This is a genomic window from Variovorax paradoxus, assembly GCF_029919115.1.
Taxonomy (GTDB): domain Bacteria; phylum Pseudomonadota; class Gammaproteobacteria; order Burkholderiales; family Burkholderiaceae_C; genus Variovorax; species Variovorax paradoxus_O.
The window spans coordinates 2,792,908-2,848,844 of sequence record NZ_CP123990.1 but is presented as its reverse complement, the minus strand read 5'-3'; the positions used below and the strand labels follow the sequence as shown (position 1 = coordinate 2,848,844).

Below are 55,937 nucleotides of genomic sequence, written 5' to 3'. Positions count from 1 at the left end.
GGTGGCCGGCGCCGGGCTTTGCGACCCCGAAGTCACGCGCTTCGTCGTCGAGCATGCGCCCGAGGCCATCGACTGGCTGCGCGAACTCGGCGTGCCGTTTTCCGCAGAAGCCGACGGCGGGTTGCACCTGACCCGCGAAGGCGGCCACAGCCAGCGCCGCATCGTGCATGTGACGGACGCCACCGGCGCGGCCGTGCAGCAGACGCTGATCGAGCGCGTGCGCCGCACGTCCAACATCACCCTCTTCGAGCACCACACGCTGGTCGACCTGATCACCGGGCCCAAGCTGGGGCTGGACGATCCGGCCTGCCTGGGCCTGTACGCGCTCGACGACGAGACCGACGAGGTGCTGAGCTTTCGCGCGCCGCGCACCATCCTGGCGACGGGCGGTGCGGGCAAGGTCTACCTCTACACGACCAACCCGGATACGGCCACGGGCGACGGCATTGCCGCGGCCTGGCGCGCGGGCTGCCGGGTGTCGAACATGGAGTTCATCCAGTTCCACCCCACGTGCCTGTACCACCCGCATGCCAAGTCGTTTCTCATCAGCGAAGCAGTGCGCGGCGAAGGCGGGCTGCTGAAGCTGCCCGAATCGGCGGGAGGCACCCGCTTCATGCCCCAGCACGACGAGCGCGCCGAGCTTGCGCCGCGCGACGTGGTGGCGCGCGCCATCGACTTCGAGATGAAGAAGCATGGGCTCGACTGCGTTTACCTGGACATCTCGCACCAGAGCCCGGCTTTCCTGAACGAGCACTTTCCCAACATCCTCGCGCGCTGCGCGGAGCTGGGCATCGACATCACGCGCGAGCCCATTCCCGTGGTGCCGGCCGCCCACTACACCTGCGGCGGCGTGCTGAGCGATCTGGCCGGGCGCACCGATGTGCCGGGCCTCTACGCCATTGGCGAAACCGCCTGCACGGGCCTGCACGGCGCGAATCGCCTGGCGAGCAACTCGCTGGTCGAATGCATGGTGTTTGCGCGCGCCGCGGCTGGCGCCATTGCGGCGGCTCCGGGGCGCAGCAGCGTCGATCTGCCGCCCTGGGACGACAGCCGCGTGACCGATGCGGACGAGGCCGTGGTCATTTCCCACAACTGGGAAGAGCTTCGGCGCTTCATGTGGGACTACGTAGGCATCGTGCGCACCAACAAGCGGCTGGAGCGCGCAAGCCACCGCATTGCGCTGCTGCAGGCCGAGATCCACGAGTTCTACGCCCACTTTCACGTGACGCGCGACCTGCTGGAACTGCGCAACCTGGTGCAGGTGGCCGAACTCATCGTGCGCTCGGCGCAGGCCCGCCATGAAAGCCGCGGGCTGCATTTCAGCCGGGACTATCCTTCGCTTGCCGAGCCCTCCGCACCGACGGTGCTGACGCCGCCGGGGCGCTGACCGCCCCACCCGCTTTAGCTTTTTCTTCATTCAAGGATGCCCGGCCACCGACGCCCGCAGGGAGAAACCCAACCATGTCGAACACCACAGCAACCACTTTCGAAACGCCGGCAGCCGCCACGCCCTACGGCACGCTGCCACCGGCATCGCCGCCCGCATCGCGCAAGCCCGTGAGCCTGCCGCGCCTGGCCGACATGCATGCACGCGGCGAGAAGATCTCGATGCTCACCGCCTACGACGCCACCTTCGCGGCCATGGCCGACGCGGCGGGCGTCGATTGCCTCCTCGTGGGCGATTCGCTCGGCATGGTCTGCCAGGGCCTGAACAGCACCGTGGGCGTGAGCCTGGACACCATGCGCTATCACACAGACAGCGTCTCGCGCGGCCTGCGCCGGGTGCAGGGCACGGCCTGGCTGATTGCCGACCTGCCCTTCGGCAGCTACCAGGAATCGCGCGAACAGGCCTTGCGCAGCGCCACCGTGCTGATGCAGGCGGGCGCACACATGGTCAAGCTCGAAGGCGGCGGCTGGACCACGGAGACGGTGCGCTTTCTGGTCGAGCGCGGCATTCCCGTCTGCGCCCACCTTGGCCTCACGCCGCAGACCGTGCATGCGCTGGGCGGTTACCGCGTGCAGGGCAAGGGCGATGCTGGAGCACTGCTGAAGCAGCATGCGCACGCACTGCAGGACGCGGGCGCCGCGATGCTGGTGCTCGAGATGGTGCCGGCCGCGCTGGCCGCCGAGCTCACCGCTGAACTGAAGCACTGCGCCACCATCGGCATCGGCGCGGGCAAGGGCACCGCCGGCCAGGTGCTGGTGTTGCACGACATGCTGGGCATCAACCTCGGCAAGATGCCGAAGTTCGTGCGCAACTTCATGGCCGATTCCTCGAGCATCGCGCAGGCCCTCGAAGCTTATGTGCGCGCGGTGAAGGACGGCAGCTTTCCCGACGACCGACTGCACGCCTGGTAAGGAGCACAGACCATGTACATCGCACACACCATTGCCGAGCTACGCGAGCACCTTTCGGCTTTCAAGCGCCCGGCCTTCGTGCCCACCATGGGCAACCTGCACGACGGCCACCTGGCGCTGATCGAACAGGCGAGGCCGCTGGGCGACGTGACCGTAGCCAGCATCTTCGTCAACCGGCTGCAATTCTTGCCGCATGAAGATTTCGACACCTATCCGCGCACCTGGGACAGCGACTGCGAGAAGCTGCGCGCGGCCGGCTGCGACGTGCTGTTCGCGCCGGACGAAAAAGCGCTCTACCCCGAGCCGCAGACCTGCAAGGTGCACCCGGACCCGGCGCTGGCCGACATCCTCGAGGGCCACTTCCGCCCCGGCTTCTTCATCGGCGTGTGCACGGTGGTGATGAAGCTCTTCCAGTGCGTGCAGCCGCGCGTGGCCGTGTTCGGCAAGAAGGACTACCAGCAGCTCATGATGATCCGCCACATGGTGCGGCAGTTCGCGCTGCCCATCGAGATCGTCGGCAGCGAGACCTTCCGCGCCGACGACGGCCTGGCGCTGTCGTCGCGCAACGGCTACCTGAGCGAAACCGAGCGCGCGGAGGCCGTGCAGCTCTCGAAGGCGCTGAAGGCCATGGCCGCGGCCGTGCAAGCCGGCGAACGCGATTTGGCCGCAATCGAAGCGCGGGCAATGCAGACCCTCACTGAGCGCGGCTGGCAACCGGACTATCTTGTGCTGAGGCGGCGTGCCGACCTGCAGGCACCCACTTTCGGGCTGGCCGGCGAACCGCTCGTGGCGCTGGCCGCGGCGCGGTTGGGCGCGACGCGGCTGATCGACAACCTCGAGATCGAGCACCCGGCTTCTTCATGACCTACAGCGTCAAGGAAATCTTCTACACCCTGCAGGGCGAAGGCGGCCAGGCGGGCATGCCGGCCGTGTTCTGCCGCTTTGCGGGCTGCAACCTGTGGACGGGCCGCGAGGAAGATCGCGACACGGCCGTCTGCCGCTTCTGCGACACCGACTTCGTGGGTACCGACGGCACGCTGGGCGGCAAGTTCAAGACTGCCGACCTGCTGGCCGACACCGTCGCCGCGCAATGGCCGGCCAGCGATGCCGAGCACCGGCTGGTGGTGCTCACCGGCGGCGAGCCGCTGCTGCAGGTGGACGCCGCGCTGGTCGACGCGCTGCATGCGCGGCGCTTTCGCATTGCCGTCGAAAGCAACGGCACGGTCGCCGCGCCCGAAGGGATCGACTGGCTCTGCATCAGCCCCAAGGCCGGCGCACCGTGGGTGCAGCAGCGCGGACAGGAACTGAAGCTGGTATGGCCGCAGGCCGAATTCGATCTCGACACCATGGCGCGCACCGGCGAGTTCACACACCGCTTCCTGCAGCCGATGGACGGGCCCGACCGCGTGGCCAACACCGAACTGTGCATTGCCGAGTGCATGCGCCAGCCCGCATGGCGCCTCAGCGTGCAGACCCACAAGATCACCGGCATCCGCTGAGCGCGGAGAGATTTTCCAGATGCGATTCACCATCAGCCAACGCTTTTTCTTCGATGCCGCCCACACGCTGAAGCGCGACATCGAGGTCGAAGGCAGCCGCCGTATTCACGGCCACACGTACCACGCCGAAGTGTGGCTTGCGGGCCAGCGCGATCCCGTCACGGGCATGGTGGTCGACCTGGGGCTGCTGCGCCGCCGGCTCGATGACGTGCGCGAGCTGCTGGACCACCATCTGCTGGACGACGTGGAGGGGCTGCATCCGCCAACGCTGGAAAACCTGTGCCTGTTCATTGCGGACGCGCTGCCGGACTTTCGCGCTTCGCTTGCGCGGGTGCGCGTGTGGAGGGAGGCGCTGGGGGACAGCTGCACGCTGGAGTTTTGAGGTTTTTTTACACCCTCCCCTTCCGGGGGAGGGTTGGGGTGGGGGCAAGCGGCCTTCACACCGCCGTCGGCCCGTTCAGCGCCGCGAGCCCCCATCCCAGCCTTCCCCCAGAGGGGGAAGGAGCAATGCGGGGTCAGGCGGCGCCGATGCCGGCAATCAGGCTGCCCGGCGCCTGGCCATTCTTCAGGCCCGCAGTAAACGCCAGCATCCGGTCGATCGGTACCCGCGCCCGCAACCCCAGCGCCGGATCAACCTGAATCTCACCCGCGCCCGTTTCCAGCGCATTCACCAACTCCACCAGCCCGTTCATCGCCATCCAGGGGCAATGCGCGCAGCTCTTGCATGTGCCCCCATTGCCGGCTGTGGGTGCCTCGATAAAAGTCTTGCCCGGATTCAACGTGCGCAGCTTGTGCAGCATGCCGCTGTCAGTGGCAACGATGAATTCCTTCGCGTCCATACGCTGCGCCGCATTCAGGATGGCCGAGGTCGAACCGACCGCATCGGCCAGTGCAATCACGTCGGCCGGCGACTCGGGGTGCACCAGCACCTTTGCGGCGGGATGTGCCTTCTTGAGCAGCTCAAGTTCCAGTGCCTTGAATTCGTCATGCACGATGCAGGCGCCGTTCCAGCTGACCATGTCGGCGCCGGTCTGGCGCTGGATGTAGTCGCCCAGGTGGCGGTCGGGGCCCCAGAGAATCTTGCGGCCTTGCGCATGCAGCGCGCTCACCACGTCGAGCGCGCAGCTGGAGGTCACGAGCCAGTCGGCGCGCGCTTTCACGGCCGCACTGGTGTTGGCGTAGACGACCACGGTGCGGTCGGGGTGCTGGTCGCAGAACGCGCTGAATTCATCGACCGGGCAGCCGAGATCGAGCGAGCAGTTGGCGTCCAGGTCGGGCATGAGCACGCGCTTCTCGGGCGAGAGGATCTTGGCCGTCTCACCCATGAAGCGCACGCCCGACACCACCAGCGTCTGGGCTGCGTGGTCGCGGCCGAAGCGCGCCATTTCGAGCGAGTCGCTCACGATGCCGCCGGTTTCCTCGGCCAGGTCCTGCAGGTCTGGGTGTACGTAGAAGTGCGACACCATCACCGCATTGCGCTCGCGCAGCAGGCGGCGAATGCACTCCTTCAATACGATGCGTTCGTCGGGCGAGGGTTCGGGCGGCACGCGCGCCCAGGCATGGCGGGTGTCGCAGGCCGAGCCGGCTTTGGCCACCGGCTGTTCGTAGTCGACGTCGATGACGAAAGAAGAAGCCACGGCCGTCGCCCTCAGCTTTCCTGGAAGCGCATCGAGAAATCGATGGCCTTCACGTCCTTGGTGAGCGCGCCGACCGAGATGCGGTCCACACCGGTTTCTGCCAATGTGCGAAGGCCTTCGAGCGTGACGCCGCCCGAAATTTCGAGCACGGCCTTGCGTTCGTTGCCGGCCGCATCGTTGATGCGAACGGCTTCGCGCAGCGTGGGCAGGTCCATGTTGTCGAGCAGCACCATGCGTGCACCTGCATCCAATGCCTCACGCAGCTGCGCCAGCGTTTCGACCTCGACTTCGACAAAGGCAGCGCGATCGGCCACCGGCGCCACAGCGCGCAGCGCCGCGGCCACACCGCCGGCCGCCGCAATGTGGTTTTCCTTGATGAGCACCGCGTCGTAAAGACCGATGCGGTGGTTCACGCCACCGCCGGTGCGCACCGCGTACTTCTGCGCCAGGCGCAGGCCCGGCAGGGTCTTGCGGGTGTCGACGATGCTGGCGCGTGTGCCGCTGACGGCATCGGCATAGAGCGCTGTCTTGGTGGCGACGGCGCTCAGCAGCTGAAGAAAGTTGAGCGCGGTGCGCTCGGCCGTCAGAAGTGCGCGGGCCGAACCCTCGATCTCGAGCACGGTCTGGTCGGCCGCGCAGCGATCGCCCTCGCCGCACAGCCACTCGATGCGGGCTTGCGGATCGAGCTGCCGCACGGTCGCTTCGACCCAGGGCGCACCGCACAGCACGGCCGATTCGCGCGCCAGCACGCGGGCGCGGGCCCGGCGGCCGGGGTCGACCAACGATGCGGTCAGATCGCCGTCGGCCACGTCTTCCTGCAAGGCGCGGGCGGCGTCGGCCCGGGCCAGCGCGGCCACGGCCGGCGCCGAAAAATCAAAGCGAAGGCTCATGGCTCTTTTTGTCTCTTCAGTCTTGTTGGGGTGGACCGCCCGGCCCCTGGGCATGGACGGTTTCGGGCACCGGATCGCGGCCGGTGAGCGAGGCTACCGCTTCCCGCGGGCTCACCCGGCCGTCGAGCAACGCCACCACGCTTTCGGCGATGGGCATTTCCACGCCCAGGCCGCGCGCGCGCTGCACCACGGTGCGCGCGCAATACACGCCTTCGGCCACATGGCCGAGCGAGGCCACCGCTTGCGCCAGGGTCTGCCCCTGCGCCAGCAACAGACCCACCTTGCGGTTGCGCGAGAGGTCGCCGGTCGAAGTCAGTACCAGGTCGCCAAGGCCGGAAAGGCCCATGAACGTCTCGGCACGAGCGCCGAGCGCAAGCCCGAAGCGGGTCATTTCGGCCAGGCCACGCGTGATGAGCGCGGCGCGCGCATTGAGCCCGAGCGCCAGGCCGTCGCAAAGCCCCGTCGCAATGGCCAGCACGTTCTTGACCGCGCCACCGACCTCGACGCCGACGATGTCGTCGTTGGCATAGACACGCAGGGCCGGGCCGTGGAATGCCTCGACCAGCGCATCGCGCACGGTGGCATGCGGACTCGCGGCCACCAGCGCGGTGGGGCGGCCTTCAGCCACTTCTTGCGCGAAGCTCGGGCCGCTGAGCACGCCTGCTATCAAATCTGGAGCAACCTGGGCCCAGATCTCGTGCGCGAGCAGGCCGAAGGAAGCGGGGGAGGAAGCGTCGAGCGCGGGCTCCACGCCCTTGCAGAGCCATGCGACAGGCACGGTGCAGCCGCGCAGCGCAATGAGCTGTTCACGCAGGGCCGCCATGGGCGTGGCCACGATGACGAGGTCGGCCCCGGCATGCGCCTGGCCGATATCGCCGGCCCGCACGGCAAGCGAGGCCGGCAAGGCCAGCCCCGGCAGGTAGCGGGTGTTCTCGCGCGCCTTCGAAATGGCATTTGCCTGCGCGGCATCGCGCGCCCAGAGCGTGACCTCGTGGCCGACGGCGGTGTTCAGGGCCGCATTGACGGCCACTGCCGTGCCCCAGGCACCGGCGCCATGAACGCAGATCTTCATCGGCGTTGGCGGCGTTGTGCCGGTTTACTGTGCGAGGGTCGGGGCGGGCTGGCCGGCGGCCTGTGCCTGCTGCTGCTCGTACATGGCCTGGAAGTTGATTTCCGCCAGGTGCACGGGCGGAAAGCCACCGCGCTGGATCACGTCGGCCACGTTGCCGCGCAGGTACGGGTACACGATTTGCGGGCAGGCAATGCCGAGGATCGGGCCCATCTGGTCTTCGGGCAGGTTGCGGATCTCGAAGATGCCGGCTTGCTTGGCTTCGACCAGGAACACGGTCTTGTCCTGGATCTTGGTCTGCACGGTGGCCGACACGGTGATCTCGAAGATGCCTTCAGCCACCGGCTGGGCGTCCACGCCAAGCTGGATGTCCACGGTGGGCTGCTCTTGTTCGAGCAGGATGCCGGGCGAATTGGGCTGTTCGAGCGACAGGTCCTTGAGGTAGACGCGCTGGATCTGGAAGATGGGATCTTGGGCTTGCTGGTCGGCCATGGCTGAACTTTCGAGAATCAAAACAATGCCCGCCGGGGAGAGGTTCCCGCAGCGGGCTGCAGATGAATGAGCAGGCGATTATCGCCCGGCGCCCGGACCGCTTCCGTGACACCGGGCTGATTGGTGTTCAGGCGGCTTGCAGCAGAGGCATGAGGCCGCCGCGGCTGTCGAGCGCCATCAGGTCGTCGCAGCCGCCCACGTGGGTGTCGCCGATGAAAATCTGCGGCACCGTGCGGCGCTGGGTGATTTCCATCATGGTGCTGCGGGCCTCGGGATCGGTGTCGATGCGAATTTCTTCGATCTCGTCGACGCCCTTGGACTTGAGGAACTGCTTCGCACGAACACAGTACGGGCAGAACGCGGTGGTGTACATCTTGACGGCTTGCATAGGATGTATCTCAGGGAGATTCAAGCTTTTTCAACCGGCAGGTTAGCCTCTTTCCAGGCTTTGAGGCCGCCCGACACGGCTTGGGCCTGCTCGTAACCGAGTTTCTTGGCCATTGCCACCGCGCGCTGGGCGCGGGCGCCGGTGGCGCACACCAGCAGCAGCGGCACGTTCTTGTTCTTGACCGTGCCGGTCAGTTTTTCTTCCAGCAGGTTCAGCGGCACGTTCTTGGCGCCGATCATGTGGCCGGTGGCGAACTCTTCGGGCTCGCGCACGTCGACCAGCACCGCGCGTTCGCGGTTGATGAGGTGCACCGCCGCCTGGGCCGTGAGGGTGCCGCCACCGGCGCCGCCGCGAATCAGCGGCCAGGCCAGCATGCCACCCGAGCTGAGTGCGATCAGGATCAGCATCCAGTTCGCGGTGACGAATTCGATCAATTTCACGGGGGTTCCTTGGATGGCAAACCCGGGATTTTAGAATGCTGGTTTTCCCAAGCGCTGCCAAAGGCCTCCCAACATGCACAAACTGGTACTGATCCGCCATGGCGAATCGACCTGGAATCTCGAAAACCGCTTCACCGGCTGGACCGACGTCGACCTGACCGAAACCGGCATCGAGCAGGCCAAGCAGGCCGGCCGGCTGCTCAAGGCCGAGGGCTACGACTTCGACGTGGCCTACACCAGCGTGCTCAAGCGCGCCACCCGCACGCTCTGGCACACCCTCGACGAACTCGACCGCACCTGGCTGCCCGTGGTGCACTCCTGGCGCCTGAACGAGCGCCACTACGGCGCCCTGCAGGGTCTGAACAAGGCCGAAACCGCCAAGAAATACGGCGACGAGCAGGTGCTGGTCTGGCGCCGCAGCTACGGCACCCCGCCGCCCGCCCTGGAAGCCGACGATCCGCGCAGCGAACGCAGCGACGTGCGCTACGCCAAGCTTTCGCCCGAACAGATTCCGCTGACCGAGTGCCTGAAGGACACGGTGGCGCGCGTGCTGCCGTTCTGGAACGAATCGATGGCGCCGGCCATCCGCACCGGCCGCCGGCTGGTGGTGGCCGCGCACGGCAACTCGATCCGGGCGCTGGTCAAGTACCTCGACGGTATTTCGGACGATGCGATCGTCGGCCTGAATATTCCGAACGGCATTCCGCTGGTGTACGAACTCGACGACGACCTGAAGCCGCTGCGGCACTATTACCTGGGCGACGCCGCGGCCGCCGAGAAGGCCGCCGCAGCGGTGGCTTCGCAAGGCAAGGCCTGAAGAATTAAAACCCCTCGGCGGCGCTCCCCCGTGGAACCCCGGCAGGCAATTTGCTTCCAAGCTGTGTATATTGCTTCGACAGCCGACAAGGACAATCACTCATGATGGGCCACAAATTGAAGATTACCGGCTGGGTCGCCGCCGGCGCCGTTGCCGGCGTCTTGACCACCGTCTCCCTGCAGACGGTCGCACGCGGCTCGCTCGCGCCGCTCCCGCTCGAGGAACTGCAGCAACTCGCCGCCGTTTTCGGCATGGTCAAGAGCGACTATGTCGAACCCGTCGATGAGAAGAAGCTCATTTCCGACGCCATTTCCGGCATGGTCGCCGGGCTCGACCCGCATTCCCAGTACTTCGACAAGAAGTCCTTCAAGGAATTCAGGGAAGGCACGACCGGCCGCTTCGTCGGCGTGGGCATCGAAATCTCGCAGGAGGACGGCCTCATCAAGGTGGTGTCGCCCATCGAGGGCTCCCCGGCCTTCCGCGCGGGCCTGAAGCCGAACGACCTGATCACCAAGATCGACGACACCGCCGTGCGCGGCCTGTCCCTCAACGAAGCCGTCAAGCGCATGCGGGGCGAGGCCAACACCAAGGTGCTGCTGACCATTTTCCGCAAGGACGAAAGCCGCACCTTCCCGGTGACGATCACGCGGGAAGAAATCCGTACCCAATCGGTGCGCGGCAAGGTCATGGAGCCGGGCTACGGCTGGATCCGGCTGTCGCAGTTCCAGGAACGCACGGTCGACGACTTCGTGAAGAAGGTCGAGGACATCTACAAGGAAGAACCCAACCTCAAGGGCCTGGTGCTCGACCTGCGCAACGACCCGGGCGGCCTGCTCGACGCGGCCGTTGCCATTTCGGCCGCCTTCCTGCCCGAAAACGTGACCGTGGTCTCCACCGACGGCCAGTTGGCCGAAAGCAAGTCGGTCTACAAGGCGGCGCCGGAGTTCTATCAGCGCCGTTCGGGCAGCGACCCGCTGCGCAACCTGCCCGCGGCCCTCAAGTCCGTGCCGCTGGTGGTGCTGGTGAACGAAGGCTCGGCCTCGGCAAGCGAAATCGTGGCCGGCGCGCTGCAAGACCACAAGCGCGCCACCATCATGGGCAGCCAGACCTTCGGCAAGGGCTCGGTGCAGACAGTGCGCCCCCTCGGACCGGACACGGGCCTGAAGATCACCACCGCGCGCTACTACACGCCGAGCGGCACCTCGATCCAGGCCAAGGGCATCGTGCCCAACGTGCTCATCGACGAAAGCGCCGAGGGCAGCCCCTTCGCCGCCCTGCGCATGCGCGAGGCCGACCTGGAAAAGCACCTGGCCAGCGGCCAGGGCCCCGAAACCAAGGACCCGGAGCGCGAAAAGGCACGCGACGAAGCGCGCAAGCGCCTCGAGGAAGAAGCCAAGAAGCCGCCGCAGGACCGCAAGGTGCCCGAGTTCGGCACCGACAAGGACTTTCCGCTGGTGCAGGCGCTCAACCGCCTGAAGGGCCAGCCGGTGCTGGTCAGCAAGACGCAGATCATCGTCGACAACAAGGAAGAGAAAAAAGAGAACTGATCTGCTGCCAGACGCTTTCAGATCCGGAATACCGCGGAACCGGCACTGCCGGGCCGCGGTATTTTTTCGTTTGGCACAAGCCGGGATGAGCCACCATGAATGACGACGACCTGCTGCGCTATTCGCGCCACATCCTCCTCGAAGAATTCGGCATCGACGGACAGGCGCGCGTGAGCGCCGGCCGCGCGCTGGTCATCGGTGCGGGCGGCTTGGGCTCTCCGGTGGCGCTGTACCTTGCCGCGGCGGGCGTCGGGCATGTCGCGCTGGTGGACGACGACGAGGTCGACCTGACCAATCTCCAGCGCCAGGTGGCCCACACCCACGCGCGAGTGGGTGCACTGAAGGTCGAATCGGCCGCACAGGCCATGCGCGACATCAATCCCGGCATCTCCATCGAGACGCACGCCGCCCGCGCCGACGAGGCGCTGCTGTCGCGCCTGGTCGAGGCGGCAGACGTGGTGATCGACTGCTGCGACAACTTTGCAACGCGGCATGCAGTCAACCGCGCCTGCGTGGCGCATGGCAAGCCGCTGGTGGCAGGTGCCGCCATCCGGTTCGATGGCCAGTTGAGCGTTTACGACACGCGCGACGAAGCCTCTCCCTGTTACGCGTGCATTTTTCCGCCCGACGCGGCCTTCGAGGAAACGCTCTGCGCGGTGCTCGGCGTGTTCGGTCCCGTGGTGGGCACCATCGGCACGCTGCAGGCGAGCGAGGCGCTGAAGCTGCTCGCGGGCATCGGGCCGTCGCTGGCGGGCAAGCTATTGATGTTCGACGGACGCCGCACGGCATTCGACACGCTGCAGATTGCGCGCGACCCGCATTGCAGCGTGTGCGCGCAACGCGCGGCCACCGCCTGAAGGCACCTCGCTTTTCTCTATTCTGGATCAGCGCTGCTTTGCGCCCTTGGCCTTGGCCGCACCAGCGGCGGCCGCGCCCGTGCCGGGCTTGTTGGCCTGCGCCAGCACGCTCTTGCAATCGGCATCCTCGCCCGGCCCGGTCTCGATGGTCGCCGCCAGCGCCAGCAGCGGGTTGAGCGCCCCCAGCACCAGCGCTGCCAGCCCGCGCTCCGCGAGCGGAACGACTTGAACCCCACCAGAGGGCGAGCCGAAGGTGCCGCCGATGACCAGCGGCGTCCGCAGCGACAGGAAGCTCGCGTCCTTGGGCTCGGGGCGCACCACGAAGTCGAGCTTCTCGGTTGCCAGGTTGGCCTGGCCGGTCGCATGAAAAACAGTGTCGTCGGTATCGAGCACCACGCTGCGGCTGGTCATGACGCCCTTGTTGACGTCGAATGCCATGGCAGCGCAGCGCAGTTCGACGTTCTGGTCGCCGCGCAGCAGAAACTTGATGATCTCGGCGCCGTCCAGCCCCATGAACTCGAGCAGCAGGTTGCTGAACCGGCCCCGCCCGGTCAGGGCCGCCACATCGCCCGAGGCGCCGCCAAGCCAGCTGGCCACCGAGTTGCCGCGGCCCGAGAGATTGAGCCGGCCGTCGAGCCGGCTGAAGCTGCTGCGCATGGTTTCGATCTTCGGTACCAGGCGGTTGAGCTGCACATTGCGAAGGTCGAGCGAGGCGCGGATATCCGCCGGGTTCTGGGTCGCGTCGATGCGGATGGCACCGGCCAGCTTGCCGCCGCCCACGCCCAGATCGAGCGGGTCGAGGGCAAGCACGCCGTCGGTCAGCTTGACCTGCACGCTGCCGCGATCGAGCGGCACGTCGCGCACGTTGCGGATGCGGTCGGCCGTGTACTTCACGTCGGCGTTCATTGCGCGCAGGCGGTCGAAGTCGAGCGTGGCGGTGGGCAGCACCTTGCTGCCGCCCGCCCGCTTGGCCTGCTTGATGGTGGGTGGCGGCGCCACCCCTTCAACCGCCTTGGCAGACCGCTCGGTGGGCGGCAGGCCGATCAGCGGCCCCAGGTCGTCCATGTCCATCAAGCGGGAGCGCAACTCGCCCCCAAGGCGCGGCAGTTGGCCGGCCTGGTCGAAGCGCATGTCGCCGGCAATGTCCGATAGACCGAGCCTGCCCTTGAGCCCTGCCACTTCCCAGAGCTTTGCGCGCTTGCGCAGGTCGCCGCTCAGCGCATAGGGCGAAGTCTCGGGCAGCGCAATGCCAAGCAGCGGAAACAAGGCACCAAGCGTCTGGCCCTTGAGCTCGAACTTGGCATCGATACCCTCGAGGTCGGCAAAGTCGGTCACGGTGCCCTGGGCCTTGAAGCGTGTCTGGCCCGCGGCCGCATCGATCTCCATCGGAAACGGCTCCTGGCCGGCCGACTTGAGCTGGAGCACGTTGCCGGTCCGGCCCTCGGCGGTGAGCGGTTGGCCTTTGTAGCGGCCCTTGATGCGGTAGCTGAGCGGCAGCGTGCCGCGGCTCGTGTCGTAGCTCACGTCGGCATGCAGATCGACGCCCAGGTGCTTGGCCAGGAAGTCGATCGTTCCGTTGTCGACCTGCATCAGCCCGATGACGGGTACGGTCCCCGGGTCGGACGTGTCCTTGCCGAAGGCCCATGTTCGCCGCCCGTCCTGCTCCATCTGAAGCCCCAGCGTGGGCGAGAACAGCGCCAGGCGCGGAATGACGATCTTCTGCGTGAGCAGCGGCCACAGCCGTATGTCGAACTCGGCGCGCTCGGCCTTGACCAGGTAGGGGTCGCGCGCCCATGGTGGATTGGCAAACTCGATGCCGTCGAACTTCACGGTGGCGCCGCGCAGCCCCACACCGACGTCGAGCCGGCGCGTGATCTCGAACTTCCGGCCGGTCTTGTCGCTGACGTAGCGGTTGATCGGCCCCCTCAACGTGTCCCACGGGAAGAACGAGACCACCACCGCGAGCAGGGCCAAAAGCAGCACGAAAGCCGCCAGCAGCTTGAGCCACAGCGGCCGGTCGCGAAGAACGTTCGTTGCCATGCAGTCTGGATATACCGGCCTTTCATTTTCCCGGGTCGGCAATGAACCGCAAAAACCGTGCGGCATTGCCTACGGAAGGCGCGCGTGCGGCCCGCTCGTCAGAACCCGCCTACAACACCCGTCCTCCGAACCCTGCATGATGCGAGTCGCCGACGCCTCAATCTTCGATGCGCAGGCAATCGCCAGCAGGGGCGTTCGCGAGACACCTGCAAACAGAGGAAGCGCGGTTCGGCATGGATACCAGATTGCAGACATACATCGTCGAAGACAACCTCACGATCCGTGAAAACCTCATCGGTACCTTGGAAGAACTCACCTGCACGACGGTTGTCGGCTTTGCCGAAACCGAAGCGCACGCGCGCCAATGGCTGCAGGACCACAGCGACGAGTGGGACCTTGCGGTGGTCGATCTTTTTCTCAAGCAGGGAAGCGGCCTGGGCGTGCTCCAGGCCTGCACGTCGCGCCGGCCGAACCAGAAGGTGGTGGTGCTCAGCAACTATGCAACGCCCGACATCCGGCGGCGCTGCGCCGAATTCGGCGTGGATGCGGTGTTCGACAAATCGAACGAGATCGACGCGCTGGTCGACTTCTGCATCCTGGAGGCGGTGGCCCATCGCCCCGCCACCGGCACGGAATGAAAAAGAGGCAGAAGAAGCCGCGCCGGACCTCTTTGCCTCCTTCTTCAGCCCGCGGCTGTTTCTCTGCTCAATCGATCAGCTTGTTCTTCAGCGCGTAGTACGTGAGGTCGCTGTTGGAAGAGAGGTTCATCTTCTCCATGAGGCGCGTGCGGTAGGTGCTCACGGTCTTGACCGACAGCGACAGCGTCTTGGCAATGTCTCCGGCGGTCTCGCCCTTGGCAAGCTTCAGGAACACCTGGAATTCGCGCTCCGAGAGCTGCTCGTGCGGCGCGGCGTCGTCCTTGCGGTCGAGCTGGCGCGCGAGCAGTTCTGCCACAGCCGGCGTGATGTAGCGGCGGCCCAGCGAAATGGTGCGGATTGCGTTGACGATTTCCATCGGATCGCACTCCTTGTTGAGGTACCCGCTCGCGCCCTGGCGAATGAGGTTCATCGCGTAGTGCTCTTCGGGATACCCGCTGAGGATGAGAATGCCCACGTCCGGCGCCTTGGCGCGGATCATGGCAAGCGCATCGATGCCGCTTTGCCCCGGCATCGAAAGGTCCATCACCAGCACGTCGAGTTCGGTGGTGCGCACCAGCTCGATGGCCTCGCGCCCGCTGGCGGCCTCGCCGGCCACGCGCAAGTCGACGTGTTCGGAGAAGAACTGCCGCAGGCCCGAACGCACGATAGCGTGGTCGTCCACAATTCCAATTTTGATCATCTGTTACTTTCTTCGTTGTGTTGCGGCCGAGGAAGCCGCAACATGCCGATCCCCGGTTGTTATCAATTATTCACGAACTTGTGCTGAAAGCACCTTTGAAAATTTCATGCACTGGCTAGCTCCTCCAAAAATGGCCGTGAGCCTCCTGCTCGCGGCACTGGCTGCGCTGGCCCTCGTCGGCATCAACGAGGCCGGCTACCGCCAATCGACCCAGGCTCTGGCCAACATCGACGAGGCGCAAAAAGTGCGCGCCACGCTCAACCTGATCCTGCAGAGCATGCTCGATGCCGAAACCGGCCAGCGAGGTTACCTTCTTACCGGCGAGGCCAGCTACCGCCAACCATACGACATGGCCGTCAAGCAGGTTGATGGGTACCTGGCCACAATGCGCCAACTTTACGCTGATCGGCCGGCCGAGCGTACCCAATTGGCGGAGCTCTCCAAGCATGTGCTGCGCAAGATAGCCGAAATGGACATGAGCGTGCGCCTGCGGCAGGACGGCAAGGAGGACGCCTGGAAGTTCGTCATCACTACCGACGTGGGGCGGGAAGAGATGGACGCCATCCGCAAGAGCGCCCACGACCTTGTGGCAGTGAGCAACAAGACCCTGCAGGAAAGCCAGTCGCAGGTGATGAAGTCGCTGCGGCTTGCGCGAATCGGCACCGCCATCGTGGCGCTCGCCGCCCTCATCGCGTTCTTCCTGTACCTGCGGCAGACGCATGCACTGCGCTCCATCGGCGAGCGCCAGCAGGAAACGCTTCAGCGCGAGCGCAACGCACTCGAAGACGAGGTGCGCGAACGCACGGCCTCGCTGGCCGAGCTCGCCACCCACCTGCAGGACGTGCGTGAAACCGAGCGCGGCTATCTCGCACGCGAGCTGCACGACGAGCTCGGCTCGCTGCTCACAGCGGCCAAGCTGGACGTCGCCCGCCTCAAGTCGAGGCTGCTGGAGGCGCCGGACGCAACCCAGCGGCTGCAGCACCTGACCGAACTGCTCAACAGCGGCATCGCGCTCAAGCGGCGGATCATCGAGGACCTCCGGCCGTCGTCGCTGTCGAACCTCGGGCTGGTGGCGTCGCTGGAAATCCTCGGGCGCGAATTCGCGGAACGCTCGGGCATCCAGGTGCAGATGGCACTCGAGCCCGTGACCATGGACGAGTCGCGCCAGCTCACCATCTACCGCATGGTGCAGGAAAGCCTCACCAATATCGGCAAGTACGCCGAAGCCAGCGAGGCGACGATCGTGCTGAAGAACTACGAGAACCACGTGATCGTGGAGGTTGCCGACAACGGCAAGGGCTTCGACCCGCGGCGCATCCATCCTTCGACGCACGGCCTTGCAGGCATGCGGCATCGGGTGGAGGCCGCGCGCGGCAAGCTCACGATCTCGTCGACGCCGGGCCGTGGCACCCGCCTGAGTGCGATGCTGCCCGTGGTCAAGCCGGTCTGAGCGCTCTGAAGTGACGCCGGCTTCATCGCCGGCGCGCGGCCCTCATGCGCGGCCGGCCCCAGGGGGAACTCGGTCGTCTCCTACGTCCCCCGCGCCCAGCCGCTGACAGGGCCTCGCGGGGGCGCCACTTAAGGTTGCTCCTGTGCCGTTCATTCACTCTTGAACGCGCAGTCCCACAACAACGAGCAAAGCCTCGAAGGAGTCCACATGTTGCATTACACGGTGGTGTTTCTGGTCATTGCGCTGATTGCCGCTGTGTTCGGCTTCGGCGGCATTGCCGCCAGCGCGGTAGGAATCGCGAAGATCCTTTTCGTGATCTTCGCCGTACTTGCCATCGCCAGTTTCCTGGCCGGCTTGCTACGACGCAAGTAGCGTAGTTACGATCAACAGGCTCCCGCAATTCATCTCCCCGGAAAGGAAATTCTCATGAACACGACGACCAAGACTCCCTCGCAACTCGCCGACGACGCACGCCAGACCGCCAACGAGGCTGTCGAATCCACTCGCGCCTACGCACAGAACGCGGTGAATGCGGCCGGCGAGAAGGTCCGCGAACTGCGCCGCGACGCAGAGCCGGCAGTCGAGCAACTGGCAGCGCGAGTGCAGCAAGCCGTGCAGCGCGGCCTCGATGCGGCCTCGACCACCAGCGCACGCGCACAGCGCCGCCTGGAGCAGGCAGCCGACGTCACCGGCCGCTACATCTCCGACCAGCCGGTGCGCTCTGTGCTGATCGCGGCCGCGGCCGGCGCCGCCATTACCGCACTCATCGTGCTGGCCAGCCGCAGCCGCCGGGACGAATACTGATCCGCTGACGTCCCGTTCCACCGATTCCGCGCACCATGCTTCATCCGATTTTTTCCACGGTGCTCGGGCATCCGGAACTCATCGCCGAACACGCAGCCAACTACGCCGCCCTCGTGAGGCAGGAAGCCTCCGAGGCGGGGCGCGGGCTCGTCGCCCGCATCGTTGCGGGCGTGGTCGCGGCGGCGAGCGCCATGCTCGCGCTCGGCCTCATCGGGGTCGCGGTATTGATAGGCGTGCTGCACGGCAGCTTCCACTGGGTGCTGGTGGCGGTACCCGGCGTTGCGCTGGTCATGGCCGGCATTTGCGCCTGGGTGGCCAGCCGCCCGTTCCCCGGTTACGCGTTCGACGATCTTCGCGCGCAGGTCGACGCAGACCTGCAGGCGTTGCACGAAGCAGGAGCCCGCCATGAACGGCACTGACCGCAGCCCGCTCACGCCGCAGGAGCGCCTTGCGCTTTCGCGCCGCGCACTCGTTCGGCATCTGAACGGAGAAGACTACGAGCCGCGGGACAGCGGCCGCGGCAGACGCTACACGGCGCAAGAAGATCATCCCGGCATGTACGCCACAGATGGCGCCGAACAAGAGGCTTCTCCGCGCGGCAGCCGCCACCGGTGGACGTCGATGGCGCGCAGCATGACCGAGCGCTGGTGGCGCCGGCATCCCGCCCATGCAATGGGCCAGCTCGCACGCCCTTTGCTCGAACACTATGCGCGCAAGGAGCCGGCCAAGCTCATGGCCATTGCTGCCACCACCGGCGCGGCCATTGTGCTGATCAAGCCTTGGCGCCTGCTCTCCTTTACTGCGGTGCTGGCGGCGGTGCTCAAGACATCCGACGTGGCAGACGTCGTCAACACGCTGATGCAGCAGAAAAACACCAGCCCACGAAAGGACACTCCATGAATGCGAATTCCCCGGGCACCAACCCGGCAAGGCACGAGCACCTGGTGCTCGACGAAAAGGCCATCGAAGCCGCAGCGAACAGCCTCGATGAAGGTGCGGTCACGCCAAGCTACGGCCCCTGGCGCGACGACGTCGTGAAGCTGCTGAACGATGCACTGGCCACCGAGCTGGTGTGCGTGCTGCGCTACAAGCGCCACTACTTCACCGCCAGCGGCGTGTCATCGCCTGCAATCGCAGAAGAATTCCTGGTGCACGCGAACGAAGAATCCGCGCACGCCGACCGCATTGCCGAACGCATCGTGCAGCTCGGCGGCGAGCCCGACTTTGCCCCGACGCACCTGCTCGAACGCAGCCACGCCGGCTACGACGAATCGACCGACCTGCAAGCCATGGTGCGCGCCAACCTCGTGGCCGAGCGCATTGCCGTGGAAACGTACCGGCAGATGATCGCGCTGATCGGCGACAAGGACCCGACCACCCGCCGCATGCTGGAAGACATTCTTTCCGACGAGGAAGAGCATGCGGACGAGCTCAAGGACTGGCTGGGCCACTGACTTCCGCCTTGATCGCCCGAACCAAGAAAAAGCCCGGACTAACCGGGCTTTTTTTTGCGCCAAAGAAGGCACGCTCAGCCCTTCACCTCGAGCTGGTTGTCGACCGAGGTTACTCCCTGCACGCCCTTGGCGATTTCTTCGGCGCGCGCCTTGGCGGCGGCCGTGGGCGCGGGCCCCTTCAGGCTGACGGCGCCAGCCTTCGTGTCGACGTCGATCTTGATCGCGCTCAGGTCCGGGTCCTTGGCAAGGCCCGCCGAAACCGATGCGGTGATGGCTGCATCGTCCGCCGTTGCACTTGCGGCCGCGCCGGCTCTCTTTGCGGCGTCCGCCATGTTGGCCACACCGTCCTTCACCTCGGCGGTGGTGCCGGACGCATCAACCTTGGCCTTGGCGTCTCTCACGGCCTCCCCTGTCTTGGCAGCGGCGGTTTCGGCCGCCTTCTCTGTCTTCGCAATCGCGCTGTCGAGCTTTTCTCCCGCGGTGCGGTTGTCCGAACTGTCGCAGGCGGCCAGCGACAATGCCGCGCCGGCCATCAGCAGCACGGTGAGCCATGCGCGCGAAAAAGGCATGGCAGTAATTTGACGGGTTCTTTTCATTGAAATCCTCCATTCGCTCCAAGGAGCGGGTAACGCGCGCAGGTTGCGCGCAGGCTGCCCCGGACAGGACCGGGTCGCTTGGTCAATCTAGCTTTTGGGACGAGGACGCGGGAGGCCCTGCTGCCGCGAAACCCTGTAGGACAAGGAGGCTCAGGCCGTGACGATCCATCCTTCGATGGAATCGAAACGCTCGGGCAAGCCGAAGCCCGGCCCCGGCGTGGAGGCGCGCTGCGCGCTCCACCCCGCTTGCAGCAGGCAAAGCACCGCGTCGACGTGATCGCCGCGCGCATCGCCAAGCAGTTCGGCACGTTGCGCATCGGTGAGCACGAGCCGAATGCCCAGGCGCGTGGTGCCCGCCTCAAGCGCGGCGACGAGGCTGGTGCGCGCCGCAAGCCGCTCGGGCGTCTGCTTGACCGTCTCGTCGCTCTTGTAGCTGCGGCGGCCTATCAGTTCGCGCGCCAGCAGTCCGGGGTAGGCCTCCAGAGCCACGCGGTTGTTGTTGCTGCCGACATGCAGCCCCGGAAGGCTTGCGCCGGCGGCCAGCAGCGGCGGCACGCCCGCATGGAGCATGAAGGCCACGGGCGGGTTGACCCACTTCATCGAGGTGCTCGAACCCGCGGGCGCATCGGTCGCGCGGTGAGCGAACTTGCCGCCCACCGGGCGCGCCGCACAAAAATCTGCGAAGGTGCTGCGTATCTCCGCGCGGCTCAGGCTTGCATAGTGGTCCATGAGGGCGTTCCATTCCCGCGGCCAGTCCAGATGCTCGACCAACTCGCGCGGAAGGCCGAACGGAAAATCGAAGCCGCCGATCCACGCGTGTTCGCTCTGCAGCCAGTCGGCCCAGGCATCGAGCGTGGTGAAGCGTTGAAGACCGGTCAGCACCAGTTCGTCGGTCTGGCTGGTGCGCCCGGTGGCAATGACGATCGGCTTGCGCGACGTGGGTGCGCAAGAAAAATCGCATCCGAACAGCAGCGCCGGGCGCATCCTTACCCCAGCGCGAGCGCCACCACGCCGGCGGCAATGAAGGCGGCACCCAGCAGCCGCAGCAAGCGGTCGCCCTCGCGCAGCAGATGGCCGCCGATCAGCGCGGCAAAGAGCATCGAGACCTCGCGCGCCGGGGCAACATGGGAAATGGGCGCCTGCTGCACCGCATACAACACAAGCACATAGGAAACCGGGCTGATTGCCGCCACCAGCAGCGCGTACTTCCACTGCGCGCGCCACATCCGCGCCGTTTCGGCACGGTCTTGCAGCCCCGCCGGCAACAGCAGGGCCACGCGCACGAAGTTGCCGAAGTAGTCGAGCAGGATCGGCGACATGGCCAGGAACTTCACCGCGTAGCTGTCGGCCACGGTGTAGGCCGCGATGAAGGCGCCCGTCAGCACGCCGTAGCGAATGCCCTTGTGCACCCGCGCGCGCTGGGCCGGGTCATGCTTCTTGCGCCAGAGTCCCGGCCCGCCAGCCACCAGAAAAACACCCAGCACCACGCCCGCGATGCCCGCAAGGCCGATGAAGCTGATGCGCTCGCCAAGAAACAGGATGGCGACCAGGGAAGACAGCAATGGGCCCGAGCCCCGCGCCAACGGATAGACCACCGTGAGATCGGACTTGCGGTAGCCGCGCAGCAGGATGACGTAGTAGAAGACGTGCAGCACGCCGCTCAGCGCAATGAAGCCCCACTCCGTGAGGCCCCAGGCAGGCACCACGTTCCAGCCCAGCGTCAGACCTACGGGGGCCCACACAACGGCCATGAACACGCCGCTCTGCAACGCAAAGCGCGCGTCGCCGTTCGCCTTCTTGGCGGCGATGTTCCAGCTGGCATGAATGATCCCGGCGAGCAGGATCAGAGCAAAGGCGGAGAGCGGCACCCCGGGGAAACGCGCTAGCGAACGGGCGTGGGGGCCACTGCCTCAGTGGCGTCCGACGATGGCCGCGGTGGCCATCAGTTCTTCGAGCAGCGCCAGCGAGACCTTGCCCGACACCGCATACGGATTCAGCTCAGGCTTTTCCGAGTACTTGAGCAGCGTCGAGGCGTTGAGCTTGGAGAGGTTGACCTGCCCCATGGTCCAGCCGCCGAAGCGGCGCTCGGAGATTTCTTCATAGTGCAACAGCACCACGTCCTTGTGGCGCGCATCGCGCTGGATGTGGCCGTAGAGCTCGCTGACGGCCATCCGGCCGCCTTCGATGGCCTGCAGGAAGGTACCGGCACCGTAGCAAAGAATGCCCGTGATACCGCAGGAGGGGTTGTGCGTGCGCGATTGCGCGAGGATGGCGTCGATGGCCTCGGGGCTGGTGTCGACGGCGCGGCTCGCGTAGAGAAGTCGGACCAGCATGTTCAGCTCTTTCGGGGCAGCAGGGAAAGAAATTCGCGGCGCAGGCTCGGGTCTTTGAGAAACACGCCGCGCATCACGGAATTGATCATCTTGCTGTCCATTTCCTTCACGCCGCGCCAGGCCATGCAGAAGTGCTCGGCTTCCATGACGAGCGCCAGGCCGTCGGGCTGGGTCTTTTCCTGGATCAGGTCGGCCAGTTGCACCACGGCCTCTTCCTGGATCTGGGGCCGGCCCATGACCCATTCGGCAAGGCGCGCGTACTTCGACAGGCCGATCACATTGGTGTGCTCGTTGGGCATGATGCCGATCCACAGCTTGCCGATGATCGGGCAGAAGTGGTGCGAGCAGGCGCTGCGCACGGTGATCGGGCCGACGATCATCAGCTCGTTCAGGTGCTCGGCGTTGGGAAACTCGGTGAGCGAAGGCGGCGCCACGTAGCGGCCCCGGAACACTTCGTTGAGGTACATCTTGGCCACGCGGCGTGCAGTGTTGCCGGTGTTGTGATCGTTCTCGAGGTCGATCACCAGGCTTTCGAGCACGCCCTTCATCCTCACTTCGACTTCATCGAGCAGCGACTCGAGCTCGCCGGGTTCGATGAACTCGGCGATGTTGTCGTTGGCGTTGAAGCGCCTGCGCGCGGCAGTCAGGCGTTCGCGGATCTTCACCGAGACGGGGGTGCCCTCGTCGTCGTTGTTTCCGTCAGGGCGCGGTTCCACGTCGGTTTTCCTCAGCATCCGCGCATGGTATCAGCGAACGCATTTTGGAGGCTCCGCAGGGAGAAGCCGGCAAAGCCGGGGCTCATGCCAGCACAAAATCGGCCACCAGCGGCAAGTGGTCCGACATGCGCGCCCAGATCGGCCCGCGCGGCACCGTGCAGGCGACCGGCTCCAGCTGGCGCCCATAGACGAAGTCGAGCTGCGCCACAGGCAGGCGCGAGGGATAGGTGAGGGTTCGCGACCCGCGCAGGTCGCTGGTGTCGCGCAGGCCCATGGCGTTCATGGCGTAGCGCATGCGCGCGCCCCAGTCGTTGAAATCTCCCGCGACGACCACCGCTTCGCCGGCGGGCACTTCGCGTTCGATGAACTCCCTCAGCCGGGCGACCTGCCGCACGCGGCTGCCCTTGATGAGCCCCAGGTGCACGACGATGGCATGCACGGGCCGGCCCTCCACCTCGATGACGACGTGCAGCAGCCCGCGCTGTTCGAAGCGGTGGTCGGAAATGTCCTGGTGGCCGGTACGGATCACCGGCCAGCGGGTGAGCAGCGCATTGCCATGCTCGCCATGGCGCGTGATGGCATTGGTTTCATAGACGGCGGTGTAGCCCTCGGGCGCCAGGAAGTCGGCCTGGGGAAGCTCGGGCCAGCGCTCGAAGCGAAGCGCGGCCTGCCGGTTCATCTTGCGAACCTCCTGCAGGCAGACGATGTCGGCGTCGAGCTGCTCGATGGCATGCCCCAGGTTGTGGATCTCCAGGCGCCGTGCCGGGCCGATGCCCTGCACACCCTTGTGGATGTTGTAGGTTGCGACCCGAAGGGTGTGTGCCGGCAGGTTCATCTGGCAAATTCTGGCAGCAACAGAATGGCTTCGGCGTTCGACGGAGAAAAGCACGCGTCGGCCGCCTCGCGGTAGGGAAGCCACTTCCAGTCGGTGTGCTCGCGGGGCGCCAGCACGGGCACCAGCCGCTCGGGCACGCACAGGCCGAACAGGTGCTCGGTGTTGTGCGTCACGCCCGGTTCGTAGCGGGTGCGCCAGCCCGGGTAGATTTCGTAGACGTTGCTCAGCTGCCAGTCGACCAGCCGCGGGGCCAGGGGCGTGCCCTCCCCGCACTGGATGCCGGTTTCCTCCGCCACCTCGCGCGCCGCGGTGAGCATGAGCGGCTCGTCGGCCAGGTCCTTGCTGCCGGTGACCGATTGCCAGAAGTCGTTGGCATCGGCACGCCGGATCAGCAGCACGTCGAGCGCCGGGGTATGAATGACGACCAGCACCGACTCCGGGATCTTCCAGGGCCGGGTGCTCGTCGTCATGGGCGCATCAGGCGGTTTGGGGCGTGTTGCGCAGCTTGATGTGCAGTTCGCGCAGCTGCTTCTCGTCGACCGGGCTCGGCGCCTGCGTGAGCAGGTCTTGCGCGCGCTGGGTCTTGGGGAAGGCGATCACGTCGCGGATCGACTCGGCGCCGGTCATCAGCATGACCAGGCGGTCGAGGCCGATGGCGATGCCGCCGTGCGGCGGTGCGCCGTATTGCAGCGCGTCGAGCAGGAAGCCGAACTTGAGCTGGGCGTCCTCGGCGCTGATCTTGAGCGCGCGGAACACCTTGCTCTGCACTTCCTCGCGGTGGATACGCACCGAGCCGCCGCCCATCTCGATGCCGTTGAGCACCATGTCGTAGGCCTTGGCAATGCACTTCTCGGGCGCGGTGTCCATGAGGTCTTCATGGCCGTCCTTCGGTGCGGTGAACGGGTGGTGCACGGCGCTCCAGCGCTGGCCTTCCTCGTCGAACTCGAACATCGGGAAGTCGACCACCCACAGCGGCGCCCAGCGGTCGTCGAACAGGCCGGCCTTCTTGCCGAAGGCGCTGTGGCCGATCTTCACGCGCAGCGCGCCGATGGCGTCGTTGACGATCTTTTCCTTGTCGGCGCCGAAGAAGAGGATGTCGCCGTTGCGCGCGCCCGTGCGGGCGATGATCTCGGCCAGCGAGGCGTCGTCGAGGTTCTTGACGATCGGGCTTTGCAGGCCGTCGCGGCCCGCGGCTGCGTCGTTGACCTTGATGTAGGCCAGGCCCTTGGCGCCGTAGATCTTGACGAACTCCTGGTACGCGTCGATTTCGCCGCGCGAGAGGCCGCCCTCGGCACCGCCGCCCGGCACACGCAGCGCGACCACGCGGCCGCCCTGCATGGTGGCGGCGTTCGAGAACACCTTGAATTCAACGCGCTTCATGAGTTCGGTGAGTTCGGTGAACTCGAGCTTCACGCGCAGGTCGGGCTTGTCGGAGCCGTACTTGAACATGGCGTCCGCATACGTCATGGTCGGGAACACCGGCAGGTCGATGCCCGCGGCATTGCGGAACACGTTGCGGATCATGCCCTCGAACATTTCGCGGATTTCTTCTTCGGCGAGGAACGAGGTCTCGATGTCGATCTGCGTGAATTCGGGCTGGCGGTCGGCGCGCAGGTCTTCGTCGCGGAAGCACTTCACGATCTGGTAGTAGCGGTCGTAGCCGGCCACCATCAGCAGCTGCTTGAAGAGCTGGGGCGACTGCGGCAGCGCAAAGAAGCTGCCGTCGTGCACGCGGCTTGGCACGAGGTAGTCGCGCGCGCCTTCGGGCGTGGACTTGCCGAGCATCGGCGTCTCGATGTCGATGAAGCCGTTGGCGTCGAGAAACTTGCGCGTTTCCATCGTCACCTTGTAGCGCAGCATCATGTTGCGCTGCATGGCCGGGCGGCGCAGGTCGAGCACGCGGTGCGTGAGGCGGGTGGTTTCCGACAGGTTGTCGTCGTCGAGCAGGAACGGCGGCGTGACCGAGGGGTTCAGCACCTTGAGCTCATGGCACAGCACTTCGATCTTGCCGCTCTTGAGCTGGTCGTTGGTGGTGCCCTCGGGGCGCGCGCGCACCAGGCCGGTGATCTGAACGCAGAACTCGTTGCGCAGGTTTTCGGCCACGGCAAAGGTCGAGGCGCGATCGGGGTCGCACACCACTTGCACGTAGCCTTCGCGGTCGCGCACGTCGATGAAGATCACGCCGCCATGGTCGCGGCGGCGGTTGACCCAGCCGCACAGGGTGACGGTTTGGCCCATCAGGGCTTCGGTCACAAGACCGCAATAGTGAGTACGCATGGCCATATCTTGATTTCCAGCGCCGCAAAGGCGCGTTTCTTACTTGTTCGCGAGGGTCGAGGGGCCGCCGGGAACGACCACGCCCATCGAGACGATGTATTTGAGCGCTTCGTCCACGCTCATCTTGAGTTCGATGCAGTCGCTGCGCTTGAGCATCACGAAATAACCGCCCGTGGGATTTGGCGTTGTGGGTACATAGACGCTGAGGTAGTCGCCGCCGCCCAGGTGCTCGACCACGTCGCTACCCGGCGCGCCGGTCACGAAGGCGATGGTCCAGACGCCCTCGCGGGGCCATTGCACCAGCACCGCCGTCCGGAAGGCATTGCCGTTCTCGGAAAAAAGCGTGTCGGACACCTGCTTGACGCTGGAGTAGATCGAGCGCACCACCGGAATGCGCCGCACCACCGCGTCGCCCCAGCCGAGCAGGCGCTTGCCCACGAAATTGCTTGCAATGGCGCCCACGCCCAGCAATATGGCCAACGTGAGCAGCACGCCCAGCCCGCGCACGTTGTTGTCGTGCAGCCATCGTTGCCAGACCACCGGCAACACCCAGAGCGTCTGGTCCAGCGTGTCGATGATCCACTTCAGCACCGCCAGGGTGATGAACAGCGGAACGATGACCAGCAAGCCGGAAAACAGCCATTTGCGCAGGGCGAGCATGGTGTGTTGTTCTCAGTCGCGCGTCAGTCGCTCTTGGCTGCAGCGGCTGGCGCCGGCGCAGGGCTGGGCGCGGGGGCGGGTGCCGGCGCGGAGCTGGAAGCCTCCGCGGTCTTGGCGGCCGGCGCGGCAGCGCTGTCGCCACTGGTCGCGGGTGCAGCGGTGGCTGTTTCGGCCTTCTTGCCGCCGCCGTCGCGGAAGTCGGTCACGTACCAGCCGGAACCCTTGAGCTGGAAACCGGCGGCGGTGACCTGCTTTTCGAAGGCACTCGCGCCGCACGCCGGACACACCGTGAGCGGCGCATCGGACATTTTTTGCAGGGCGTCCTTGGCAAAGCCGCAGGCGCTGCACTTGTAGGCGTAAATGGGCATGGAATTGAATGAAAAAGCGGCGCGAAAACCGAGCAGAGGCCGCTCGCAAAGCCCTCGATTATAAGGGTGCCCCTGCAGGCATGAACCCGCATGGCCCGGCCAGTGCACCCGTGGAACCGGCTCTGCCGGGCCGCCGGGTGCGCCCCCCAGTGGGGGGAGGCGCCAAAGGCGCTTCGGGGGGCGTTCCTAGGCTGCGAGCATCCGGTGCGGCGTGCGGGTGTTGGTGACCCACTGCGGCACCAGCGATCCGGCCACCATGCCGCCGAAAGAGGCGAGCACACCGGCCAACTGGGCCGGAAACGCGGCGCCCCAGGGCATCGACAGGAACAGCAGCCAGGTGCCGATGCCGAACAGGATCGAAGCGAGGGCTCCCTGCGTGGTGGCGCGGCGCCAGTAAAGGCCGCACACCAGCGGCACGAAAGCGCCCACCAGCGGCACCTGGTAGGCGCCCGACACCAGTTCGTAGATGGGCGTGCCCTGCATGCGGATGGCATAGGCCAACACGGCCGCGCTGAAGACCAGCACGGTGATGCGCATGGTCATGAGGTTCTCGCGGTCGGTGCCCGACGGACGGAATTGGCGCCAGATGTTCTCGGTGAAGGTAACGCTGGGCGCCAGCAAGGTGGCCGAGGCGGTCGACTTGATCGCCGACAGCAGCGCACCGAAGAACAGCACCTGCATCACGAAGGGCATCTTCTCGAGCACCAGGGTCGGCAGCACCTTTTGCGGGTCTTCCTTCAGGAGCGTGGCGGTCTGCTCGGGCATGATCAACAGCGCACTGGCCACGAGGAACATCGGCACGAAGGCGAACAGGATGTACGCCACGCCGCCGATGACCGGCCCGCGCGTTGCCGCCTTCACGCTGTTGGCCGACATGACGCGCTGGAACACGTCCTGCTGCGGAATGGAGCCCAGCATCATCGTGATGGCCGCGGCAAAGAAGAACACCATGTCGTGCCAGTTGGGCTCGGGCCAGAACTTGAAGAGGTCCTTGCTGACCGCAAAGGCGACCACCTTGTCGGCGCCGCCAGCCATGTTGCCGGCGAACACGGCAATGACGGCAAGCCCCGCGACAAGGATGATCATCTGGATGAAGTCGGTCACCGCCACCGACCACATGCCGCCGAAGAGCGTGTACGCCAGGATGGAAACCACCCCGATCACCATGCCCACCGGAATGCTGATGGCTCCAATGGAAAGCACGTTGAACACCAGCCCCAGCGCGGTAACCTGCGCCGAAACCCAGCCCAGGTAGCTCAGCATGATGATGAGCGAGCAGGCCACCTCGACACCGCGGCCGTAGCGCTCGCGGTAGTAGTCGCTGATGGTCAGGAGCGTCATGCGGTAGAGCTTGCCCGCGAAAAACAGCCCGACCAGGATGAGGCAGGTGCCCGCACCGAATGGGTCTTCGACCACGCCGCTCAATCCGTTTTCGATGAACTTGGCCGGAATGCCGAGCACCGTTTCGGAGCCGAACCAGGTGGCAAAGGTGGTCGTCACGATCATGAAGAGCGGCAGGTGCCGCCCCGCAATGGCGAAGTCGGTGGTGTTCTTGACCCGCTTGGCGGCGTAGAGGCCGATCGCGATGGTGACCAGCAGATAAACGACAACCAGCGTCAGCAACACGGGGAAATCTCCTCTAGAACAACTTCACGCGCACCAGCAGTTGCATGGCGAGCAAACCCAATACAAATCCTATGCCACCATAGATGATGGTCTGCAGCAACCGGTTGGTGCGCTTTTGCGCGGCCAGCAATTCAAGCAGCTCGCGGCGATTGTCGGCCGGCCGATTTTCAAGGAAATCGTGCAGCAGGCGGGGCAGTTGCGGCAGCAGTTTCGCGTAGCGCGGCGCCTCGGCCTTGAGCTGCTGGAACAGCTTCTTGGGCCCGATCTGGTCGACCATCCACTTCTCGAGGAAGGGCTTGGCGGTGTGCCAGAGGTCGAGCTCGGGGTCGAGCTGGCGGCCCAGGCCCTCGATGTTGAGCAGGGTCTTTTGCAGCAGCACCAGCTGCGGCTGGATCTCGACGTGAAAGCGGCGCGAGGTCTGGAACAACCGCATCAGCACCATGCCGAGCGAAATTTCCTTCAGCGGCCGGTCGAAATACGGCTCGCACACGGTGCGGATTGCCGCCTCCAGCTCGTCGATGCGGGTGCCTTCGGGCACCCAGCCGCTTTCCAGGTGCAGCTCGGCCACGCGCTTGTAGTCGCGCCGGAAGAAGGCCACGAAGTTCTGCGCGAGGTATTCCTTGTCCGACTCGGTCAGCGTGCCGATGATCCCGAAATCGAGCGAGATGTAGCGGCCGAAGGTCTCCGGAGCAAGACTCACCTGGATGTTGCCCGGGTGCATGTCGGCATGAAAGAAGCCGTCGCGGAACACCTGGGTGAAGAAGATCGTGACGCCGTCGCGGGCGAGCTTGGGAATGTCGACGCCAGCCGCGCGCAGGCGGTCGAGCTGCGCAATGGGCACGCCGTTCATGCGCTCCATCACGATCACCTCGGGGTGGCAGAAGTCCCAGAACATCTCGGGGATCAGCACCAGGTCGAGCTCGGCCATGTTGCGGCGCAGTTGGGCTGCGTTGGCGGCCTCCCGCACCAGGTCGAGCTCGTCGTGCAGGTATTTGTCGAACTCGCCGACCACCTCGCGCGGCTTCAGGCGCTTGCCGTCGGGCGAGAGCCGCTCGACCCAGCCGGCCATCATGGCCATGAGGGCAAGGTCCTTCTCGATCACGCCGCGCATGCTGGGGCGCAGAACCTTGACGGCAACCTCCCGCACCTCGCCCAGGTTGGTGCGAATGGTCGCAAAGTGGACCTGGGCGATGGACGCGCTGGCAATCGGCGTCTCGTCGAACTGCACGAACACGTCGCCCACCGGACGGCGGAAAGCCCGCTCGATGGTGGCAATGGCCACCGACGACGGGAACGGCGGCACGCGGTCCTGCAAGAAGGCAAGTTCGTCGGCAATGTCGGGCGGCAGCAGGTCGCGCCGGGTAGAGAGCACCTGGCCGAACTTCACGAAGATGGGGCCCAGCCGCTCGAGCGCCTCGCGCAGGCGCTGGCCGCGCGGGGCGTCGAGGTTGCGACCGATGGAGACGACCCGCGCCACCACGCGCAGCCAGGGTTTCTGGAAGCTCGTGAGCACGAGCTCGTCCAGGCCGTAGCGCAGTGCGACCCAGACGATGAAGACGCCGCGGTAGAAGCGCCTCATTCGGCCGTGCTCGCCGGGCCGGCCGCCGAACCGCCGGCCTTGCCGCCGACAAACTGGCGCAGCGCGCCCGCAACCTTGCGAGCGCCGTTGGCAATGGTGTGCGCCGGCACGTCGCCGATCAGGCGCGCGAGGTCGTCTTCAACGTCCCAGCGCACATGGTCGACCAGCCAGTTGACCTCGGCCGCAAGCTGCACGTCGCCGATGATCTGTACCGACGGCTTGTCGCCGCGCAGCGTGGCGCGCGCCAAGTCGAAGGGAGACTCATCCGTGACGGTGAGCGTGAGTTCGGGCACGGAGCCCGGCGGGGCCAGGTCGAGCAGGCCGGCGGGCGTGGCCACCAGCTGCATGGTGACGAAGCGCCACTGGAAACGCACCACCCGCCCCTGCTGCCGCAGCAGCCGCTGCTGGGCTTCGGGCTCCTGCTGCAGCACATGGTTGAGAAACAGCACCGCGCGGTGCTGGATCTCGTGCACCGCCCAGGCGGGCGGCTGCAGCCGTTCGCCGATGCGATTGAACAGGTCGTCGAGAAAAGAAAATGGGGACGATGGTGTGGCCATGTCCCCATTATCGGTTCTGTAAGCGGCCTCATGGCCGCCGGAATGCGCTTACTGCAGTGCTTGCACGCCTGCCACCAGCCAGCCGCTGTTGCCGCTGACGGGCTTGGTCATGTTCCAGACTTCGCGGAACGGGCCGGGGCCGGCCGAGTCGTCTTCGCGGATCATGCCGGAGAACTCCACGCTGGCCATGTAGGCGTCGGCCAGTTCCTCGATGCCGAGCAGCTTGGCGTCGAGCATCACCACGTCGGTCTTGTTCGGCGCACCGCCGGTATGGCTGGCACGGTCGGCCAGCTGGGTGCGGATCTCGTCGACCATGCTGTCGGTCATCATCGACCGCAGGGTGCCGACGTCTGCACGGTCCCAGGCGTCTTGCAGCGTCACGAAGTTGCGCTTGGCCGCACCGAGGAAGCCGTCCACGTCGAAGCCGACTGGAATGCCCCAGGACTGCGAGCCCGAGAGGGCCGAGCCGATCATGCTGCCGCCGGCCGCAGCACCGGCCGCGGAAAGGCTGCTGCCATGCCGCTCGTCCGTGTGTGCGGGCGAGGCGTCAAAGGCGGTTGCGTTGCGCTCCCACGGCCGTGCCGAGGCGTCGTTGCCGACGTTGGCGGGGCTGTACTGCGCAGGCGCGCTGGCGTTGGCTGGATTGCCTGCACCCTGGAAGGCGAAGCCGCCCTGGCGGTTGGCGCCCGCCGATGCGGCCGAACGCGCCTTGAACATGCGCCACACAAAGAGGCCGGCCATGACGAGCAGGCCGATCAGCAGGATGTTGGCAAAGCCGGCACCAAGGCCGAGCGAATTCGCGAGCCAGGCCAGGCCCAGGCCGGCGGCCAGGCCGCCAAGCATTGCACCCCATGGGCGCTTGGGCGCCGCAGCAGCAGGCGACGGCGTTGCGGGCCGCGGCGCTGCATTGGTCGCGTTTTGCTGCGCGGGCGAGCTGGGCGATGTGGCTTCACGCTGCGTCACATTGGACGACTGGCGGCCGACCGATTTGCCGCCGCCGATGCGAGCCGCATCGGCCTGCACGCTGACCAGGGCCAGCACGCAAGCCAAAAACAAAGAACTCAAACTTTTCATGTCGTCTCCTCTTTAGAGCGAAAGAATTCGCGTCATCAACACTTGATTCCAACATGAAGGGCGACCACGCCACCCGTCATGTTGTGATAGTCCACATGCCCGAAACCGCCCTCTTTCATGAGGGTCTTGAGTTCGTCCTGCGCGGGATGCATCCGGATCGATTCCGCCAGGTAGCGGTAGCTCGCGTCGTCACCCGCCACCAGCTTGCCCAGGCGCGGCAGCACATTGAACGAATACCAGTCGTAGGCCTTTGCGAGCGGCTTGGCGACCTTCGAGAACTCGAGCACCAGGAGCTTGCCGCGCGGCTTGAGCACGCGGTTCATTTCCTTCAGGGCGATGTCCTTGTGCGTCATGTTGCGCAGGCCGAAGGCCACGGTCACCACGTCGAAATGGTCGCTCGGAAAGGGCAGTTTTTCCGCGTCGCACACCAGCGTGGGCAGCGCCACGCCGGCATCCAGCAGGCGGTCGCGGCCGGTGCGAAGCATGGCTTCGTTGATGTCGGTGTGAACCACTTGCCCGCTGGCGCCGACCTTCTTGGAGAAAGCCAGTGCGAGGTCGCCGGTGCCGCCCGCGATGTCGAGCACACGCGAGCCTTCGCCCACGTTGGCCACCATCACGGTGTAGGCCTTCCAGGCGCGGTGCAGCCCCATCGACATCAGGTCGTTCATGAGGTCGTAACGCGTGGCGACGGAGTCGAAGACGCCGCGAACACGTTGCGCTTTCTCGCTTTCGTCGACTTTCTCGAAGCCGAAGTGGGTGGTGCTCATGCGCCTGATATTAGGCCGGAAGCACACACCTCAAGATGGCGACCCTGCGAAGACGCCGGGCATTTGTTGCTTTTTCTTCAAATAGCGGGGCGCTGCAGGGCGCGCCGCGCCTGCCTGCGCGGCTATCTTTTCGGTAGCGAAGGACGTTTGGACGTCAGTGGCTGCCGCAGGCGGAGCCGCCCTTGTCGAGCATCGGCGCATCGCGGTCGACACCCGCGGCAGCAAGCCGGCGTTCGTATTCGGCCCAGAGCTCGGCCTGCTTGGCGCCGAGTTCATACAGCAGGTTCCACGAGAAGATGCCCGTGTCGTGCCCGTCGCTGAAGACCGGCTGCACGGCGTAGTTGCCCACCGGCTTCAGGTCGACCAGCTCGACCTCGCGCTTGCCGGTCTGCAGCACTTCCTGGCCTGGGCCGTGGCCCTGCACTTCGGCGGATGGCGAATAGATGCGCATCAGCTCGAACGGAATGCGAAACGTGGCGCCGTCGGAAAAACCGACCTCGAGCATGCGCGACTGGCCGTGCACGGTGATCGATTGCGGCGTCGGTGCGCCGGCTTGCAAACCTGCCATCAAAAGCTCCTTGTGCCCAGTCGGGCGATCATCGCACTCTCGAGCGCAGGCAGGCGCGCGGCCACGGCGGCCTCTTGTGCCGCATTCGCCTCGCGCTGCACCGGCGCCCAGACGGAGCCGGGAAAATGCGTGTCGCCCGCAAACCGCGCAATCACATGCCAATGCAGATGCGGCACCATGTTGCCGAGCGCCGCAAGGTTGATCTTGGTAGGCGCCAGATGCTCGCGCAGGCACTGCTCGACCACCACGACGGCCTCCATGCACAGCACGCGGTCGGCGGCATCGAGGTCGGAAAACTCCGCCGCATGCTCGCGCCAGATCACGCGGTAGAAGGCCGGGAAGCCGGCCTCTTCGGCATGGATGACGCGAAGCTTCGCGCCTTCGAACACGACGCGGCCGCCGGGGCCTTCGCAGAACGGACAACCCTGCTGCCTGGTCATACGAGCACCCGCTCGATCCCGCCATGGTTGGCGGCGGCCACGTATTCGGGCATCCAGTCCTTGCCGAGAATCTTGTTGGCCATTTCGACCACGATGTAGTCGGCTTCGAGCAAGCCATTGTTCAGGTCGTTGCCGTAGCGCGAGAGGCCTTGCAGGCAGCTCGGGCAGCTGGTCAGGATCTTGACGTTGTCTTTTTCGCCGACCTGGCCGTTCGCACGCAAGGCGGCTTCTCCCTTCTTGAGCTCTTCTTCCTTGCGGAAGCGGATCTGCGTGGAAATGTCGGGCCGCGACACGCCCAGCGTGCCCGACTCGCCGCAGCAGCGATCGTTCTTGAGCACGTTGTCGCCGACCAGCGCCTTCACCGTCTTCATCGGGTCCTGCAGCTTCATGGGGCTGTGGCAGGGGTCGTGGTACAGGTAGCCACCGCCGTTCGCATCGGCCAGTGTGATGCCCTTCTCGAGCAGGTACTCGTGGATATCGATGATCCGGCAGCCCGGAAAGATCTTGTCGAACTGATAGCCCTGCAGCTGGTCGTAGCAGGTGCCGCAGCTCACCACCACCGTCTTGATGTCCAGGTAGTTGAGCGTGTTGGCCACCCGGTGGAAGAGCACGCGGTTGTCCGTGATCATCTTCTCGGCCTTGTCGAACTGGCCGCTGCCGCGCTGCGGATAGCCGCAGCACAAATAGCCCGGCGGCAGCACGGTCTGCACGCCCGCATGCCAGAGCATGGCCTGCGTGGCCAGGCCCACCTGCGAGAAGAGCCGCTCCGAACCGCAGCCCGGAAAGTAGAAGACCGCCTCGGTTTCCGACGTGGTCGCCTTCGGGTTGCGGATGATCGGCACGTAGTCGGCATCCTCGATGTCGAGCAGCGCGCGCGCCGTCTTCTTCGGCAAGTTGCCCGGCATCTTCTTGTTGATGAAGTGGATCACCTGCTCTTTCACCGGCGCCGGGCCCAGCGTGGCCGGCGGTGCGGCGGTCTGCTTGCGGGCAAGCCCGCGCAGCAGGTCGTTGGCCAGCCGCTGCGCCTTGAAGCCGATGCCCACCATGCCCGCGCGCACCGCCTTGATGGTCTGCGGATTGGTGGCGTTGAGGAAGAACATTGCGGCCGCATTGCCGGGGCGGAAGCTCTTCTGTCCCATCTTGCGCAGCAGGTTGCGCATGTTCATCGACACGTCGCCAAAGTCGATCTTGACCGGGCACGGCGTGAGGCACTTGTGGCACACGGTGCAGTGGTCGGCCACGTCCTCGAACTCTTCCCAGTGCTTGATGCTGATTCCGCGCCGGGTCTGCTCCTCGTAGAGGAAGGCCTCCACCAGCAGCGAGGTCGCCAGGATCTTGTTGCGCGGGCTGTACAGCAGATTGGCGCGCGGCACGTGGGTGGCGCACACCGGCTTGCACTTGCCGCAGCGCAGGCAGTCTTTCACGCTGTCGGCAATGGCGCCGATATCGCTCTGCTGCATGATCAGCGACTCATGCCCCATGAGGCCGAAGCTCGGCGTGTAGGCGTTGGTCAGGTCGGCATGCAGCTCGATGCTTTCGCCGGCAGGCGCGCGCAGCAGCTTGCCCTTGTTGAAGCGGCCTTCGGGGTCAACGCGCTGCTTGTAGTCCATGAAGGGCTTCAGCTCTTCGTCGCTCAGGAATTCGAGCTTGGTAATGCCGATGCCGTGCTCGCCCGAAATCACGCCGTCAAGGCTGCGCGCCAGCGCCATGATGCGCACCACCGCCGCATGCGCGGTCTGCAGCATGTCGTAGTTGTCGCTATTGACGGGAATGTTGGTGTGCACATTGCCGTCACCCGCGTGCATGTGCAGCGCAACCCACACGCGGCCCTTGAGCACCTGCTTGTGAATGGCCGTGCACTCGGCCAGGATGGGCGCGAATTCGGCGCCGCTGAAAATCTCCTGCAGCGGCTGGCGCAGCTGGGTCTTCCAGCTGGCGCGCAGCGTATGGTCTTGCAGCTGCGAAAACAGCGTGTCGACATCGCGCAGCCATTCGGCCCAGAGGGCACGCACGCCCTGCACCAGCGCCACGGCCTGCGCCACGCGGTCTTCCAGCAGCTCGGCCGCCGGAATCTCGTGCGCGTCGTCGGTCTTGCCGAGCGGCAGGTTGCCGCGCAGCAAGAAGGCTTCGAGCGCGTCGGTGAGCGCGAGCTTGTTCTGCAGCGAGAGCTCGATGTTGATGCGCTCGATACCGTCGCTGTACTCGGCCATGCGCGGCAGCGGAATGACCACGTCTTCGTTGATCTTGAAGGCGTTGGTGTGCTTGCTGATGGCCGCGGTGCGCTTGCGGTCGAGCCAGAACTTCTTGCGCGCCTCGGGGCTGATGGCAATGAAGCCTTCGCCGCTGCGCGAGTTGGCGATGCGCACCACTTCGGAGGTGACGCGCGCCACCGCATCGGCGTCGTCGCCCGCAATGTCGCCGAACAGCACCATCTTCGGCAGGCCGCCGTGTTTCTTCGACTTGGTGGCGTAGCCCACGGCCTTCAGGTAGCGGTCGTCCAGGTGTTCGAGGCCGGCCAGCAGCACGCCCGAGCGCTTCTGCTCGGCGAACATGAAGTCCTTGATCTCGACGATGCTCGGCACGGCATCTTTCGCGTTGCCGAAGAATTCGAGGCACACGGTACGCGTGTGCGCCGGCATGCGGTGCACCACCCAGCGGCAGCTGGTAATGAGGCCGTCGCAGCCCTCTTTCTGGATGCCTGGCAGGCCCGAAAGAAACTTGTCGGTCACGTCCTTGCCGAGGCCTTCCTTGCGGAAGGTGCGGCCGGGAATGTCCAGCCGCTCGGTGCGCAGCCTGGTCTTGCCGTCGGCGGCGTAATACTGCAGCTCGAACACGGCGCTCTCGGCGTCGTGGATCTTGCCCAGGTTGTGGCCGATGCGCGTGACTTCGAGCCATTCGGCCTGCGGTGTGACCATGCGCCACGAGGCCAGGTTGTCGAGCGCCGTGCCCCAGAGCACGGCCTTCTTGCCGCCCGCGTTCATCGCCACGTTGCCGCCGACGCACGAGGCTTCGGCAGAGGTGGGATCGACCGCGAACACATAGCCCGCGCGCTCGGCCGCGTCGGCCACGCGCTGGGTGACCACGCCCGCTTCGGTCCAGACGGTGGCCACGGGCGCTTCCAGGCCCGGGAGCGACACCATCTCGACCTCGGTCATGGCCTCGAGTTTTTCGGTGTTGATGACCACGCTCTTCCACGTGAGCGGAATGGCGCCGCCGGTGTAGCCCGTGCCGCCGCCGCGCGGGATGATGGTGAGGCCCAGCTCGATGCAGCCCTTGACCAGCAGCGCCATCTCGGCCTCGGTGTCGGGGCACAGCACCACAAACGGATATTCCACACGCCAGTCGGTGGCGTCGGTCACGTGCGACACGCGCGAGAGGCCGTCGAACTTGATGTTGTCCTTGGCCGTGAGGCGGCCCAGCACGCGCGTGGCCTTGCGGCGCAAGGCCGCCACGTCGCGAAAAGCGGTGTCGAAGGCCGCAACGGCCTGGCCGACAAGTGCGGTCAGTTCACCCACGAGTTGGTCGCGCGGCAGATCGCTATCGGGGGTGCGGCGCTTCTGGACTTCGGCAAGGCGGTGCCTGAGCGCATCGACCAGTTGGCCGCGGCGGCGCGGGTTGTCGAGCAGGTCGTCGACGAGGTAGGGGTTGCGCTGCACCACCCAGATGTCGCCGAGCACTTCGTACAGCATGCGCGCCGACCGGCCGGTGCGGCGCTCGGCGCGCAGGGTCTGGAGCAGTTCCCAGCCGCGCTCGCCCAACAGGCGGATCACGATCTCTCGATCGGAAAAGCTGGTGTAGTTATAGGGGATCTCGCGCAGTCGTACAGGCTCTGCGGCCTGCGACAACAGCGTGGTCAACGCGGTCGGAGCATTCATCGGGGTGGCACCTCGGCCGGGCGCTGCGCGCCCATAGCCGGGGGTGGGGATTTTAGGCCACCGCCCGCGGGTTTGCCCGGAGGGGCCTTAGAACAGCACGCGGCTGCGGATCGTTCCGTTCACCTTGGCCAGCTTTTCCAGCGCCAGGTCGGAGTAGGCCGCGTCGATGTCCATCACCACATAGCCGATCTTCTCGTTGGTCTGCAGGAACTGCGAGGAGATGTTGATGTTGTTGTCCGAGAAGATCTTGTTGATTTCCGACAGCACGCCGGGCACGTTGCGGTGGATGTGCAGCAACCGGTGCTTGCCGGGGTGCGCCGGCAGCGCCACCTCGGGAAAGTTGACCGACGAGGTCGAGGTGCCGTTGTCGCTGTACTTGACCAGCTTTTCAGCCACTTCGAGGCCGATGTTGGCCTGGGCCTCCATGGTCGAGCCGCCGATGTGGGGGGTCAAAATCACGTTGTCCAGGCCCCGCAAAGGCGACTGGAACTCGTCCTTGTTGGTGCGCGGCTCGACCGGGAAGACGTCGATCGCGGCGCCCAGCAGCTTTTTCTGCTTCAGGGCCTCGGCCAGCGGCTCGATCTGCACCACCGTTCCGCGCGAGGCGTTGATCAGGATGGAGCCCGGCTTCATGGCGGCAATTTCTGCGGCGCCAATCATCCACTGGGTGGCCTGCGTCTCGGGCACATGCAAGGTGACGATGTCGCTCTGGGCCAGCAACTGGTGCAGCTCGCGCACCTGGCGTGCGTTGCCCAATGGCAGCTTGGTGACCACGTCGAAAAAAGCCACGTGCATGCCCAGAGCCTCGGCCAGCACCGACAACTGGGCGCCAATGGAGCCGTAGCCCACGATGCCCAACGTCTTGCCGCGAATCTCGAAGGCGTTTTCCGCCGACTTGAGCCAGCCGCCGCGGTGCGCCACTGCGCTCTTTTCAGGCACGCCGCGCAAGAGAAGAATGGCTTCGGCCAGGACCAGCTCGGCCACCGAGCGCGTATTGGAATAAGGCGCGTTGAACACCGCCACGCCGTGTTCGCGCGCGGCCTCCAGGTCGACCTGGTTGGTGCCAATGCAGAAGCACCCGGCCGCCACCAGCTTGTGGGCGGCCGCAAAAACCTCGGCCGTCAGTTGCGTGCGCGAACGGATGCCCAGGAAGTGAACGTCGGCAATCTTGGCCTTGAGCTCCGCATCGGGGAGCGCGCCCGGCAGCGACTCGACATTGGTGTAGCCGGCGGCATGCAGGACCTCCACGGCGGAGGGGTGGATGCCTTCGAGCAAAAGGAACTTGATCCTGCTTTTTTCGAGGGAGGTTTTGCTGCTCATGACGTACTCGCGGAAGCCCCGGCCACGGCAACAGGCTAGGCCGAAAAAAGGGAAGTCGATGCTAGCATGCTGCGGCGCAACACGAGGGGCCGCACCCTGCGGGAAGCCTTGCGCCAAAGGGGTTTTCCCGATTGGAAAATGACAACAGTCCGTGCGCCAATGTGACGCGGCCATGTCATCCATATGGCCTAGCATCCGCGCTTTCATTTCCCATCAGGAGTCTTCATGCGATTCAAGACGCTCGCGCTGGCATCGGCGCTGGCCGCCACCACGCTGTTCAATGTGGCCCATGCCCAAACCGAAATCCAGTGGTGGCATTCCATGAGCGGGCCGCTCGGCGAATGGGTCAACGACCTCGCCAAGCAATACAACGCCAGCCAGAAGGAATTCAAGGTCGTGCCCACCTACAAGGGCCAATACGACGAATCGATGACCGCCGCAATTGCGGCCTTCCGTGCCGGCAATGCGCCGGACATCCTGCAGGTGTTCGAGGTTGGCACCGCCACCATGATGGCCTCCAAGGGCGCCATCAAGCCCGTGGGCGAAGTCATGAACTCCGGCGGCGCCAAGTTCGACCCCAGCGTGTACGTGCCCGCCGTGTCGGGCTACTACACCGCGCCCAACGGCCAGATGCTGAGCTTCCCGTTCAACAGCTCCACCACCATCTTCTATTACAACAAGGACGCCTTCAAGGCAGCCGGCCTCGACCCCGAGAAGGCGCCCACCACCTGGCCCGAAGTGATTGCCGCGGCCGACAAGCTCAAGGCCAGCGGCCACAAGTGCCCGTTTACCACCAGCTGGATGAGCTGGACCCAGCTCGAGAGCTTCTCGGCCTGGCACAACACGCTGTACGCAACGCAGAACAACGGCTTTGGCGGCACCTCGGCGCGCCTGGCCTTCAACTCGCCGCTGCAGGTGAAGCACTTCGAGAACCTGGCCAAGATGTCCAAGGACGGCACCTTCGTCTACAAGGGCCGCAACAACACGGCCGACGCAGCGTTCCCGTCGGGCGAATGCGCAATGATGACCGGCTCCTCGGGCCTGTACGCACGCGTGGCCAAGGACGCCAAGTTCAAGTACGGCATCTCCACCCTGCCCTACTACCCCGACGTGAAGGGCGCGCCGCAAAACACCGTCATCGGCGGCGCCAGCCTCTGGGTCATGTCCGGCAAGCCGGCCGACCACTACAAGGGCGTGGCCAACTTCTTCACCTTCCTGTCCGACACCAAGGTTCAGTCCGAGAGTCACAAGCGCACGGGCTACCTGCCCATCACCACCGCGGCCTACAAGCTGACCGATGCCTCGGGCTTCTACAAGGAGAACCCCGGCACCGACGTGGCCGTGACGCAGATGATCCGCAAGACCACCGACAAGTCGCGCGGCGTGCGCCTGGGCAGCTTCGTGCAGATCCGGACCATCATCGACGAGGAAACCGAGCAGATCTGGAACGGCAAGCGCACTGCCAAGGAAGCCCTCGATGCCGCCGTCAAGCGCGGTAACGAGCAGCTCGAACGCTTCGAGAAAGCAAACAAGGGCTGACGCCCAGGTTCGGCCCGGCGCCGAAGTAGACTCGCCCGCCCGCCACTGCAAAAGCCGTGGGCGGGCGTTTCGTTTTTTGAGGGATTCGAGGGGCTATGGAAAAACGCGTTCTATTCCGATCGGCATGGCTGCCATGGCTGCTGATCGCGCCGCAGATGGCGGTCATCCTGGTGTTCTTCTTCTGGCCCGCCAGCCAGGCGATCTGGCAGTCGATGCAGACCGAAGACGCCTTCGGCACCTCCACCGTCTTCGTGGGCCTGGAGAACTTCAAGACCCTGTTCGACGACCCGGCCTATATCGAGTCGTTCAAGGTCACGGCGCTGTTCTCGGTGCTGGTGGCCGGCATCGGCATTGCCGTGTCGCTCCTGCTGGCAATCTTTGCCGACCGCATCCTGCGCGGCTCGCTGTTCTACAAGACCTTCCTGATCATTCCGTACGCGGTGGCACCGGCCATCGCGGGCGTGCTGTGGGTGTTCATGTTCTCGCCGAGCATCGGCGTGGTGAGCTACGGCCTGCGCAAGATGGGCATGGACTGGAACCACCTGCTCAATTCCAACCAGGCGCTGTCGCTCATTGTCGTGGCCGCCATCTGGAAGCAGATTTCCTACAACTTCCTTTTCTTCCTGGCCGGGCTGCAGTCCATTCCCAAGGCGCTCATCGAGGCCGCGGCCATCGACGGCGCCGGTCCGCTGCGCCGCTTTTTGACCATCCAGTTTCCGCTGCTGTCGCCCACCACCTTCTTCCTGCTGGTGATCAACGTGGTGTACGCATTCTTCGACACCTTCGCGATCGTGCATGCCACCACCGAAGGCGGCCCCGGCCGCGACACCGCCATCCTGGTCTACAAGGTCTGGCACGACGGCTTCCGGGCGCTCGACCTGGGCGGCTCGGCCGCGCAGTCCGTGGTGCTGATGGTGATCGTCGTCGTGCTCACGGTCATCCAGTTCCGCTATGTCGAAAAGAAGGTCCAGTACTGATGGCGCATCCTTTCCCTTTTGCTTTCTTCATCCGGAGCACTCGCCATGATTGAACGCCGGCCCGGCCTTACCGTCCTGTCGCACGTGGTGCTGCTCCTGGGCATCGCCATCGTGGCCTTTCCCATCTACCTGGCCTTCGTTGCGTCGACCCACACGCGCGACGAGATCCTGCGCGTACCCATGCCGCTTGTGCCCGGCGCGCACATGGTCGAAAACTACACCGCGGCCCTTCTTGGCACCGAGACGCAGGGCGCGCGCGTGGTGGTGGGCCGCATGATGTGGATCAGCCTGGTCACGGCGCTGGTCATCAGCATCGGCAAGATCGCGATCTCGCTGCTCTCGGCCTTTGCCATCGTGTATTTCCGCTTCCCGTTCAAGAAGATCGTCTTCTGGATGATCTTCGTCACGCTCATGCTGCCGGTGGAGGTGCGCATCCTGCCCACCTACAAGGTGCTGGCAGATCTGAACATGCTCAACACCTACGCGGGCCTGACCGTCCCGCTGATTGCCTCGGCCACGGCGACCTTCCTGTTCCGGCAGTTCTTTCTCTCGGTGCCCGACGAACTGGTCGAAGCCGCGCGAATAGACGGCGCGGGGCCGATGCGCTTCTTCAAGGACATCCTGGTGCCGCTGTCGCAGACCTCGATTGCCGCGCTCTTCGTGATCCAGTTCATCTACGGCTGGAACCAGTACCTCTGGCCACTGCTGGCCACCACCACCGAAGATATGTACCCCGTGGTCATCGGCATCAAGCGAATGATCGCCTCGGGCGACGCCGCGGTCGACTGGAACCTTGTCATGGCCACCGCCATGCTGGCGATGATTCCGCCGGCCATCGTCGTGGTACTGATGCAGCGCTGGTTCGTCAAGGGCCTTGTCGACACTGAAAAATGAGCCCTGGCGCGCCAGCCACAACCTGATATTCAAAACACACAACATGTCAGCCATTTCCTTTCGCAACGTCATCAAGCGCTACGGCAAGGGTGCCAAGGCCAACCAGGTCATCCACGGCGTGTCGGCCGAGGTGAACAAGGGCGAATTCGTCGTCATCGTCGGGCCTTCGGGCTGCGGCAAGTCCACGCTGCTGCGCATGGTGGCCGGCCTCGAAGATATTTCTGCCGGCGACATCGCCATCGGCGGGCGCGTGGTGAACCAGCTCGAACCTTCCGAGCGCGACATTGCCATGGTGTTCCAGAACTACGCGCTCTATCCGCACATGAGCGTGTTCAAGAACATGGCCTACGGGCTGAAGATTGCCAAGGTGCCCGAGCCCGAGATCAAGACGCGCGTCGACAAGGCGGCCAAGATCCTTGAACTGGGCCACCTGCTCGAGCGCAAGCCGCGCGAGCTTTCGGGCGGCCAGCGCCAGCGCGTGGCCATGGGCCGCGCCATCGTGCGGCAGCCGCAGGTGTTTCTGTTCGACGAACCGCTGTCCAACCTGGACGCCAAGCTGCGCGCGCAGACCCGCCTCGAAATCCAGAAGCTGCACCGCGAGCTGGGCATTACCTCGCTGTTCGTCACGCACGACCAGGTCGAGGCCATGACGCTCGCGCAGCGCATCATCGTGATGAACGGCGGCGTGATGGACCAGTTTGCAACGCCCGAAGAGGTCTACAACCGGCCCGCCACCACCTTCGTGGCCAGCTTCATCGGCTCGCCGCCCATGAACCTGCTGCAGCATGCGCCCGGCGTGCGGCCGGGCCAGATTCTCGGCATCCGCCCCGAGCACATGAAGCTCGACGAAAGCGGCTGGTCCGTGCAGGTCGAGTCGGTCGAGCTGCTGGGCGCCGAGCGGCTGGTGTACGGCCGCATTGGCGACGAGCAGATCATCATGCGCACCGACGAAGGCGACCATCCGCCGGTTGCAGGCGACACGGTGAAGATTGCCGCGCGCGAAGACAAGCTGCACTGGTTCGACGCCGGCTCCGGCAAGCGGGCAGACTGAACGATGCCGGCATTGAAACCCTGGCCTTATCCCCGCTGGGTCGCGCACCGCGGCGCCGGCAAGCTGGCACCCGAGAACACCCTGGCCGCGTTTCGGCTCGGCGCGGCGCACGGCTACCGCATGTTCGAGTGCGATGCCAAGCTCAGCGCCGACGGCGTGGCCTTTCTCATGCACGACGCCAAGCTGGACCGCACCACCAGCGGCCGCGGCATCGGCGGCGAGCAGCCCTGGAGCGCGCTCTCGCAGCTCGATGCGGGCGGCTGGCATTCGCGCGCATTTGCGGGCGAACCGCTCGCCACGCTCGAAAACCTGGCCCGCTTCTGCCTGGCCAGCAACCACCTGCTCAACATCGAGATCAAGCCCACGCCCGGTACCGAGCGTGAAACCGGCGAAGCGGTGGCGCAGCAAGCCGCCCGGCTGTGGCAGGGTGCAACCATTCCGCCACTGCTCACGTCCTTCCAGGTCGAGTCGCTCAAGGGCGCACAGGCGGTCGCCCCCGAACTGCCGCGCGGGCTCCTGCTCGACGAGCTCTGGAGCGGCTGGCTGGCGGCGGCAACCGGGCTGGAATGCAGTGCCGTCGTGTGCAACCACAAGCTTTGGGACGCAACCACGGTCGCGCAAGTGCACGATGCCGGCATGCGCGCGCTGAGCTACACCGTCAACGACGAACAGGCCGCGCAACGGCTGATCGACCTGGGCACCGACGGCATCATCACCGACCGCGTCGACCTGTTCAGTCCGGCGGCCTGACACAGGCCCCGCCGCCGGCCGGGCGGCTCGACACACGCTGTCACGAGCCGCGCCGGGCCCGTAAATGGCGCCTTCTATGATGGCAGCCATGAGTTTCATCCCACGCCTGATGGCCTTTTGGCTGGCGGCCCTGCTGTCTTGCGGTGCCGCAGTGGCGCAGCCGGACGCCGGCACCGGCGCCAACAGCGCCGCCGCAGCCGCGGCGCTCGCGCCCGAACCCACCGTGGCCGACCTGCGCGAGCAGCTCTCAAAGATTACCGCCTCGGCCGATTCCGACACCGGCGCCGACGTGCGCAAGCTCGTCGCGCAGATCAACGACATCGGCACCCAGGCCGACAAGTTCGTTGCCGCCCGCACCGGCGAACTGGCCGACCTGAACGCCCGGCTCGGCGAGCTTGGCAACCCGCCGGCCGCGGGCGCGACCGAAGACCCCGACATCACGCGCCAGCGCGCCCGCCTGACCAAGGAACGCAATGCGCTGGATGCGGACATCAGGCTCGCGCGGCTCCTGGCCATCGACGTGCGACAGCGCGGCGCCGAGCTGCTTACCCAGCGCCGCGCACTCTTCGAGGCGCAGATCACCGAGCGCGCGCCCTCGCCGCTTGGCGGCGAGTTCTGGAACGACCTGCAAGAGGCATGGCCCAGCGATCTCGAACGCCTGAGCGCGCTGGCGTCCGGCCTGCAAGACGGGCTTTCGCAGGCCCTGCAGCAGGGACCACGAATGGCGGTGCTCTGGGCATTGGTCTTGGCGGTGCTGCTCGCCATACTCGGCAACTGGGTGGCCGAGCACCTGCTGACACGCATCGCCGCGCGGCTGCTGCCGGCCGGCCGGCTGCGGCGTTCGCTGCTCGTCATTGCCATCGTGGCGAGCCATGTACTGCTCGTTGCCGTCGCGGCGCACGGCTTCGTGTGGGTGCTGGAGCAATACGCCACCTGGCAGCCGCAGGCACGCAAGGCCATGCGCTCGATGGCGCAGGCGCTGGTGTTCATGGCCTTCGTGATCGGGCTGGGCCGCGCACTGCTCGCCACCGCGCGCCCCAGCTGGCGGCTGCCGCCCATTCCCGACGCCATGGCAACGCGCCTGGCGGCGCTGCCGTGGCTGGTGGCATTGGTGGCCGCGCTGGCCTGGACACCCGCCGAGATCAACCAGTTGGTGAACGCCAGCTTTGCGGCGGTGGTGGCCACGCATGTGCTCACTGCGCTGGTGCTCACGGCACTGGTCGGCGCGGTGCTCTATCGCCTGAAGCCGCTGCGCGCCGACGCCCCCGAGGCCGGCCTGCCCGAGCGCCCGATGTGGGTGGGCCTGCTGGTGGCATGCATCGGCGTGCTCATCGTCGCCATCTGGGTGCTGGTTGCCGTGGGCTATGTGGCGCTTGCGAGCTTTCTGGCTTCGCAGCTCACCTGGAGCGGCATCGTCGCGGCCGCCTTCTACGTGCTGTTCAAGTTTGCCGACGACGTTTTCATGGCCGGCGTGTCCTCGCGCAGCACCTTCGGCCAGCGCCTGCAAAAAAGCTTTGGCCTTGCGCCGCAAACGCTCGACCAAGTGGCCACGGTGCTCTCGGGCCTGAGCCGCGTGGCGCTTTTCTTCTACATGCTGATCGCCCTGGCGGCGCCGTTGGGCACCGGGCCCGGCGAAGTGTTCCAGCGCAGCGGCAAGTTCGGCACTGGCGTGAAGGTGGGCGAGTTCCAGCTGGTGCCCGGCGCCATCTTCAGCGCCATTGCCGTGGCGCTGGTGGGCTTCATCGTGCTGCGGGTGTTCAAGCGCTGGCTGGCGCGCAGCTACCTGCCCAGCACCCAGTTCGAACCGGGCATGCAAAGCTCGATCACCACACTGCTCGGCTATGTCGGCGGCATCCTGGTGGTGGCGTTCTCGCTCTCGGCGCTGGGCATCGGCATCGAGCGCATTGCGTGGGTGGCCAGCGCGCTGTCGGTGGGCATCGGCTTCGGCCTGCAGGCCATCGTGCAGAACTTCATCTCGGGCCTCATCCTGCTGGCCGAGCAGCCGGTGAAGGTGGGCGACTGGGTGGTGCTGGGCACCACCGAGGGCGACGTGCGGCGCATCAACGTGCGAGCGACGGAAATCCAGCTCGGAGACCGCTCGACCGTGATCGTGCCCAACTCCGAGTTCATCACAAAGACCGTCCGCAACATGACGCTGGCCAATGCGGAAGGCCGGGTGCTCATTCGCCTGCCGATGCCGCTGACCACCGACGCCCAACGCGTGCGCGATCTCATCCTGGAGGCCTGCCGCGCACACGAGGGCGTGCTGGAAACCCCCGCGCCTTCGCTCACGCTCGAGGGCATCGAGGGCGGCCTGCTCATCTTCCAGGCCATTGCCTATGTGCCCAGCCCGCGCCTGGCGGGCGGCGTGCGCAGCGACCTGCTGTTCACCATTCTGGAGCGCATGCGCGCGGAGCGGATCGAGCTGGTGCCCTATGCGGCCGTGGCGCCGCCGGTTGCCGCTTCGGACGGCACCGCGCCGACCGCAGCCTAGCCGCCTGTTACATCCCGATCACCCAAGCAGCGGGCAAATGCCCGTCCTGATCGATCAATTGTCCGGAGCCCTGAAAACGAACAATCTACAGCCATGAGCAGGCGATCTCTCGCCAAGGCTCGCCCGGAGCATGAATGGCTGAAGAAAGCGACCTCGAAAAAACGGAACCCGCCTCACCGCAGCGCCTTGAAAAGGCGCGCGAGGAAGGGGACGTTGCCCGATCGCGGGAGCTTGTCACCTTTGTGATGCTGGCCACGGCGGTTGCCGGCCTGTGGCTCACGGCGGGCTCGCTCGGGGGCACCTTGCGCGGCGCGCTGGCGCAGGGCATGCACTTCGACCGCTCTGCCGCATTCGACCCCACCTACATGATGACGCGCGCCGGGATCATGGCGTACGAGGCGCTGATCGCGCTGGCGCCGCTGTTCGGAATGATGATTGTTGCCGCGGTCGTCGCCCCCATGATGCTCGGCGGCTGGCTGTTTTCGGCCAAGGCGATCGGCCCCAAGTTCAGCAAGCTCGACCCGATTGCCGGCATCGGCCGCATGTTCTCGACGCAGGCCCTGTCGGAGCTGATCAAGGCGCTGGCCAAGTCGCTGCTGATCGGCTGGGTGGCCTGGCTGGTGATCATGGGCAACATCGACGAGGTCAATGCGCTCATGGCGCAGTCGGAGCGCGCCGCGCTGCCGCAGATGATTGCCCTGGTGGCGCGCAACTGCGCCCTGATTGCGTCCGCGCTGCTGCTGGTGGCCCTCATCGACGTGCCCTACCAGCTCTGGAGCTACTACCGCAAGCTTCGCATGTCGCGCGAAGACCTGCGCCAGGAGCACAAGGAAAGCGAGGGCGACCCGCACATCAAGGCGCAGATTCGCCGCCAGCAACAGCAGATGGCGCGCCGCCGCATGATGTCCGAGGTACCCAAGGCCGACATCGTGGTGACCAACCCCACGCACTTTGCGGTGGCGCTCAAGTACGTGGACCATGACATGCGCGCACCGCGCGTGGTGGCCAAGGGAAGCGACCTCGTCGCCGCACGCATTCGCGAGCTTGCGCGCGAGAACAACGTGGCCATTCTCGAAGCGCCGCCGCTCACGCGTGCGCTGTTCAAACACACCCGGCTGGGTGACGAAATCCCGGCCGGCCTCTACACGGCCGTGGCCGAGGTGCTGGCCTGGGTCTACCAGCTCAAGCGCTGGAAGAGCGAAGGCGGCGAAGCGCCGCGCACGCCGGTCGACCTGCCCATTCCCGAATCGCTCGAATACTCGCTGGACGCCGCATGAACGCCACGCTGACCCGCCTTCAGGCGCAACTGTTCTCCGGCGCCCAGTGGAAGGGCCTTGCCGGCCCGGTGCTGATCGTGCTCATTCTGAGCATGATGGTGCTGCCGCTGCCGGCGTTCCTGCTCGACCTGCTGTTCACCTTCAACATCGCGATGTCGGTGATGGTGCTGCTGGTGAGCATGTACACCATGAAGGCGCTCGACTTTGCGGCCTTTCCCGCCGTGCTGCTGTTCTCCACGCTGCTGCGGCTGTCGCTCAACGTGGCCTCCACCCGCGTGGTGCTGATCCACGGCCACACGGGTCCCGATGCAGCTGGCAAGGTGATCGAGGCCTTCGGCCACTTCCTGGTGGGCGGCAACTTCGCTGTCGGCGTGATGGTGTTCATCATCCTGGTGCTCATCAATTTCATGGTGATCACCAAGGGCGCCGGGCGCATTGCCGAGGTGGGTGCGCGCTTCATGCTCGACGCCATGCCCGGCAAGCAGATGGCCATCGACGCCGACCTGAACGCCGGCCTGATCGGCGAAGACGTGGCACGCAAGCGCCGCCAGGAAGTTGCGCAGGAAGCCGACTTCTACGGCTCGATGGACGGTGCCAGCAAGTTCGTGCGCGGCGACGCGGTGGCCGGCCTCCTGATCATGGTGATCAACATCATCGGCGGCCTGGTGGTGGGCATGGTGCAGCACGGGCTCGACTTCAGCAGCGCCGGCAAGACCTACACGCTGCTGGCGATCGGCGACGGCCTCGTGGCGCAGATTCCGGCGCTGGTGATCTCCACCGCCGCCGGTGTCATCGTGTCGCGCGTCACCACCGACGAAGACGTGGGCAGCCAGCTGACGGGCCAGCTGTTCTCCAATCCGCAGGTGCTCTTTCTCACGGCAGGCATCATCGGCCTGATGGGCATGATCCCGGGCATGCCCAACCTGGCGTTCCTGCTGATCGCAGGCAGCCTGGTGTGGCTGGGCCGGCGCATTCTCAAGCGCGCTCCGCAAGTCGCTGCCGAGCAAGTCGCCGCTGCGCGGGCCGCCGCCGCACCGGCAGTGGAAGCACCCGAGGCCACGTGGGATGACGTGGCGCTGGTCGATCCGCTCGGCATGGAAGTCGGCTACCGCCTGATTCCGCTGGTCGACCAGACCCAGAACGGCGAACTGCTGGGCCGCATCAAGAGCATCCGCAAGAAGACCGCGCAGGAAATCGGCTTTCTGGCGCCGGTGGTGCACATTCGCGACAACCTCGAGATTGCGCCTAACACTTATGTCATCAGCCTGAAGGGCGTCGAGATCGGCCGCGGCGAAGCCTTCCCCAACCAGTGGATGGCCATCAACCCCGGCCAGGTGACCGGCACGCTGCCCGGCACGCCGACGCAAGACCCGGCCTTCCATTTGCCCGCGGTGTGGATCGACGCCAACCTTCGCCAGGAGGCGCAGGTGCTCGGCTACACGGTGGTCGATGCCTGCACGGTGATGGCCACGCACCTGAACCACCTCATCCACACCCACGCCGCCGAGCTGCTGGGCCGCCAGGAAGTGCAGCAACTGCTCGACCAGATCGGCAAGACCGCACCCAAGCTCACCGAAGACCTGGTGCCCAAGATCATCTCGCTGAGCACGCTGCACAAGGTGCTGCAGAACCTGCTCGACGAGGAGGTGCCGATCCGCGACATGCGCACCATTCTCGACGTGATGGCCGAGCACGCGCCCACCGTGAAAGACGCGGCCGAGCTCACCTCGCTCACGCGCCTGGCGCTTGGCCGTGCCATCACGCAGCAGCTGTTCCCGGGCGATTCCGAACTGCAGGTGATCGGCCTGGACGGCGCGCTCGACAACGTGCTGCAGCAGGCGCTCGCCAACAACAACGGCATTGAGCCGGGCCTTGCCAACAGCCTGATGCAACAGACCCGCGCCGCAATTGCGCGCCAGGAGCAGATGGGCCTTGCGCCGGTGCTGGTCGTCCAGCACTCGCTGCGCGTCCTGCTCTCGCGCTTCTTGCGCCGCAGCTTCCGTCAACTCAAGGTTCTCTCGCACGCCGAGATACCTGACACCCGCAACATCAAGATCACCGCCACCATTGGAGGAAGAGTTTGAACACCCAGACCGACGTGCGGACCAGCGCACGCAAGTTCGTCGCCCCCACCAGCCGGGAAGCCCTGCGCCTTGCGCGCGAAGCACTCGGCGCCGAAGCGATGGTGCTGACCAATCGCGTGGTTGCCGAAGGAGTCGAGATCGTCGCCATGGCCCCCGACGAAGTGGAAGAAGTGCGAGCGAGCGCACCTGCGGCGCAAGCTGCAGCGCAACCCACCATGGCCGCTCTTGAGACAGCTCCTGCTGCAGCTCCAGTTGCAGCTCCTGCAGTGGCCCCAGCGTCCGCCTTCATGCTCACCCCCGCGCCTGCCCCTGCACCCGCCGCTGCACCGGTTGCAGTCGAAAGCGTGCTCGGAGAGCTGCACTCCATGCGCTGCATGATCGAAGAGCAGCTTGCCGGCGTGGTGTGGAACGACAAGCAGCGGCGCGACCCGATGCGCGGCCGCCTGCTGCGCACGCTGCTCGGCGCCGGCTTCAGCGCACGCCTGTCCAAGGCCATGCTGGAACACCTGCCCACCGGCCAGAGCTACGCCCAGGGCATGGCCTTCGTGCGCTCCGAGCTCATCCGGACCCTTCCGGTGCATGAAGACGAAGACGCGCTGCTGGCGCAAGGCGGCGTGTACGCGCTGATGGGCCCCACCGGCGTGGGCAAGACCACCACCACCGCCAAGCTTGCTGCGCGCTGCGTCATGCGCTTCGGCGCCGAGAAGCTCGCGCTGGTTACCACCGACAGCTACCGGATCGGCGCCTACGAGCAGCTGCGCATCTACGGCCAGATTCTCAACGTGCCGGTGTACGCGGTGAAGGACGCAGCCGACCTGCACCTGGTGCTGCAAGACTTGCGCGACAAACACATGGTGCTGATCGACACGGTCGGCATGAGCCAGCGCGACCGCGCCGTTTCAGACCAGATCGCGATGTTCTGCAACAGCCAGCGGCCAGTGAAGCGGCTGCTGCTGCTCAACGCGGCAAGCCACGGCGACACGCTCAACGAAGTGGTGCACGCCTACCGGCACGGCGGCGGCAACGAACTGGCCGGCTGCATCTTCACCAAGGTCGACGAGGCAACGCACCCCGGCGCACTGATCGACACCGTGATTCGCCATCGCCTGCCGGTGCACTACGTGTCCAGCGGACAGAAGGTGCCCGAGAACCTGATGCGCGCCGACCGCGCACAGCTGGTGGACAGCGTGTTCCAGGCCAACAGCCGCAGTGCGCTCTTCGTTCCCGGTGAAAGCGACATGCAGGACGGATCTGCCGCCAACGCCGATGCGTCCGCCGCCCAGGCCGAGGCCGAACGGCAGCGGCTGCGGTACCGCCAACTGATTCGCGCCATGGCACACGATGCGCAGGAAGTGGCCTCTGCCGCAACCGCGCTCGCCAATGCTCCGCTCGGCTTCGAGCAGTCGCGCGCGCTCTGGCGCCAGGCCGCCGACGAAAACGTCGGCCACAAGGCGGTGCTGCAGGCGCTGATGATGAACGCCACCAGCGACATCGCCACCGGCTGCGACACCCATCTGCTTGCGCTGTCGAGCCAGGTCGGACTCAAGTCCGACGAAGGCGGCGATGCCTACCAATGCCACGGCAGCCTGCTGCTGTCCGACCGCACCGGCATGCCCCTTGCCGCGCCCAACCAGTGGCTCTCCACCGGCACGGCCCGCAACCCGGCAGATCCGGCGCGCAGGCCCGGCGTTCGGCAAGTGCAATGGCTGCGCCAGCAGGACTTCGGCAAGACCGTGGTGCACATGCTGTCGCGGCTGCCCGCAGCCGAGCTCATGCTGCAGTGGAAAGTGCAGCGCCAGCAATGGCTCGCGCGCGCACCCGGCTCCACTGCGGTGATCGATCCGCGCACCGGCGAATACGCCACCCTCACCGGCCTGGACTTCTCGTTCGGCGAAGAGCGGCCGGTGACTTTCAAGGGCCGCCCCGCGCTGCAATCGGAAGCGCAGGCCAGCATCACGCTGCGCACCGATGGCGGCCCGCCCGGCCTGCGCTGCGTCGTGACACGCATCACCGATCCGCGCAGCCGCAAAGTGCTGGCGCAGACCTATGCGCTGTCCAACGTCGGCCAGGAGGTTTCGGTGCGGCAGCTTGCGCAATGGCAGGCTTGGGCCGCCGAGGCGGAGCCCTGCTTCCGCCTGCTGCGCCAAGGCCTCTCGGTCATCGGCGGGCTCGGCGAAGCGGGCGATCCGCACATGATGAAGCGCCTGCTCATCGCAGGCCAGGTCACCACCACCGTGTGGCGGCTGCTGCAGGCCGACGGCGACTGGGCGGTGCGCACGCGCGCATTGCTGGGCCAGTTGACCGGGCGCCCGGTGCGCCCCGGCCGCCCACTGTCGGGCAACGTGTTGTATGCAGGCATGGGCAAGCTGTTCTTCCTGCTGGAGGCGCTGGACACGTGAGCAAGCTGGTGCCGGATCAAGCCGACGGACTGCGGCGGCTGCTCGCGCAGTCGTCCGTGCGGCTCATTGCCATTGCGGGCATGGAACGCCGCCAGGGCGCCACCACGGCAGCGATGAACCTGGGCGCGGCCCTGGCCCACATGGGCAAGGACGTGCTGCTGCTGGACGAACACAAGGCCAGCGCCAATTCAACCCGTGGCGCGTGGGCCGTCGACCCGCTCGGAACGCTGGCCGATGTCGCCACCAGGCGGCTCACCTGCGAAGGCGCCGCCGCGCGCACCGAATGCGGCGTCAATGTGCTGCCGGCGCTCCCCGGCGCCCAGCCCGCCCATGTCGACCCGCGTCTTTTCTGGGACGGCGACGTGGTGCTGATCGACGCCGCACTCGACGGCGCCGGCCACCTGTCGCCGCTGGCGCGGCTGGCGGACGACCTGGTGGTGGTGCTGCAGCCCAACCCCGCGTCGATCACCGCCGCGTACTCGGGCATCAAGCGCCTGCACTACGCGCACGCGCTGCATCAGCTTCGGCTGCTGGTCAACGGCGTTGCCGATCCCGAAGCAGCCCGGCGGCTCATGGCCAACCTGATCGACACGGGCAACCGCTACCTGGCGATCTCAATGCATGCCGCAGGCTGGGTGCGCGCCGATCCGCACCTGAGCGATGCGAGGCGCCTGCGCCGGACCGTGGTGGAGGCGTTTCCGGCCAGCCCGGCGGCGGTGGACTTTCGCGTCATCGGCGCCGACGTTGCGCAGTGGCCGTGGCGCCCGGCCGCCCGCGCGCGAAACGCGGAGCCAACGCCATGGCTGCCCGAGCCGCTGGCGCCGCAACTAGCACATGAGGAGGGGGAAGGCCGTGTACACCGCCAAGGGCAACATTGAGAAGTCTCACCTGCTGAAGCAGCACCAGCCCATGGTGCGCCGCATGGCGCTCCAGATGCTGGCCAAGCTGCCCGCCAGCGTCGAACTCGACGACCTGATACAGGCCGGCATGATCGGACTGCTGGACGCTTCCACCCGCTACGAGGACAACCGCGGCGCCCAGTTTGAAACCTTTGCAAGCCAGCGCATCCGCGGGGCAATGCTCGACGAACTGCGCGCCAGCGACTGGGGTTCGCGCAACCTGCGCCAGCAGGCCCGCAAGGTCGAGCAGGCCATCCAGGCGCTTGAGCACCGGCTGGGCCGGCCCGCCACCGAAGGGGAGATCGCCAAGGAACTGAAGATGGACCTGGACGACTATCAGTCGCTGCTGCAGGAGATCCAGGGTTGCCAGTTGCTGTATGTCGAAGACTTTGCGCAAGAGGGCGAGTCGGACAACCCGTGGCTCGACCGCCAGGCGCGCGGCGCCCGCCCCGCCGCCGACGACGACCCGCTGGCACAGCTGCTCGAAGCAGGTTTTCGCCATGAGCTGGTCGACGCCATCTCCGCCCTGCCCGAGCGCGACCAGCTGCTGCTGAACCTGTACTACGAAGAAGAACTGAACCTGCGCGAGATCGGCGCCATCCTGGAAGTGACCCAGTCGCGCGTGTGCCAACTGCACAGCCAGGCCATCGCCCGCCTGCGCGCCAAGCTGAAAGATTTGCTCTAAGCCGCTTGACCCTCTCGTGGCGGCAGGGTCTACGATGCCCTCAACTTGAGAGGGAAGGCATGTTCTTGAAGATCGGCGAACTCGCCCGGCGCACCGGGCTGACAGTTCGCGCATTGCGCCACTACGACGACATCGCACTGCTCGTGCCGTCCGAAAGGTCCGGCGGCGGCTACCGCCTGTACGGCCGCAAGGACGTCGCCCGGCTCTATCGCATCCAGGCACTGCGGCGGCTCGACCTGCCGCTTGCAGACATCCAAGCACTTCTCGACAACGAGGCCGGTGGGCTCTCGGAGGTCGTGGCCCGGCAGGTGGCGCAGCTCGATCGCGAAATCCTCCAGGCATCGGCGCTGCGCACCCACCTTCTTGCGGTGCAGGGCCAGTTGCAGGCCGACGAGGAGCCCGGCATCGACGACTGGCTGCTGGCCCTCGAGAGCATGGTCGCGGGCACCAAGTACTTCAGCGACGACGAGCAGCGCATACTCAAGGCGCAGCGCGGCGGCGCCGCCGATGCCATGGCACCCGCACGCGCCGAATTGTCGGAGTTGCTGCGCAGCCTGGTGGCCGCCGGCACGCCGCCCGAGAGTCCGCAGGCGCAAGCCCTGGCGCAGCGCTGGATTGCATTGCTGCTCGAAGAAGCCGGCGGCGACGAGGGCCTGCTCATGAAGCTCTACGCCATGCACTGGAACGAGCCGTCGCTGCGTGCGCTCACCGGGGTCGACCGCGCGGGCATCCGGTACATCTCGCACGCCATGGCGTTTGCGCGCCTGCAGCTCTATGCGCCCTACTGCAGCAAGGAGGACATGGCCACGCTGCGCCGGCACTACGTTGCGCAGACCGATGCGTGGCCGCCGCTCATCGCGGAAGTCCGGCAGCAGTTGATGGCCAACGCCCCGCCCCACGGGCCCGCCATGCGGGCGCTGGCGTTGCGCTGGCAGGCGCTGTCGCTCGCCAAGGCCGGCGGTGACGCGGCACTGCATGCAAAGCTGCAGCAGGCGTTTCGACAAGACGCGGCGCTGCGGGCCGGCTCGGGCATCGACGAGGCGTTGGCGGCCTACGTCGGGCAAGCCATCGCGCAGCTCGACGGCACACCGCCCCTCATGACCAAACCCGAAGGCACCCAGTGAACGCAGCAGCGCAGAAGAACCCTCACTTCTTTACCGGCAACTACGCGCCCCTGACCGAAGAGCACGACATTGCCGCGCTCGAGATCGAAGGCGCCCTGCCACCCGGGCTCTCCGGCAGCCTGTACCGCGTCGGCCCGAACCCGCAGTTCGCACCGCGCGACGACAGCTATCACTGGTTCTCGGGAGACGGCATGGTGCACGCCTTCCATCTCGGCAACGGCAAGGTGTCGTACAGCAACCGCTGGGCGCGCACGCCGAAATGGCAGCTCGAACACGACGCCGGGCGCGCGCTCTTCGGCACCTTCGGCAACCCCGCCACCAGCGATCCGATTGCGCATGGCCAGAACGGCGGCACCGCCAACACAAGCATGCTGTGGCATGGCAACCGCCTGTTCGCGCTTGAAGAATCACACCAGCCTTTCGAGCTCGATGCGTTCACACTGGCTTCCAAGGGGCACCAGAGCTTCGGCGGGCGCGTGGCCTCGCGCTGCACCGCGCACCCGAAGATCGACCCCGAGACCGGCGAGCTGCATTTCTTCGCGTACTCGCCCGACGGCCCTTGCTCGCCGACCATGCTCTACGGCGTGATGGACCCGCACTGCGAAGTCACGCAAATGCAGTCGTTCACCGCGCCGCACGCCAGCATGGCACACGACTTCATGCTGACGCGCGGGCATGTGCTCTTTCCCGTCACGCCGCTGACGCTCAGCGTCGAGCGCGCGATGCAAGGCAAGCCGCTGCTGGCGTGGGACGCAACCAAGCGCACCCACGTCGGGGGTGATGCGCCGCGGCAGCGCGGCCGACACCCTGCGCTGGTTCGACACCGACGCCTGCCATGTGTTCCACGTGATGAACGCATGGGACGACGGCAACACCATCGTGGCCCATGTGATGCAGTCGGAAACCGCGCCCGGCCTGCCCGATGCCGAAGGCCGCGCCGGCGACCCGCACGCCATGGCCGCGCGGCTGTGCCGGTGGACCTTCGACCTGGCCGGCAAGAGCAGCGGCTTCCAGCGCGAATACCTGGACGACCTGGCGGCGGAGTTCCCGCGCATCGACGAGCGCTACACCGGCCGTCGCAACCGCTACGGCT

Annotated in this window: 55 protein-coding genes and 1 pseudogene (2 of these 56 only partly in view); 29 read left to right on the top strand and 27 right to left on the bottom strand. The window is 66.1% G+C overall.

Annotated elements, in window-relative coordinates:
* From nadB to QHG62_RS13850, 5 genes are all read left to right on the top strand, one after another.
* Window positions 1-1,387 carry the 3' portion of an L-aspartate oxidase gene (gene nadB / locus QHG62_RS13870; RefSeq protein WP_281151635.1) on the top strand. 197 nt of this gene lie to the left of the window's left edge, so only the last 1,387 of its 1,584 coding nucleotides appear in the window; its start codon lies beyond the left edge, outside the window; it ends in the stop codon at window positions 1,385-1,387.
* A 74-nt stretch (window positions 1,388-1,461) separates the two neighbouring features.
* Window positions 1,462-2,358 (top strand): 3-methyl-2-oxobutanoate hydroxymethyltransferase, encoded by an 897-nt coding sequence (gene panB / locus QHG62_RS13865; RefSeq protein WP_281151402.1) that lies wholly within the window; start codon window positions 1,462-1,464, stop codon window positions 2,356-2,358.
* Between the two features lie 12 nt (window positions 2,359-2,370).
* On the top strand, window positions 2,371-3,222 hold the full coding sequence (panC, locus tag QHG62_RS13860) for a pantoate--beta-alanine ligase (protein WP_281151401.1): 852 nt from the start codon (window positions 2,371-2,373) through the stop codon (window positions 3,220-3,222).
* Window positions 3,219-3,857 carry a 7-carboxy-7-deazaguanine synthase gene (queE, locus tag QHG62_RS13855; RefSeq protein WP_281151400.1) on the top strand — a complete coding sequence of 213 codons (639 nt, stop codon included), beginning with the start codon at window positions 3,219-3,221 and terminating at the stop codon, window positions 3,855-3,857. Before panC ends, queE begins: the two co-directional genes overlap by 4 nt.
* Before the next feature lie 19 nt (window positions 3,858-3,876).
* A complete protein-coding gene (locus QHG62_RS13850; protein WP_157615351.1) occupies window positions 3,877-4,239 on the top strand; it encodes a 6-carboxytetrahydropterin synthase in 363 nt (120 codons plus the stop codon).
* 133 nt (window positions 4,240-4,372) lie between these two features.
* On the opposite strand, the gene nadA is transcribed toward QHG62_RS13850, so the two are convergent.
* From nadA to QHG62_RS13820, 6 genes are all read right to left on the bottom strand, one after another.
* Entirely contained in the window at window positions 4,373-5,494 is a 1,122-nt protein-coding gene (gene nadA / locus QHG62_RS13845; RefSeq protein ID WP_281151399.1) for a quinolinate synthase NadA, read from the bottom strand.
* 11 nt (window positions 5,495-5,505) lie between these two features.
* Window positions 5,506-6,384: a carboxylating nicotinate-nucleotide diphosphorylase gene (nadC, locus tag QHG62_RS13840; RefSeq protein WP_281151398.1), complete on the bottom strand. Its 879-nt coding sequence runs from the start codon at window positions 6,382-6,384 to the stop codon at window positions 5,506-5,508.
* Window positions 6,385-6,400: 16 nt separating this feature from the next.
* Entirely contained in the window at window positions 6,401-7,456 is a 1,056-nt protein-coding gene (locus tag QHG62_RS13835) for an NAD(P)H-dependent glycerol-3-phosphate dehydrogenase (RefSeq protein WP_281151397.1), read from the bottom strand.
* Between the two features lie 24 nt (window positions 7,457-7,480).
* Entirely contained in the window at window positions 7,481-7,945 is a 465-nt protein-coding gene (gene secB / locus QHG62_RS13830) for a protein-export chaperone SecB (RefSeq protein WP_126748400.1), read from the bottom strand.
* A gap of 127 nt (window positions 7,946-8,072) precedes the next feature.
* Entirely contained in the window at window positions 8,073-8,333 is a 261-nt protein-coding gene (grxC, locus tag QHG62_RS13825) for a glutaredoxin 3 (RefSeq protein WP_281151396.1), read from the bottom strand.
* A 20-nt stretch (window positions 8,334-8,353) separates the two neighbouring features.
* Window positions 8,354-8,740: a rhodanese-like domain-containing protein gene (locus QHG62_RS13820; protein WP_432445611.1), complete on the bottom strand. Its 387-nt coding sequence runs from the start codon at window positions 8,738-8,740 to the stop codon at window positions 8,354-8,356.
* 106 nt (window positions 8,741-8,846) lie between these two features.
* Between QHG62_RS13820 and gpmA the strand changes: the two genes are divergently transcribed.
* The 3 genes from gpmA to QHG62_RS13805 all read left to right on the top strand — a co-directional run bounded on the left by gpmA (window position 8,847) and on the right by QHG62_RS13805 (window position 11,994).
* On the top strand, window positions 8,847-9,590 hold the full coding sequence (gene gpmA, locus QHG62_RS13815; RefSeq protein WP_157615364.1) for a 2,3-diphosphoglycerate-dependent phosphoglycerate mutase: 744 nt from the start codon (window positions 8,847-8,849) through the stop codon (window positions 9,588-9,590).
* Window positions 9,591-9,694: 104 nt separating this feature from the next.
* Window positions 9,695-11,137 carry a S41 family peptidase gene (locus QHG62_RS13810; protein ID WP_281151631.1) on the top strand — a complete coding sequence of 481 codons (1,443 nt, stop codon included), beginning with the start codon at window positions 9,695-9,697 and terminating at the stop codon, window positions 11,135-11,137.
* Window positions 11,138-11,232: 95 nt separating this feature from the next.
* Window positions 11,233-11,994, top strand: coding sequence for a HesA/MoeB/ThiF family protein (locus tag QHG62_RS13805; RefSeq protein WP_281151395.1), 762 nt, complete (start codon window positions 11,233-11,235; stop codon window positions 11,992-11,994).
* A 27-nt stretch (window positions 11,995-12,021) separates the two neighbouring features.
* On the opposite strand, the gene QHG62_RS13800 is transcribed toward QHG62_RS13805, so the two are convergent.
* Window positions 12,022-14,034 carry an AsmA family protein gene (locus tag QHG62_RS13800; RefSeq protein WP_281151394.1) on the bottom strand — a complete coding sequence of 671 codons (2,013 nt, stop codon included), beginning with the start codon at window positions 14,032-14,034 and terminating at the stop codon, window positions 12,022-12,024.
* Between the two features lie 233 nt (window positions 14,035-14,267).
* Here QHG62_RS13800 and QHG62_RS13795 point away from each other — a divergent pair, with 233 nt between their 5' ends.
* Complete coding sequence (locus QHG62_RS13795) at window positions 14,268-14,672, top strand: response regulator (RefSeq protein ID WP_281151393.1); 405 nt, start codon at window positions 14,268-14,270, stop codon at window positions 14,670-14,672.
* 67 nt (window positions 14,673-14,739) lie between these two features.
* Here the strand turns inward: QHG62_RS13795 and QHG62_RS13790 are convergent, their stop codons facing one another.
* Window positions 14,740-15,372, bottom strand: a complete 633-nt coding sequence (locus tag QHG62_RS13790) for a response regulator (RefSeq protein ID WP_015866882.1) — start codon at window positions 15,370-15,372, stop codon at window positions 14,740-14,742.
* A gap of 130 nt (window positions 15,373-15,502) precedes the next feature.
* On the opposite strand from QHG62_RS13790, the gene QHG62_RS13785 reads away from it, so the two are divergent.
* From QHG62_RS13785 to QHG62_RS13760, 6 genes are all read left to right on the top strand, one after another.
* Window positions 15,503-16,822, top strand: a complete 1,320-nt coding sequence (locus QHG62_RS13785; protein WP_281151390.1) for a CHASE3 domain-containing protein — start codon at window positions 15,503-15,505, stop codon at window positions 16,820-16,822.
* 207 nt (window positions 16,823-17,029) lie between these two features.
* Window positions 17,030-17,194, top strand: coding sequence for a DUF1328 domain-containing protein (locus tag QHG62_RS13780; protein WP_157615369.1), 165 nt, complete (start codon window positions 17,030-17,032; stop codon window positions 17,192-17,194).
* A 54-nt stretch (window positions 17,195-17,248) separates the two neighbouring features.
* Window positions 17,249-17,626, top strand: coding sequence for a hypothetical protein (locus QHG62_RS13775; RefSeq protein ID WP_258502042.1), 378 nt, complete (start codon window positions 17,249-17,251; stop codon window positions 17,624-17,626).
* A 35-nt stretch (window positions 17,627-17,661) separates the two neighbouring features.
* The gene (locus tag QHG62_RS13770) at window positions 17,662-18,045 is read left to right on the top strand and encodes a phage holin family protein (protein WP_281151389.1); all 384 of its coding nucleotides are present in this window, start codon (window positions 17,662-17,664) and stop codon (window positions 18,043-18,045) included.
* Complete coding sequence (locus QHG62_RS13765; protein WP_281151388.1) at window positions 18,032-18,526, top strand: hypothetical protein; 495 nt, start codon at window positions 18,032-18,034, stop codon at window positions 18,524-18,526. Before QHG62_RS13770 ends, QHG62_RS13765 begins: the two co-directional genes overlap by 14 nt.
* Entirely contained in the window at window positions 18,523-19,080 is a 558-nt protein-coding gene (locus tag QHG62_RS13760) for a ferritin-like domain-containing protein (protein ID WP_258502051.1), read from the top strand. The genes QHG62_RS13765 and QHG62_RS13760 overlap by 4 nt, the downstream gene beginning before the upstream one ends.
* A gap of 74 nt (window positions 19,081-19,154) precedes the next feature.
* On the opposite strand, the gene QHG62_RS13755 is transcribed toward QHG62_RS13760, so the two are convergent.
* The 19 genes from QHG62_RS13755 to serA all read right to left on the bottom strand — a co-directional run bounded on the left by QHG62_RS13755 (window position 19,155) and on the right by serA (window position 38,671).
* Window positions 19,155-19,676, bottom strand: coding sequence for a BON domain-containing protein (locus QHG62_RS13755; protein WP_281151387.1), 522 nt, complete (start codon window positions 19,674-19,676; stop codon window positions 19,155-19,157).
* 150 nt (window positions 19,677-19,826) lie between these two features.
* Window positions 19,827-20,660 (bottom strand): DUF429 domain-containing protein, encoded by an 834-nt coding sequence (locus QHG62_RS13750; protein ID WP_281151386.1) that lies wholly within the window; start codon window positions 20,658-20,660, stop codon window positions 19,827-19,829.
* Window positions 20,661-20,662: 2 nt separating this feature from the next.
* Window positions 20,663-21,544, bottom strand: coding sequence for a DMT family transporter (locus tag QHG62_RS13745; RefSeq protein WP_281151384.1), 882 nt, complete (start codon window positions 21,542-21,544; stop codon window positions 20,663-20,665).
* Between the two features lie 42 nt (window positions 21,545-21,586).
* Window positions 21,587-22,009 (bottom strand): BLUF domain-containing protein, encoded by a 423-nt coding sequence (locus QHG62_RS13740; protein WP_126748385.1) that lies wholly within the window; start codon window positions 22,007-22,009, stop codon window positions 21,587-21,589.
* A gap of 2 nt (window positions 22,010-22,011) precedes the next feature.
* A complete protein-coding gene (gene folE, locus QHG62_RS13735) occupies window positions 22,012-22,743 on the bottom strand; it encodes a GTP cyclohydrolase I (RefSeq protein WP_281151383.1) in 732 nt (243 codons plus the stop codon).
* Window positions 22,744-22,807: 64 nt separating this feature from the next.
* Window positions 22,808-23,560, bottom strand: coding sequence for an endonuclease/exonuclease/phosphatase family protein (locus QHG62_RS13730; protein WP_281151382.1), 753 nt, complete (start codon window positions 23,558-23,560; stop codon window positions 22,808-22,810).
* Window positions 23,557-24,030 (bottom strand): dihydroneopterin triphosphate diphosphatase, encoded by a 474-nt coding sequence (gene nudB, locus QHG62_RS13725; protein WP_281151381.1) that lies wholly within the window; start codon window positions 24,028-24,030, stop codon window positions 23,557-23,559. Before nudB ends, QHG62_RS13730 begins: the two co-directional genes overlap by 4 nt.
* A gap of 7 nt (window positions 24,031-24,037) precedes the next feature.
* A complete protein-coding gene (aspS, locus tag QHG62_RS13720; protein WP_281151380.1) occupies window positions 24,038-25,843 on the bottom strand; it encodes an aspartate--tRNA ligase in 1,806 nt (601 codons plus the stop codon).
* A 33-nt stretch (window positions 25,844-25,876) separates the two neighbouring features.
* A complete protein-coding gene (locus tag QHG62_RS13715) occupies window positions 25,877-26,497 on the bottom strand; it encodes a DUF502 domain-containing protein (protein ID WP_281151378.1) in 621 nt (206 codons plus the stop codon).
* A gap of 23 nt (window positions 26,498-26,520) precedes the next feature.
* The gene (locus QHG62_RS13710; protein WP_281151377.1) at window positions 26,521-26,865 is read right to left on the bottom strand and encodes an FmdB family zinc ribbon protein; all 345 of its coding nucleotides are present in this window, start codon (window positions 26,863-26,865) and stop codon (window positions 26,521-26,523) included.
* Between the two features lie 186 nt (window positions 26,866-27,051).
* Window positions 27,052-28,491 carry a sodium:solute symporter family protein gene (locus QHG62_RS13705; protein ID WP_281151376.1) on the bottom strand — a complete coding sequence of 480 codons (1,440 nt, stop codon included), beginning with the start codon at window positions 28,489-28,491 and terminating at the stop codon, window positions 27,052-27,054.
* 13 nt (window positions 28,492-28,504) lie between these two features.
* Window positions 28,505-30,070 (bottom strand): ubiquinone biosynthesis regulatory protein kinase UbiB, encoded by a 1,566-nt coding sequence (ubiB, locus tag QHG62_RS13700; RefSeq protein WP_281151375.1) that lies wholly within the window; start codon window positions 30,068-30,070, stop codon window positions 28,505-28,507.
* Window positions 30,067-30,627 carry a ubiquinone biosynthesis accessory factor UbiJ gene (locus QHG62_RS13695; protein ID WP_281151373.1) on the bottom strand — a complete coding sequence of 187 codons (561 nt, stop codon included), beginning with the start codon at window positions 30,625-30,627 and terminating at the stop codon, window positions 30,067-30,069. Before QHG62_RS13695 ends, ubiB begins: the two co-directional genes overlap by 4 nt.
* 48 nt (window positions 30,628-30,675) lie before the next feature.
* Window positions 30,676-31,701, bottom strand: a complete 1,026-nt coding sequence (locus QHG62_RS13690; protein ID WP_281151372.1) for a Tim44 domain-containing protein — start codon at window positions 31,699-31,701, stop codon at window positions 30,676-30,678.
* 35 nt (window positions 31,702-31,736) lie between these two features.
* The gene (gene ubiE / locus QHG62_RS13685; protein ID WP_126748374.1) at window positions 31,737-32,468 is read right to left on the bottom strand and encodes a bifunctional demethylmenaquinone methyltransferase/2-methoxy-6-polyprenyl-1,4-benzoquinol methylase UbiE; all 732 of its coding nucleotides are present in this window, start codon (window positions 32,466-32,468) and stop codon (window positions 31,737-31,739) included.
* A 154-nt stretch (window positions 32,469-32,622) separates the two neighbouring features.
* Complete coding sequence (locus QHG62_RS13680; RefSeq protein WP_281151371.1) at window positions 32,623-33,036, bottom strand: DUF971 domain-containing protein; 414 nt, start codon at window positions 33,034-33,036, stop codon at window positions 32,623-32,625.
* Window positions 33,036-33,476, bottom strand: coding sequence for an HIT family protein (locus tag QHG62_RS13675; protein ID WP_281151369.1), 441 nt, complete (start codon window positions 33,474-33,476; stop codon window positions 33,036-33,038). Before QHG62_RS13675 ends, QHG62_RS13680 begins: the two co-directional genes overlap by 1 nt.
* The gene (locus QHG62_RS13670) at window positions 33,473-37,351 is read right to left on the bottom strand and encodes an FAD/FMN-binding oxidoreductase (protein WP_281151368.1); all 3,879 of its coding nucleotides are present in this window, start codon (window positions 37,349-37,351) and stop codon (window positions 33,473-33,475) included. The genes QHG62_RS13675 and QHG62_RS13670 overlap by 4 nt, the downstream gene beginning before the upstream one ends.
* Window positions 37,352-37,438: 87 nt before the next feature.
* Entirely contained in the window at window positions 37,439-38,671 is a 1,233-nt protein-coding gene (gene serA, locus QHG62_RS13665; RefSeq protein WP_281151367.1) for a phosphoglycerate dehydrogenase, read from the bottom strand.
* A 225-nt stretch (window positions 38,672-38,896) separates the two neighbouring features.
* Between serA and ugpB the strand changes: the two genes are divergently transcribed.
* The 14 genes and pseudogenes from ugpB to QHG62_RS13595 form a co-directional block, all read left to right on the top strand.
* Complete coding sequence (ugpB, locus tag QHG62_RS13660; RefSeq protein ID WP_281151366.1) at window positions 38,897-40,210, top strand: sn-glycerol-3-phosphate ABC transporter substrate-binding protein UgpB; 1,314 nt, start codon at window positions 38,897-38,899, stop codon at window positions 40,208-40,210.
* Between the two features lie 95 nt (window positions 40,211-40,305).
* Window positions 40,306-41,187, top strand: coding sequence for a sn-glycerol-3-phosphate ABC transporter permease UgpA (ugpA, locus tag QHG62_RS13655; RefSeq protein ID WP_281151365.1), 882 nt, complete (start codon window positions 40,306-40,308; stop codon window positions 41,185-41,187).
* A gap of 45 nt (window positions 41,188-41,232) precedes the next feature.
* Window positions 41,233-42,081, top strand: a complete 849-nt coding sequence (gene ugpE / locus QHG62_RS13650) for a sn-glycerol-3-phosphate ABC transporter permease UgpE (RefSeq protein ID WP_281151364.1) — start codon at window positions 41,233-41,235, stop codon at window positions 42,079-42,081.
* Between the two features lie 43 nt (window positions 42,082-42,124).
* A complete protein-coding gene (gene ugpC / locus QHG62_RS13645; RefSeq protein WP_281151363.1) occupies window positions 42,125-43,132 on the top strand; it encodes a sn-glycerol-3-phosphate ABC transporter ATP-binding protein UgpC in 1,008 nt (335 codons plus the stop codon).
* 3 nt (window positions 43,133-43,135) lie between these two features.
* Window positions 43,136-43,882 (top strand): glycerophosphodiester phosphodiesterase, encoded by a 747-nt coding sequence (ugpQ, locus tag QHG62_RS13640; RefSeq protein WP_281151362.1) that lies wholly within the window; start codon window positions 43,136-43,138, stop codon window positions 43,880-43,882.
* 76 nt (window positions 43,883-43,958) lie between these two features.
* Complete coding sequence (locus QHG62_RS13635) at window positions 43,959-46,376, top strand: DUF3772 domain-containing protein (protein ID WP_432445600.1); 2,418 nt, start codon at window positions 43,959-43,961, stop codon at window positions 46,374-46,376.
* A gap of 134 nt (window positions 46,377-46,510) precedes the next feature.
* Window positions 46,511-47,653 carry a flagellar biosynthesis protein FlhB gene (gene flhB / locus QHG62_RS13630; protein ID WP_281151359.1) on the top strand — a complete coding sequence of 381 codons (1,143 nt, stop codon included), beginning with the start codon at window positions 46,511-46,513 and terminating at the stop codon, window positions 47,651-47,653.
* Complete coding sequence (gene flhA, locus QHG62_RS13625) at window positions 47,650-49,737, top strand: flagellar biosynthesis protein FlhA (protein ID WP_281151358.1); 2,088 nt, start codon at window positions 47,650-47,652, stop codon at window positions 49,735-49,737. Before flhB ends, flhA begins: the two co-directional genes overlap by 4 nt.
* Window positions 49,734-52,136, top strand: coding sequence for a flagellar biosynthesis protein FlhF (gene flhF, locus QHG62_RS13620; protein ID WP_281151357.1), 2,403 nt, complete (start codon window positions 49,734-49,736; stop codon window positions 52,134-52,136). The genes flhA and flhF overlap by 4 nt, the downstream gene beginning before the upstream one ends.
* Complete coding sequence (locus tag QHG62_RS13615; protein ID WP_281151356.1) at window positions 52,133-53,014, top strand: MinD/ParA family ATP-binding protein; 882 nt, start codon at window positions 52,133-52,135, stop codon at window positions 53,012-53,014. Before flhF ends, QHG62_RS13615 begins: the two co-directional genes overlap by 4 nt.
* Window positions 52,971-53,720, top strand: a complete 750-nt coding sequence (locus tag QHG62_RS13610) for an RNA polymerase sigma factor FliA (protein WP_281151355.1) — start codon at window positions 52,971-52,973, stop codon at window positions 53,718-53,720. The genes QHG62_RS13615 and QHG62_RS13610 overlap by 44 nt, the downstream gene beginning before the upstream one ends.
* A gap of 59 nt (window positions 53,721-53,779) precedes the next feature.
* Complete coding sequence (locus QHG62_RS13605) at window positions 53,780-54,844, top strand: MerR family transcriptional regulator (RefSeq protein ID WP_281151354.1); 1,065 nt, start codon at window positions 53,780-53,782, stop codon at window positions 54,842-54,844.
* Window positions 54,841-55,560: pseudogene (locus tag QHG62_RS27795) on the top strand (carotenoid oxygenase family protein); the annotation flags it as partial. The gene QHG62_RS13605 and the pseudogene QHG62_RS27795, both read left to right, overlap by 4 nt.
* A gap of 64 nt (window positions 55,561-55,624) precedes the next feature.
* Window positions 55,625-55,937, top strand: partial view of a carotenoid oxygenase family protein gene (locus tag QHG62_RS13595; RefSeq protein WP_281151353.1) — the start only. It continues 389 nt past the right edge of the window; the window shows 313 of its 702 coding nt (coding positions 1-313); it begins with the start codon at window positions 55,625-55,627; its stop codon lies off the right edge, out of view.

Bases quoted from the DNA above. Each gene is read 5' to 3' on its own strand.
- panB (WP_281151402.1), top strand. From the start codon at position 1,462: ATGTCGAACACCACAGCAACCACTTTCGAAACGCCGGCAGCCGCCACG.
- panC (WP_281151401.1), top strand. From the start codon at position 2,371: ATGTACATCGCACACACCATTGCCGAGCTACGCGAGCACCTTTCGGCT.
- queE (WP_281151400.1), top strand. From the start codon at position 3,219: ATGACCTACAGCGTCAAGGAAATCTTCTACACCCTGCAGGGCGAAGGC.
- QHG62_RS13850 (WP_157615351.1), top strand. From the start codon at position 3,877: ATGCGATTCACCATCAGCCAACGCTTTTTCTTCGATGCCGCCCACACG.
- nadC (WP_281151398.1), bottom strand. From the start codon at position 6,384: ATGAGCCTTCGCTTTGATTTTTCGGCGCCGGCCGTGGCCGCGCTGGCC.
- QHG62_RS13835 (WP_281151397.1), bottom strand. From the start codon at position 7,456: ATGAAGATCTGCGTTCATGGCGCCGGTGCCTGGGGCACGGCAGTGGCC.
- secB (WP_126748400.1), bottom strand. From the start codon at position 7,945: ATGGCCGACCAGCAAGCCCAAGATCCCATCTTCCAGATCCAGCGCGTC.
- grxC (WP_281151396.1), bottom strand. From the start codon at position 8,333: ATGCAAGCCGTCAAGATGTACACCACCGCGTTCTGCCCGTACTGTGTT.
- QHG62_RS13820 (WP_432445611.1), bottom strand. From the start codon at position 8,740: ATGCTGATCCTGATCGCACTCAGCTCGGGTGGCATGCTGGCCTGGCCG.
- gpmA (WP_157615364.1), top strand. From the start codon at position 8,847: ATGCACAAACTGGTACTGATCCGCCATGGCGAATCGACCTGGAATCTC.
- QHG62_RS13810 (WP_281151631.1), top strand. From the start codon at position 9,695: ATGGGCCACAAATTGAAGATTACCGGCTGGGTCGCCGCCGGCGCCGTT.
- QHG62_RS13805 (WP_281151395.1), top strand. From the start codon at position 11,233: ATGAATGACGACGACCTGCTGCGCTATTCGCGCCACATCCTCCTCGAA.
- QHG62_RS13800 (WP_281151394.1), bottom strand. From the start codon at position 14,034: ATGGCAACGAACGTTCTTCGCGACCGGCCGCTGTGGCTCAAGCTGCTG.
- QHG62_RS13795 (WP_281151393.1), top strand. From the start codon at position 14,268: ATGGATACCAGATTGCAGACATACATCGTCGAAGACAACCTCACGATC.
- QHG62_RS13790 (WP_015866882.1), bottom strand. From the start codon at position 15,372: ATGATCAAAATTGGAATTGTGGACGACCACGCTATCGTGCGTTCGGGC.
- QHG62_RS13785 (WP_281151390.1), top strand. From the start codon at position 15,503: ATGGCCGTGAGCCTCCTGCTCGCGGCACTGGCTGCGCTGGCCCTCGTC.
- QHG62_RS13780 (WP_157615369.1), top strand. From the start codon at position 17,030: ATGTTGCATTACACGGTGGTGTTTCTGGTCATTGCGCTGATTGCCGCT.
- QHG62_RS13775 (WP_258502042.1), top strand. From the start codon at position 17,249: ATGAACACGACGACCAAGACTCCCTCGCAACTCGCCGACGACGCACGC.
- QHG62_RS13770 (WP_281151389.1), top strand. From the start codon at position 17,662: ATGCTTCATCCGATTTTTTCCACGGTGCTCGGGCATCCGGAACTCATC.
- QHG62_RS13765 (WP_281151388.1), top strand. From the start codon at position 18,032: ATGAACGGCACTGACCGCAGCCCGCTCACGCCGCAGGAGCGCCTTGCG.
- QHG62_RS13760 (WP_258502051.1), top strand. From the start codon at position 18,523: ATGAATGCGAATTCCCCGGGCACCAACCCGGCAAGGCACGAGCACCTG.
- QHG62_RS13755 (WP_281151387.1), bottom strand. From the start codon at position 19,676: ATGAAAAGAACCCGTCAAATTACTGCCATGCCTTTTTCGCGCGCATGG.
- QHG62_RS13750 (WP_281151386.1), bottom strand. From the start codon at position 20,660: ATGCGCCCGGCGCTGCTGTTCGGATGCGATTTTTCTTGCGCACCCACG.
- QHG62_RS13740 (WP_126748385.1), bottom strand. From the start codon at position 22,009: ATGCTGGTCCGACTTCTCTACGCGAGCCGCGCCGTCGACACCAGCCCC.
- folE (WP_281151383.1), bottom strand. From the start codon at position 22,743: ATGCTGAGGAAAACCGACGTGGAACCGCGCCCTGACGGAAACAACGAC.
- QHG62_RS13730 (WP_281151382.1), bottom strand. From the start codon at position 23,560: ATGAACCTGCCGGCACACACCCTTCGGGTCGCAACCTACAACATCCAC.
- nudB (WP_281151381.1), bottom strand. From the start codon at position 24,030: ATGACGACGAGCACCCGGCCCTGGAAGATCCCGGAGTCGGTGCTGGTC.
- aspS (WP_281151380.1), bottom strand. From the start codon at position 25,843: ATGGCCATGCGTACTCACTATTGCGGTCTTGTGACCGAAGCCCTGATG.
- QHG62_RS13715 (WP_281151378.1), bottom strand. From the start codon at position 26,497: ATGCTCGCCCTGCGCAAATGGCTGTTTTCCGGCTTGCTGGTCATCGTT.
- QHG62_RS13710 (WP_281151377.1), bottom strand. From the start codon at position 26,865: ATGCCCATTTACGCCTACAAGTGCAGCGCCTGCGGCTTTGCCAAGGAC.
- ubiB (WP_281151375.1), bottom strand. From the start codon at position 30,070: ATGAGGCGCTTCTACCGCGGCGTCTTCATCGTCTGGGTCGCACTGCGC.
- QHG62_RS13695 (WP_281151373.1), bottom strand. From the start codon at position 30,627: ATGGCCACACCATCGTCCCCATTTTCTTTTCTCGACGACCTGTTCAAT.
- QHG62_RS13690 (WP_281151372.1), bottom strand. From the start codon at position 31,701: ATGAAAAGTTTGAGTTCTTTGTTTTTGGCTTGCGTGCTGGCCCTGGTC.
- ubiE (WP_126748374.1), bottom strand. From the start codon at position 32,468: ATGAGCACCACCCACTTCGGCTTCGAGAAAGTCGACGAAAGCGAGAAA.
- QHG62_RS13680 (WP_281151371.1), bottom strand. From the start codon at position 33,036: ATGGCAGGTTTGCAAGCCGGCGCACCGACGCCGCAATCGATCACCGTG.
- QHG62_RS13675 (WP_281151369.1), bottom strand. From the start codon at position 33,476: ATGACCAGGCAGCAGGGTTGTCCGTTCTGCGAAGGCCCCGGCGGCCGC.
- QHG62_RS13670 (WP_281151368.1), bottom strand. From the start codon at position 37,351: ATGAATGCTCCGACCGCGTTGACCACGCTGTTGTCGCAGGCCGCAGAG.
- serA (WP_281151367.1), bottom strand. From the start codon at position 38,671: ATGAGCAGCAAAACCTCCCTCGAAAAAAGCAGGATCAAGTTCCTTTTG.
- ugpB (WP_281151366.1), top strand. From the start codon at position 38,897: ATGCGATTCAAGACGCTCGCGCTGGCATCGGCGCTGGCCGCCACCACG.
- ugpA (WP_281151365.1), top strand. From the start codon at position 40,306: ATGGAAAAACGCGTTCTATTCCGATCGGCATGGCTGCCATGGCTGCTG.
- ugpE (WP_281151364.1), top strand. From the start codon at position 41,233: ATGATTGAACGCCGGCCCGGCCTTACCGTCCTGTCGCACGTGGTGCTG.
- ugpC (WP_281151363.1), top strand. From the start codon at position 42,125: ATGTCAGCCATTTCCTTTCGCAACGTCATCAAGCGCTACGGCAAGGGT.
- ugpQ (WP_281151362.1), top strand. From the start codon at position 43,136: ATGCCGGCATTGAAACCCTGGCCTTATCCCCGCTGGGTCGCGCACCGC.
- QHG62_RS13635 (WP_432445600.1), top strand. From the start codon at position 43,959: ATGATGGCAGCCATGAGTTTCATCCCACGCCTGATGGCCTTTTGGCTG.
- flhB (WP_281151359.1), top strand. From the start codon at position 46,511: ATGGCTGAAGAAAGCGACCTCGAAAAAACGGAACCCGCCTCACCGCAG.
- flhA (WP_281151358.1), top strand. From the start codon at position 47,650: ATGAACGCCACGCTGACCCGCCTTCAGGCGCAACTGTTCTCCGGCGCC.
- QHG62_RS13610 (WP_281151355.1), top strand. From the start codon at position 52,971: ATGAGGAGGGGGAAGGCCGTGTACACCGCCAAGGGCAACATTGAGAAG.
- QHG62_RS13605 (WP_281151354.1), top strand. From the start codon at position 53,780: ATGTTCTTGAAGATCGGCGAACTCGCCCGGCGCACCGGGCTGACAGTT.